A 57,671-nucleotide genomic window follows, 5' to 3' on the forward strand; every position below is an offset into this window, starting at 1 on the left:
CCTCCCTGCGCTGCGCGATCCACAACGTCTTTCACGGGTTCTCCGATTTGCCCGTAGATCGCTTCCATGTCGTACACCCCGTCTGAGGCCGTGTCGGTGAGGGTGCCCGCGGTGATGTCGGTGTCGCCGAGGTTGGTGATGGTGACCTGCCACGCCACATCACAGATGCCCGTGGTGTCGTTGCACATCACTTGCCCGGCGCTCTTGTCGATGTCGACCTTGGGGTGAGTGTCGGCAAACCCGAAGTCGACACTGCTGACGGTGCCGCCGAGGCTGACAGGGAACGGGGTGGAGGCGAGCTGTGCTTTGGTGAGCCGTTGCCCCTTGTACGAGTAGGTCGGGTCGACGGTGGCGGTTTTGCCGTAGTAGCTGGTGGTGCTCGCGGGGAGGTTCGCGCCGCGGCCGGTGATCTTCACCACGTAGTCGCCGGAACGTACCCCGGGGAAGGTGTAGCTGCCGCCCGCGGCGGTGGTGGCGGTTTGCACCGGGTTCTGCTCCGCCACCCCGTTCGGGGCTTTGAAGAGGCCGACAGTGACCCCGGCGTACCCGGGTTCGGTGCCGTTCTTAGCCCCGCTGCTGTCGAGGTCGTTCCAGATCGTGCCGGTGACGGTGCCAAGCACGGTGTCGATCTTCCCCGGCCAGGGTGCCGCACTCGCAGCCCCACCCCCGGCGGGATGCACCCCTCCCGCCCAGAGCAGGTACGCGTCACCGGCCGTGTTGCCTGAGGTTGCGGCGGTGACCGTGAGGCGCGCGTTCGCGCCCGCGTCGGCTGCGGACAGCACCACCTTGAGCGCGGTCGCCGCAGCAAGCTGCGCCGGGGTGGCAGCAGCCACCGGCACCCAGGTGCTTTCCGAGGGCACGAGGGTGGGGTTTGCTTGGGTGGTGTAGAACAGGGTCGCACCCTCCGTGGTCTGCTCCGTCACCAGTGATGCAGTTGTGAGGGTGCGGGTGCCGCCGAAGTGGGAGCCGCCGCCCGACCAGGTGGGCACGAGCGCCCCATACCGGGCCGCATCCCCCGGGCTCGGGAGCGCGACCACGGTCTCTGAAGCACCCGAGGAGGCGAGGTCGACCGTCCAGGAGAGCGCGTCACCGGGCTGCACCTTCACGGGCTCCGCGGTCACCTGCGCCAGCGACGACGACTGCGCCAGCACCGCCGCCAAGGCATCAGCCACGGCGGGCACCGGCATCGCCGACCCCGCGGGCTGCTCCCCCGTCACCGCGAAGGCCGCCGCGTTCGAGACCGCATTCCGGGCGGTCCGGGTGGCCTGCGCGGTGTACTTAATCTCAGGCAGCGTGGCGATGCGAGTGGTCGCGTTCCACGACTGCGCAAACATCGGTGCCTGCGCGGGAGTGAAGGTGAGGGTGGCGGGCTTCGACTGCGGATCGCCACACACCCGACCCGTAGGGCCAGCGATGGCGTCGGTGACGGTCATCACCCAGCCAGGGGTCTGATTCACCGGGGCCGTCACACAGCGATCCAGGGTGACGGTCACCTGCGGGGCGAAGCCCGCACCCACAATCACGGGCTTTTCGATCTTCGGGGTGACCGTGTAGGTGGTGGCCCCGCCGGGGTACACGCTCACCGGGCTCACGGTGTGCGTGAGCTGCAGGGTGGGGGTTTCGGGGAACACGAGCCGCACCACACCCGGGGCGGACACCACGCTCCCGGCGCCCACCCGGCCACGCAACGTGTCCTGAGCAAGCACCCCGACACCCGGAGCGACGCCCTCACGAATGCGCGAGGGCAGGGAGACGGTGTACTTGCCCGCCCCGGGGTCGGTTGCAACCGGGAGCGCGCCGGGCGCAAAGATGACGCGGAGCGCGCGGGCATCCTGCGGGGCTTGCTCTTGCTCCACCCAGCCCGCGGTCACTGCGGTGTCTGCCACCGGGGTACCGGTCGCGGTCGTGGACCAGAACAGCCGGTACTTCGACCCATCCACCGGCTTCCCATCAGGGCCGGTCACATTCACCAGGCCGTCCACGCGTTGCAGGGTGGGGTCCCACTCGTCAGACACCACAATCTCGGGCGACTGGGCGGGCTGACCCTGGGCTTGGAGCTCGTTCGTGTAGACGGAGAGCTGCTGCCGGAACTGCGCCCCGGGCGCGAGTTCTGCAGGCCACCCCGGGTTCGACACCCCCGTCTGCACGGCGTTCGCCCAGAAGCGGTTGCCCGGCTCAAACTTCGACACCGAATCATCCCTGGGATACTCCACCTGCTTCCCGAACTGCGCACCCGGCGTGGGCACCGGCCGATACACGGTCACCGCGGAGAAGTCATTGTTCGGGAACACCGCACCCGCCGTCGCACCCGTCGCCGCATCCAGAGTGGCGAAGGTCTTCGGTTTGCCACCACCGGGCTGCGAACCATCACCATTGTTCAGATAGTCGGGCGTTGCGAACGCGGTCTTCGCAACATCCAGTTGCACCTCGTACGTCTTGGAGTCGCCCTCGGCAAGCTCGGGCCACTTCCCACCCGGCAACGCAAACGTCAGCGTCTGCGTGCCCGAGATCGCGCCCTGAATCCACCCGTCCGTCACCGGCAGCGTATAGGTCCCCACCTTCCACACCGTGCCAGCGGGGAACGCCGACACATTCACCCGCGTCTGCCACGCGGTCGACGCGGTCGCACCCTTCGACGGGGAGAAGCCCGGCTTGCGCAGTTGGGTGGGGCCCACAATGAAGCTGCCCGTGCCATCCCCATTCCAGAGGTACGAGGAGGAGCTAGGGCGGATGATGAGATCCGCCAGCGGTGCCGACACCACCGACACCGCGCCACCCTCGACCGAGGTGTACAACTGCTGCCCCTGCAGACCCAACTGCGCAGTGATCTTCTGACCCGCCTGCACCACACCAGCACTATCCGCTGCCGTCGCGATAACGGTGCGTGTCACACTGGCCGACACTCCCGCCGACACACTGAACACGCACGCACCCGACACCACCGACGCCGACGCTCCCGGCACCGACTGACACAACTGCGCCAACGACCCCGCAGACACCGACAAATGCGAAGTGCCCGCGAACTTCACCGACACCTGCCGCGCCGCACCCGGCAAAAACCTGAGCGCCAACTCGTAGCCGACCACATCACCAGAGGACACCACCCCGTCAGAGGCCGTGTTATCACCCGGCGAGAACCCATTCGGGGTGTTCACAAACGATGCCGACGAGGTGCCATGCCCGGTGCCATCGAACACCTTCGTGAAGGTCATCTCGGTCTGGGGGTTCGGGCCCGGAGCCGCAGACGCGAGCCCCGCAGTCACCGCAACCCCGCCACCCGCAAGCAGCGCGACAACCGCCACCCACGCCGTGCTGCGCCGAAACACCCCACGCAGACGTGCCCACGACGAACGACGCGAACGAAGGGAACTCATACACGCACCCCGAAGTTGAGCTGCCGCGGCCGGTGAGACGCCGCCGATACCTTCAAGCTGTTCACCGAACGGGACAAGATACGATCTGCCACGTCAGGCTGAGGCTCGCGAGCACCATCAACGCCTGCAGTTCGCACGAAAGCAACACCCCTCAGAGCCACAACACCAGCACCATCCCCGATGCCGCGTCGTTCCCCTCAACGCACTGCAGACCCCGGATCGCAAAAGCCTACCCAAGGCACACCGAACACACAGGCAAAAGTGGGCAGAAATCACCCTCAACGCACTCAAAATTCACCCGCGACCCACGCACATAACACAAACGGGGCCCCTCGTAGCCGCGTGTCGCAACGACACCCGACCACAAAGGGCCCCAAATACAGCTTGAACGCTAGCGCGCGTCACTCCCCAAACGGATCACGCACCCGAGCCAAAAACTCCCGAGTCTCCTCCCGCTGAGGATTGTCGAAGATCTGCTCAGGCGACCCCGACTCCACAATCACGCCATCCTTCAAATAGACCACGCGATCCGCCACCCGACGCGCAAACGACATCTCATGCGTCGCCATCACAATCGTCGAACCCGCAGCCTTCAACTCGCGCACCAGATCGAGCACCTCGCCCACCAGCTGCGGATCAAGCGCACTCGTAATCTCATCAAGCAACAACAGCTCAGGATCAGTCGCAATCGCGCGCACAATCGCCACACGCTGCTGCTGACCACCCGAAAGGCGATCAGGAAACTCCTTCGCCTTATCGGCAAGACCAATACGGGTCAACAACGCAAGCCCCGCACGCTCAGCCTCACCCCGAGACACGCCAAACACCTTACGCGCAGCAAGCGTGACATTGTCGATCACATTCATGTGCGGAAACAGGTTGTAGTGCTGAAACACCACGCCGATCCGAGCCCGCACGCGATCAGGATCTACCCGCGGATCAGTGATGTCTTCAAGTTCACCCGCAGTGCCCCCATCATCAGCAGACGCGCGCGCCAGCAAAATACGGCCATCATCGATCTGCTCAAGCAAATTGATCGTCTTCAACAACGTTGACTTGCCCGAACCCGAAGCGCCAATCAGCACCACAACCTCATGCCGATCAACAGTGAGATCAATGCCGCGCAACACCGGATGCTCACCAAAACGCTTATGCACCCCCCGCACCTCAAGCACGGGCCGCGCCACGGGATCCGCCACCCGCTCCACCGATGCGGTCATACGACGCCCCCCACCTGCTCACGCTTCTGCGCGCGAGCCGTCAACCAATCGGTAAGCCGAATAAACGGCCACGACAACAGCACAAACAGCACGCCAGCAAGCACATACGGCGTGAAGTTATAGCTCGACGCCACCTCAATCTGCGCCGCCCGCACCGCATCAACAGCACCGAGCACCGAGATCAAACCCACATCCTTCTGCATCGACACAAAATCGTTCATCAGCGCCGGCGTCACCTTGCGCACCGCCTGCGGCATCACCACAAGCCGCAACGTCTTCCCGTGGCTCAAACCCAAGGAACGAGCAGCAAGCCGCTGCGAAGGATGCACCGCATCAATACCCGCGCGCAACACCTCAGCCACATACGCCGAATAACTGAGGATCAGCGCAATCGTGCCCCAAAACTGAGCCGGCATACGCCCCGTCAGCTCGAGGCCCGGAATGCCAAAACCCACAAGATACAACACCAACAGCACCGGAATACCGCGGAAAATATCGGTGTAGCCCGCAGCCAGCAAACGGATGGGCGTAAACACCGGCCCCTTCAAGGTGCGCGCCACCGCGAGCAGCGTGCCCAGAATCGCCACACCAATCGCCGCTACGAACAACACCTGCACGTTCAGCCACAGCCCCTCGATCACCCGAGGGAACGACTTCACAGCCACCTCGACGTCGAAGAACGTCTCGCTCACCCGGCTCCAGCCAGGACTATTCACGAGCACAACAGCAATCACCGCAGCAAACACGAGCGTGCTCAGCACACTGAACAGAATCGACCGCTGCTTGCGGGCACGACGGAAAGCGCGCCGTTCGAGCTCGATAGCCGAGGGCTCGAACGGCGCGCTGCCGGGAAGAGAAGAGGTCACGAGGAAATGACTACTTCAGAACCGGGGCACCCTGGTCAGCGATCCACTTCGCCGCCAGCTCATCAAGCTTGCCGTTCTCGCGGAGGGTATCCAGCGCCTTCGACACCTTCGACGTCAGCGACGAACCCTTCGGCAGCACGAACGCGAACTCGTCGCCACCCTCAGCCGAATCAAGCTGACCCACGATCACACCATTGTCGAGCTGCGCATCACGCACGTAGAACGCACCGGGCAGATCGGTGACCATCGCGTCGATCGTGCCGTTCTGCAGGGCCGCAACCGTGTCATCGACGTTGTTGAAGACCTGGATCTGCTGGTTCGGTGCGATCACCTCTTCAGCAACCTTCAGCGAAGTAGTGCCCGAAGCGACACCGATCACCGTCTCCTTCAGATCGGCGATGCTCTTCGCATCGGCGGCGGGCGTGCCACCGGCAGCCACCACAGCCTGCGTGGTCTCGTAGTACGGCGACGAGAAGTCAACAGCCTTCGCGCGCTCCTCGCTCACCGAGAACTGCTGCACATTGAGATCCCAATCCTTCGGGCCCGGAGCGATCGCCGAGTCGAAGCTCGAACGCACCCACACCACATCGCCCTCGGCGTAGCCCATCTCCTCAGCCACGGCGTACACGACTGCGGCTTCAAAGCCCTCGCCGCTCTCGGGATCATCGTTCAGCACCCACGGGGCGTAGGCGGGCTCGCCGGTAGCAACAGTGAGCTTGCCTTCGGTGACCGGGCCAACCTCAGCAGAGCCGCCATCAGACGAAGCGCCGCTGGTGCAAGCGGTGAGGGCGAGCAGGGCCGCGGCGCCGGCAGCGGCGGCCGCAACAAGGCGGGAGGTGCGTGACATGGGGGCTCCTTCGATCAGTGCAGAGGCGCGGGCGCGTCCGGGCATGGCGCAGCCGCGCCGACCACAGACCAGTCTATGAGATTCCAGGCCGCACACCGCACCGCGCGTCATCGGGAGTCACACGAGCCGCACCCCTCCCCGACAGGTCGCCATCCGTCGAGAGGCGGATTTCGCATGCGAGATCTCGGCTCGCCATGCAATATCCGCTTCTCGGCGGGGCGTGACGCTGCGAGCGCGCGCTACGCGCGGAAGCGCTCCACACCCTCGACCACGGTGCGGCGAACACGGCCGACGCCCTCTTCAACCAGCTCAGCCAGGGCTGCATCAGGGTGCCGCGACGCACACTCGAAGAACGCAAGATCAGCCATCGCGCCGACCCCGAGCTGCCCAATACGACGCTTCCCCACATGCTGCCCCAGGGCCGCAGCCCCGCCCAGGGTGGCCGCCGTGAAGAGGCGCTGATGCAGGTCATCGTCACGGTAGCCCTGCGACCGCGCCACCCGATACAACGCAGCAACATCAGCCATCAAGTCGAGCGAGGGCGAAGACGAAAGCGAGTCAGTGCCGACCGCGATCAGGTTGCCCTCACGCAGATACGAAGCCACAGGAGGCATGTCGAGGCCAATCACCTCGTTCGACCTCGGGCACAACGCCACGCTGGTGCCCCTGGCGCGCAGCAGCGCGCGATCCTCGGCACTCACATACACGCCGTGCGCAATATGACAGTCAGGCCCGAGCACCCCGAGATGATCCACAAACTGCGTCGACGAAACGCCGATGCCGTGCGAACGCAGCGCGCGGAAACTGTCAGCCCCCAGCTCAGGCCACTCACCATGCCCGCCCGGCCCAGCACCCACATAACCGTCGATGCCATCGAACTCGCGCTCCATATGCGCCTCGGCAAGGTGAATATGCAGCCGCAACCCCTCCTCGCGCACAATGTCGGGCAACTCCAGCAGCGGCTGCACCTCAAGCGAGTAGGGAGCGTGCGGCGAAACACCAGCCCCGGGCGGCGTAGGAATCGCGCGGATCTGCTCACGCACCTCGTCGCGGGCAGCAGCATCCCAGTCGGCGTTGCTCTTGCCGTACACCTCCCAGTAGGCAATGCCGTGCATACCTGCATCGTGCAGCGCACTCAACGCCTCACGGTCTGTCACCACATCGGCCGCAGCGGTCACGCCCGCAGCGAGACTCTGCCGTGCGCCATCAGCTGCGGCAGCAGCCCAGTCGTGCCCGCCACGCTCATACACCACGTCGAAGGCGTCGCCCCAGTCGTCAAACCCGTTGTAGCTGCGCTGCGCCACCTCGGCCATGCGCGTGTACTGCAGATGGGTGTGCGCGTTCACCAGGCCGGGGGCGAGCACGCCCTCCCAGTGCTCCTCGCGATGCTCGACCCCGCGGGCGGCAAGCGCATCAAGCACCCAGCGGCGATCCCCCACATGCAGGATGCGCCCGTTCTGCACCGCCACGGCGCCGTCTTCAATGCGCGGGCTGACGACGGGGAAGACGAGGGAAGCGCTGTAGACGACGATCTCGGGTGCTGTGCTCACCCGCACGAGTCTAGGGCGTGCGACGACATGCTTGGCGCAGCCCCCGCCTCAGCGGGTGGCGCGGTAGCGGTGCACAGACCACGGCTGAGCTGCGCCGCCGGGACGGCTGCGGGAGGGTGCCGGATCGGCGGATCCGCCGCGCACCGCGAGCGCCGCCCGCGCAACCCTGGCCTCGTCTTCCGCAGTCAGCGTGTGCACGCCGGGAGCGAGGTCGCCGCGCATGAGCCGAGTGAGCGCAGCGAGCTGGGTGGCGAAAGAGAGATCCATCACCTCGATGGGGTTGCCTTCGGCTGCCGTGTAGTTGACGCCGCCGCCGTCGGCGAGCACCAGCGGGCCGTGCTCTTCGCCCGGGGCGACCCACTGCGCCACGCCATCGACCTGGGGCTGCACCCGCCACCCCGCAGCCCGCAGCTCGTCGAGCGCGAGTTCGTCGTCGATGCCGCCCGCAACGGCAACGGCGGTGCCCGGCCGCAATAGCGCGAAGCCACGTGCATCGAGGGTGTGCCAGACTCCGGTGGCGCTCACCACCACATCGGCAAGGGGCAGTGCTTCTTCAGCGCAGCGAGCCTCGAAGCCGTCGTGCATGGCGGCCAACGCACGCACAGGATCTCGCTCGACCACGGTGACTGCAGCGCCAAGCGCAGCGGCGAAGCGTGCGGTGCCGACACCGACGGGCCCATACCCGATCACCACCCACCGGCTACCTGCGACGCCGGAATACCCGCTGCTGCCGGAATACCTGCGGGTGCCGGAGGGCGCAGCGCCCACGCCGGGCGGCACCCAGCCGGCACGGTCGAGCAGCTCGGCGATCGCGAACACGCACGACTGCCCGGTGCCGACGAGGTTGTCGAAGTCGGTTTTGGTGCGGGCGTCGTTGACCGTGATCACGGGGATGCGCAGCACGCCATCAGCCGCCATCTCGCGCAGCGGGCGCACGCCGCTGGTGGTCTCTTCGGCGGCACCTCGCAGGCTGTCGAGCGCGGCGGGGCGCTCGGTGTGTGCGAGGCGGATCAGGTGGGATCCGTCATCGACAAGATATTCGGGGCCCCAGTCGAGTATCGCCGCGGCATGATCGGCATCGAGGGCGGCGGATCCCTGCTCGTCGGCGGCCTCGGCGCTTGTGGGGGCGAACACCTCGACCCTGCCATCTGCGGCGAGCGCGGCGGCAACCTCGGGGTCGGTTTCTGAGACGGCGCTGAAGAGCGCCACATCGCAGCCTGCGTCGGCGAGCGCGAGGGTTAGCGCAGCGGTCTTCGGTTCGAGCACGAGGCTGACGCCGATGCGTGGCCGGGAGCCAGCACCAGCCTGGGCGACCTCGGCGAACTCGGCGGCGAGACGCGCTGTGGCGCGCATGCCGTCTGCCGCCCACGCGATCCGCGCCGCTGCATCTCCGCCGCGGGCCGAGGAAACCCCTCCGTCGAGCGCCACGATCACCGGGGCGAGCCCTGGTCCGGCCTGGTTAGCTTCGCCCGTTCTGTTTCCCGCGGCGGCACCGGAAACCGCAGCAGCGCGACCCGCATCGCTCAACTGATCAACGAACACGAACTCCGCCTGGCTGCCTGCCGCCGCCTCAAGGCGCACCCCCATACGGGCGAGCGCAGCGATCAGCATGTCGCGCTCGCCCCCGTCTGTGAGCTCGACCCGGGCCACCCCACCCGCCAGCAGGCGATTTCCTGAGCGGGCTGCAGCACAGATCGCGCGTTCCACTCGCAACGCCGCAGCGGCCCGCGATCCTGATTCGTCGAGTTCGATCATCAACCCTGCGCCTTCCGCTCGGTATCGTCTGCGCCTAACCCTGTGTCTGCACCCACGTCTGCATCACCAGCACCTTCGCGCTCCGACTGCTGAGCCTGCCACTGCGCGCACGCCGCTTCGGGGTCGGCCGGCAGCCCCAGCGCGGCCCTCGCCGCCGCAGCAGCCTCCCCTGATTCGGCGGCACCCTGCCAGACGTAGCCCACAGCGGCCACGGCGTCGAGCTTTGCGACGCTCACGGCCTGCTTCCGATCCGCCTGCAGCGTTTTGCGCACCTCCGCCACCGGAGCCTCTGCGGCCGCAGGCCAGCTCTGCTGCTCAGTGTCGAGCTGCTGGCCGGCTTCGGCGCTCACCTCGGCAACACGCCCCATCGCCGCGGCGAAGCGCGTCGTATCGATCTTCGCGTCACCACCGCGTGCCACCGCGATGCGCAGCTTGTCGAGCTCAACGTCGGCCTCATCCCATGCGGCATTCACCGGGCAGACGGCGTCAAGATACACGCCCCCGGCTTTCGTAGCCGACAGCACCTCAGGCGCGGGTGCGGGCTCAGGCGACGCGCAACCCACGAGCCCGCCCACGATCAGCAGGCAGGCCAGCACCCCGATCGGGGCGCGATGGAAACGAGGCAGCTGAGGCACTCTTTGAGAATAGTCGGCACCACCGACATTCCTGACGCAGCACCACTAGACCCCCACATCAGCACGCGCACGCCGCACCGCACTCAGCTCTGCAAACGCTGTCAAGCTCTACGCATTCGCGGCTCCCGCGCGTACATTAAAGAGCATGGCGAGATACTTGGACGAGCAGCAGGCCGCGGCCGACGGGTTCAGCATCGTGCACGAGCCCGAAGAGCAGCGCTATACGATCTACCAGAGCGAGAGCGCAAGCACCGGGCAGCACGAGCGCGCTGGCCGAGGCCGGCTCGTGGGAGAAGCGCACTACTCCCTCATCGGCGAGCGCACGATCGACTTCGACCACACCGTCGTGCTGCCCGAGCTGCGCGGCACCGGGCTCGCCGGCCTGCTCGCGCACCATGCACTCACGGGCGACGCGATCGGCACACGCCAGCTGCACGCCTCATGCTGGTTCATCGACGGCTACCTCACCCGGCACCCGGAGTTGCGCGAGCGCTGAGCACTTACTCTTCGGTTTTGCGCTTGCGGCGCAGTCGGCTGGGCTTGGCCTGCTGCTGCACGAGCGCGGTGAGGTCTTTCTCGATGAGCTGCTGAATGCGGCTCTCGCGAGCCTCGCGGTACTCCTCGTTGTCGCCGCCACTGTAATAGGGGTGTGTGGCGCGCTCTTTGAGCGAATCGCCGATCTCATTCCACGCCATGGAACGGGCACGCTCTGCGGTTTCTGCGAGGTAGGTGTCGTCTGCGGCGCGCTTCTGCAGCTCTTCTGCGACCCGCTCGTACACTTCCTGGCGGTGACGCAGGGTGCGGTTGTCGTCGTTGCCGTAGTCGGACTCGCTCCATGAGCTGCGGCCGGTATCGCGGATCTCGTCGCGCATGCGCGCGATGTGCCTCGCGTCGCGCTCTCGCTCGCTCGCAAGATCTGCAGTGGCCTGGCGCACCATTTCACGGATCTGGATCTGGTCGTAGTCGGCGTGGCGCTTGAGGGCGTTCATGATGATCTCGTTTTTGACCGTCATGCGCACGGCAACGTCGGCCACGAGCAGCCCCTGCTCGACGATCTCTTCGACGGGCGCGAGTACGCGTCGGGGCAGCCGTCGCGGCGGCCGCGCATTGCTGCGCTTGCGTTTCTTCGACCAGCCGAACACCGCGCTCCTTCCGGGGCCCACCCGGGCCTCCCCTATTATCTCGTAAAACGCGCCCGCGTCACTCCTCTGCCTGCTGTCTTTCGCAAACGGTCTTCGCGCCACCATTCCAGAAATCGGGGTCGTTGTTGGCCGTGTCGCGGCCTCCGACACGGCCAACAACGACCCCACTTTCTGAGGGCAGGCCGGACAGGCGAACTTTAGCTGTGCAGATCCCGAGCACCGTGACGGTCGGCGCGTGCGACACTGGATGCGGCCCCTTTTCCGGGGGCGCGGACGAGGGAGCTGTACCCGCAACGTAGACGACGGCCAGAAAGAAGCCGAGTCATGTCACTCGCGTGGATATTGCTCATCATGAGCGGAATGCTCGAAGCCGTATGGGCGACGGCCCTCGATGCGTCGAAGGGTTTCAAACGACTTCGGCCAACACTGCTGTTTCTGGTCTCCTATCTCGGCAGCATGGCGGGGCTGGCCTGGGCCATGCGCGAAATTCCCGTGGGCACCGCTTATGCGGTGTGGGTGGGGATCGGTGCCGTGTTGACGGCGGCCTGGGCGCTGATCACACGAAAGGATCGAGCGACGGTGCTGCGGGTTGCACTGCTGATCGGCTTGATTGCCTGTGTAGTCGGCCTGAAGGCGGTGAGCTGATCATGGCTCGTCGACCGCTGCGCGGGTCTCCCGAAGTCAAGACCGCGTCGATCCGTCACTGGCTGGTGCTACTTGCGAGCGCGGTGCTCGAAGCAGTGTGGGCGATCGCACTGAAGCAGTCACACGGGTTTACGGTGCCAGCGCCGACCGTGGTCTTCTTCATCACCAATCCCATCAGCCTGTTTGGCCTGGGCTACGCCATGCGGGGTCTGCCCGTGAGTGTGGCCTACGCGATCTGGACGGGTCTCGGCGCTGCGCTGACCGTTGGCGCCTCCTTCGTGCTCGGCACCGATACGCCCACCGCCCTGAAACTCGTTTTCCTCGTCGGCATCGTGGGCTGTGTGATCGGCCTGAAGTTCGCGAAAGATCCGGAACCCGCGGAATCGCCCGATCCCGCCTAGGGGCCGCTATCGCGAGGTCACCGTCACCCACACCGATGCGGCGGCGGCGGGGCCGAGGCTCACAGGAGCTTCTGCCTCGCCGACGCGCACCGTCACGGTTTCTGAGTAGGGCTCGCCCGGCAGCACTTCGAGTTCAGCGTCTACGACAAGGCCGCGGCTGGCGAAGTACTGCAACATCTCGTTATCTGCATCGGAGATGCGCTCGACACGGGCACGGCACGGGGCAGGAACGGCGGCCAGGATGATGGCGTCGGGCCGATGCACGCGCCCGTCGGCACTCGGGATCGGGTCGCCGTGCGGATCGCGGCTCGGGTATCCGAGCATACGGTCGACCCGGTCGATGAGTTCGTCGGAGACGGCATGTTCAAGCCGATCGGCTTCTTCGTGCACCTCATCCCATTCGTAGCCGAGCGCTTGCACGAGGAAGGTCTCGAGCAGCCTGTGGCGGCGGATCATTGACACTGCGTGCTCGCGCCCGAGCTCGGTCAGGGTGACGGTGCCGTAGCGCACATGGCCGATGAGTTCTTGGTCGGAGAGTTTGCGGAGCGCGTCTGAGACTGTCGACAGCCGCACCCCCGCGGCTTCGGCGATCGCCGAGTTCGAGACGGGTGCGTCGGACCACTCCTGCAGACCCCAGATCACCTTGAGGTAATTCTGCATACTTGGCGATAGATCGTCGACGCTCACGCCCTCAGGATAGCTTGCGGGCGCGGGCGCTCGCGGTGCGGAGGCTGTCGTCTGACGGTTCGGCCGGGGCGCACCCGCTGCCGAATCGATTTGGCAGCGGAGCTCGGGCGACCTACCCTAGAACCACACGGCGCAGCCGAACCAAAGGAGCCGCATGACAGCCTCGCACGCACCCGTTCCGACCCCGGCAGCGGAGCGCGCGCAGCAGGCCGAACCCGAGGGCCTCTCCCAGGTGATCACCCGCCTGCGCGAGCTGCTCGACACCCACCTCGCCGCGCTCCCCGCCGGCACGGTGCCGCCCGCCCAGGCGGCCGCTCTGGCGGGAGGCAAGTATGTGCGCGCACGGGCGCTGATCGCGGTGGCGCACGCCTACGGCGAGCCCGATCCGCAGGTCATCACCGAGGCAGCCGCAGCCGTCGAGCTGCTGCACACAGCCTCACTCGTGCACGATGACATCATCGATGCCTCGACGATGCGGCGCGGGGCCGCCGCACTGCACACGGTGTCGGGCGAGGCCACCGCGATTCTCGTGGGCGATCTGCTGATCGGGGTCGCCCAGGAGCTGGTCGCCCCGCTCGGATCCCAGACAAGCAAGCCGCTCGCACGGGCGCTGCGGGCGCTGAGCACCGGGCAACTGGTCGAATCGGCCCTCGACTGGGGCCCCGATGCTCCTGCGGCGTTGGAGCGCTACGCAACACTGAAAACCGGTGCACTGTTCGGGGCCGCCTTCGAACTCGGCGGAGCCGCCTGCCGACCGGGTACGGCCGCGGCCCCGGATCCCGCCAGGCTCGCCCTCGCCGGCGAACGCCTCGGACTCGCCTTCCAGCTCGCAGACGATCTGCTCGACGTGCACGGCGACGTGGCAGAACTGGGCAAGGACCACGGAGCGGATCTGCGCAACGGCATCCCCACGATCCCCCTCTGGCTGGCATTCCATCGCCTGACAGTGACAGGAAGCAGAGCGAACTCCGGTGACCCCGACCCCGCCACCGTTCCCGCTGACACGCTTGCAGTCGCCGCGGGCGCACCCGAGGTGACAGCCGCCGCGGAGGCACGCATCGCCGAGCTCTGCGCCGAAGGCCGAGCGCTGCTGCCTCCCGCGATCCGCCCCCACCTGCTCGATCTCGCCGCAAGCATCGTCGTGCCGGGTGCCGCGTTCAAGCCTGTGACCCCCGGACAGCACCACCAGTGAAACGAGGCACCGTGAAACCGCGAAGAATCACCATCAAGGATGTGGCCGCCGAGGCCGGGGTTTCGGTCGCGACCGCCTCTGAGGCGCTGAACGGCAAGGGGCGCGTCGCACCGGCCACCCGCCAGAACGTGATCGACACGGCGGCGCGCCTCGGGTACACCGTCAACCGCATCGCGAAGAACCTCAACGCCGGCCGCACCGGCTCACTCGTGCTCACGGTGTCGCCCATGGCCGCACAATCGACGAAGCCTGGGCAGCCCGAGTGGGACGTCGAATACTACTTCCGCGTGCTGAGCGGCGCGAGCGCGCAGGCCTTTCAACGCGGCTTCCTGCTCTCGATGCTGCCCTCGCACGAGTCGTCGCGCACCTTCTTCTCAGCGGCCGACGGCCTCATCGTGGTCGACCCGAGCCAGAACGATCCGCTGCTCGCAGCAGCCGCCGGTGCGGGCATCGCCTGCGTCACCGTCGGCCGCAACTCAGATGATCTGAGCTGGGTCGACAACGATTTCTCCTCGGGCACCACCACAGCGCTCGCGCACCTCGCGGCGAACCGTGACGCAAAACCCGCACTGTTTCTCAGCGAGACCAGCTCGTCGTATGTGCGAGATGAGCTTTCCGCCTACCTCGACTGGTGTTCGGAGGCCGGCATCGAGCCCATCATCATCCGCTCCCCCGGGCCTCGCGTCGATGAGGCCGAGCCGGTGATTCAGGCCGCACTCGCCTCCCCCGATCGCCGCTTCGACGCCGTGCTCACCACGCTCGACACGCTCGCCCACGCAACCGAGCGCAGCGCGCACACCCTCGGCCTCGACGTGCCCGGCGAGCTGCAGGTGCTCAGTCTCACCGACAGCCGCTACCTCGACTACGGCCTGCAGCGGCCGATCACCGCCCTCGATCTGCACCCGGTGCGCCTGGGCGAGATCGCCGTCGATCTGCTGATCGATTCGCTCGACGGCACCGCCGAGCGGCGGCGCGAACTGGTGCCGACGTCGCTGAACGTGCGCGAATCCACACTCGCCGACTGAGCGCCCGCACCGGAAGGGGCGCCGGCTCAAAGGGCCCTACGGCGGCGGGCTGATCCGCTGCTGTGCGATACGGAGGATCGCGCACAGCGATGCCGCGCAGCCCTGAGGCGCGCGGCATCGCCAGGTTCAGGCGCGTTTGCTGCCCGCGGGCGCTTCGCGCAGCTCAGCAGGAACCTCGTCGTCTTCGTCGTCATCGGACTCGTCGCGCTCGACGATCACGATGGTCGACCCGGTAGTCGCCGCGTGCACTCGCTTGCGGTGCACCCACGCTTCAACAACGATGCCGAGCACTCCGACGGCAGCGACACCGATGATCGTCGACCAGTCAGTCGCCCAGCCGGCCCCGCTCTCCCGAGGCCACGCAACATTCGCGATCTGGAACACCAGCCACACGAGTGCGAGCAGGCTGACAATTCGCCCAGCGCGGCCCAAGAAGAGCTGCGGATCGTCGCTCCAGCGACCGGTGAAGCGCGCGATCGCCATGCCGAGCACCGGGAACAGGAACGAGATGAAGAACCCCACGGAGGAGAAGGAGATGAGCGCCATCTGAATCCCCTCGCTCTGGAACGGGATGAACAGCAGCACCGCGATCACGGCCGTCACGATCACTGCGCGGCGGGGCAGCCCCGTCTCACCCGACAGCTTGGTGAGGAACCGTGCGAACGGCAGCTCGCCGTTGCGGCCCGTGGCCCACACAATGCGCGACACCGTGATCTGGATCGTCATGAGGCTCGCTGCGAACGCGATCACGAACAGGGCGAGAATGCCACGGAACACTGGCTCCGGGAAGGTAGCAGCCATAATCGCGACCGCCGGATCGGCGGCATTGTCAGGGTCTTGCAGGAAGGCGTCGCTCGGCACGGCCAGCGTGAAAGCGAGGGTGCTCAGGAGCACAATGATCATGATGGCGAAGAATGACACCACCATCGCGCGAGGCACGGCCTTCTTGGGGCGGCGCACCTCCTCGGCGATGGAACTCGCGCTCTCGAAACCGATGGCGAAGTAGCTCGAGAACGCGATCGCCATAACGAGCGGGGCGGAGAAGAAGACGCCGCTGTAGTCACCGAGCGAGGCGGGCGACAGGTAGTCGAGGCCCTGGTGGCGCTCGAACAGCAGCAGCCAGATCGCCACGCCGATGGAGCCCACGGCCTCTGCGACGATGACGCCGACCATCAGGATCTTGATGAAAACCCGACCTGCGAGATTCACGATGGTGCTGAAGGCGAGCAGGCCCACGGCGAGCCAGGTGACCAGGCCGTGATCGGCGGCCGGCATGTCGAAGATCGGCGGGATCAGCACGGCGCCCGCGTAGGCCACAGCGGGGAGGGTGATGAGCAGTGTCCAGATGTAGGTCCACGATGCGAACCAGCCGTAGCGGTGCCCCAGCAGGCGCCTGGACCACTGGTAGATGCCGCCGGAGTCGGCCCACTTCGACGCGAGCACGCCCAGGGTGAGCACGACGATGAACTGACCGAGGTAGAGGATCATGCCACCCCAGATGAAGGCCGGGCCCGAGGTGGTGAGGCCGAGCCCGAGCACGCTGTACAGCGCCACGATCGGTGAGACGAACGCGAATGCGACTGAGAGCGCTGAAAACATGGTGAATTCTCTCTTCATCACCGTCGGCGCCGTGGTCATAGAAACTCCCTTGGTTCAAGATACGGCGACGGAGTGCGACAATCATCGGCGCCTCCGCCGGGAGTGCCGGAGCGTGCCGCCTGGGCGCGATCCTGCATCATCCGCCGCCCACGCTACCGCAGCCGAAACGTTTTAACAAGATGCCTCGTGGTCTTTATTTTCGCGACATGCGATTATCGAAACGATTTAGCAACCGTGGACGCAGACCGCACCGACATGCGAGAATATGAGCATCATGAGCACCTCAACCCTTCGCATCACCGTCATCCAGGACGCACCGCTCCCCCGCGACGTCGCGCGCAACCTCGATCGCGTGCGCGAGGCGCTCGCCACGAGCGATGCCAACCTCATCGTCTTCCCGGAGCTGTTCCTCACCGGCTACCAGACCGAACACCTCCACGAACTCGCCCTCACCATCGACGACCCGCGCATCACCGCGCTCGCCTCGGCGTGCCGCGACGCCGAAACCGCACTCCTCATCGGCTTCATCGAAGCCGCAGAAGGCGGCCACTTCGACGCCTACCTCGCCATCGACGCCGACGGCCACGTGCTCCCCGCGATCCGCAAAACCCACCTCTTCGGTAACGAACGTGACGTTTTCCTCGCCGGGGACACGATCGCCCCCATCACCCTCTGCAACGCACGCATCGGCGTCATCAACTGCTTTGAGATCGAATTTCCAGAGGTGGGCCGCAGCCTCGCGCTGCGCGGGGCCGACCTCCTCATCGCCGGATCCGCGAACATGCACCCCTACGAACTCGACCACCGCACCGCGGTCACCGCCCGCGCCCTCGAAAACCGGGTGCCCGTCGCCTACGCCAACCGCATCGGCAACGAATCTGGTCATCACTTCTGCGGCTCGAGCCGCGTCGTCGCCCCCGACGGCACGACCATCGCCGAACTCGACACCGAAACCAGCGGCGAACTCACCGCTACCCTCGCACTCGGAGCCGGCGGCGACGGCGCCACCGCGATGCTCGCGCAGCGGCGACCCGAACTCTACGCAGCGTAGGGCGGCGGGGCGAGGCGCACGGCGCGATCCGCCCGGTGCTCCAACCCGCCGGGGAAATTCGACCGCGGCACCAGGCGCGCGATCCACACCGCACACACCGCAGGGGCGAGCCAGGGATTCACCCCAGCCCGCCCCTGCAGTCCCGCGACTCAGCCGACGTAAACCGGCGTGTTCGGCGAACCGGCGTGGAACGCGAGCGCTTCCAGCGCGATGCGCCCGGCGATCAACTGGGTGCGGGTGGAGTGGTCGAGCGACGGCGCGGGCTCGGCAATATCGAGCCCGATAAGGCCCGCGGGCGCGATGCCGCGCACGATCTCGAAGGCCTCGCGAATCGTCATACCGCCCGGCGTGGGCGCGCAGGTGCCCGGGGCAAAGGCCGCGTCGAGGGCATCGACGTCGAAGGTGAGGTAAAAGCCCTCCTCGCCGACCCGCTCAAGAATCTGCTCAACAGCCCACAGGGTGCCGTTCTGCCAGATATCTTCGAGCCAAATCACGCGGATGCCATTGTCGCGGCAATACTTCAGCTCGGTTTTGGGGTTCATCCAGCCACTGATGCCCACCAGCACGATCTTTGCCGGATCGTAGCCGTTGTCAACAGCGCGGGTGATGGTGCAGCAGTGGTTCAGCTCTTCGCCGCCGACGTGCGGCGCGGCGTCGAGGTGGGTATCGAACTGCACCCAGCCGGGGCTCGTGCCGGGCTTCTTCGCAGCCTTGCCCACGGGGATGCTCACGGAGTGGTCACCGCCGAAGACTACGGGAATCGCACCGGCCGCAACGATCTCTGCGATGTCGGCCTCGACTCGCTCGAAGGTCTTGGGGGTGTTGCCCAGGGCCACCTGGCAGTCGCCGCCGTCGACGAGCGGCAGGTGCGCGAACAGGTCAAAGTCGAACGTTGCCTGGAAGTTCGTGTACTGCACGGAGGTCTCGCGAATCGCGCGCGGGCCGTAGTTGGCGCCGCTGCGGCTGATGGTGGTGGCGTCGAAGGGGAAGCCGTAGATGACGGCCTTCGCACCGGAGGCGATGATCGCGTCGCGCTGCAGTTCGACGCTGGGCACGCCCATGAAGGTGCCTCCGAGGCCGCCGTGCAGGAGGCCGTTCCACATGGTCTCGTCGAACGAGCCTGTCGACTCTTCAGTCATGGTTCCTCATTTCACTGGTGGCGCGGGCTAAGCCCGCATTGATCTATGTTGAAACGTTTTGGAGCTTCTTTGCTTCACAAGCATCGATATGCCGTAACGTTTCGGCAAGCGTATCAGCAGCGTGAGCCGCGGTCCAGTGCAGCGCGCACTTCAATCGCCCGCATGCACCACGAGCGCCGCCATTCAGATCGAGCGCAGGATCCGCCCCAATTGCCCCAGCGCAGCCTCGAACTCGGCATCATCAGGGCCGCCCATGCCGAGCACCACACCGGCCGCACGATCGGGCCGATGATGCTGCCAGTAGGCGCCCAGCGCCGCAATGCCGAGCCCCGCCGCAAACTCAGCCGAGCCGCGAGACGCCAGCTCAACCGCGCGCGCTTCTCGCAGCGCAGCCCCCTCCCCCGAGAACTCCAGCACCGCATGCAGGCCGCCGCTCATCGGCCGCACCCGCACACGCGGCACCCCCGCAAAGCACTCCGAAATCAGATCGCGCCGCGCCGCATGCCGCCGCCGCACCCGCGCAATGTTGCGGCGCAACTCGCCCGTCGAGAGGTAATCGGCGAGCGCCAACTGCACCACAGCAGACACCGGCGAACCGAGATCCTGACGCACCGGTTCGAGCAGCGCACGCAGATTGCGCGGGGCCAGCAGGAAGCCGGCGCCCACCGCGGGCGTCACCGTGCTCGAGAACGTGCCGAGCGTCACCACTGAGCCGGTCTGCGGGTCGTCGAGCGCGGCGAGCGCCGGCAGAGGCCCGCCGGCGTGCCGCAACTCGGAGTCGTAGTCATCCTCAACGACCACGATGCCGGTGCGCCTCGCCCAGTCGAGCAGTTCACGCCTGCGCGGCAGCGGTAGCGAACCGCCTACGGGGTACTGATGACTGGGGGTGACGATCACCAGATCGAGCAGCCCCTCGGGCAGTCGATCGGTGCGCAACCCTTCGGCGTCGACGGGCAGCGAAACGATGCGGGCCCCGTGACGTGCCGCAACGCTGCGCAGCGACGGAAACCCTGGATCTTCAACACCCACCACCAGGCCGTGCCCACGCGTCGTGCCGAGCGCGGTGAGCAGCAGGCCGAGCCCCTCGCGCGCGCCGGCGGTGACAATCACATCATGCGCTGGGCGAGCCGTGCCGCGCACCAGGCGCAGGTGCTCTGCGACTTCGAGCCGCAGCGCGGGCTCACCCAGGGCCGGTGACCGGCGATCCGCTCGCGCCACCGCAGCGCGCCACGCCGCACGCCAGGCGGGTCGCTCGGTCGCATCGGTGAGTGGTGTGCCCGGCGCGAGCGGCGGCCGCGGGGCAGGCACGGCACCTTCAAGGTCCTGGTTGGGGTGCGGATCGGCGCTGCGCGCGGATGGGGCCCCCGTGTCGACGCGCTCGCGAGATCCGCCACTGCTGTCGATTGCGGATCCGGCATCAAACGCCCCCGCACGGGATGGGCCACTGTCGGCGAGCCCCACCGCCTCGCCATCTCCGGCGCGTGCTGCGGCCCGGATGGTCGCCGCGGTGCCGAGGTCGGGGTTCACGAGGGTGCCGCGGCCGTGCTCGGCGTGCAGATACCCCTCCGCGATGAGCTGCTCGTAGGCTGCAACGACGACCCCTCTCGCGACGCCCAGCCGCCCGGCGAGCGCCCGCGTGGCAGGCACCCGCTCACCGGGCCGCAGCCGGCCGGCGTCGATCGATTCGCGCAGGGCCGCGGCAAGCTGGGCCGGCAACGGCACAGCGGCGGCACGGTCGAGCTGCATCACGAGTTCGGCGGGGCCGCGAAGTGCAGGATCGGTCACCGCTCCAGTTTGGCACCCCAGCATGAGGTGGTCCACTCAGCCGACACAGGCCACCATAGTTTCATGGGCCACCTGCGCTCCGCCGATCCGCTGCCCTCATCGAGGTCACCCGTGTGGCCCTGAACCGATCGCCGAAACGACCACACGCGTAACCTCAATGCACCGGCATCGCCGCCCGCGCACCTCAGACGAAGACCGGCGCGGCACCGGCGAGCCGGCCGCGCATCACCTCAATCGCCTCAGGATTATCGTCGATCAGCATGAAGCGCCGACCCAGCTCCGCCGCCGCCGCACCCGTCGTGCCACTGCCCGCAAACGGATCAAGCACCCAATCCCCCGGCCGCGACGACGCCTGCACCATACGGCGCACCACGCCCAGCGGCTTCTGCGTCGGATAACCCGTGCGCTCACGGCCCGTGGGCGACACAATCGTGTGCCACCACACATCCGTCGGCAGCTTGCCCCGCTCGACCTTCTCGGGCGTCACCAGCCCGGGCGCCATGTACGGCTCGCGATCCACAGCCTCGGCATTGAAGTAAAAGTGATCGGGATGCTTCGCGTAGACAAGAATGTTGTCGTGCTTCGCAGGCCAACGACGCTTCGTACGCGCCCCGAAATCGTAGGCCCAGATGATCTCATTAATGAAGCACTCCGGGCCGAACAGCGCGTCGAGCAGCACCTTCGCATAGTGCACCTCGCGATAGTCAAGGTGTAGGTAGAGGGTTCCGTCGGGGGCAAGCACTCGCCACGCCTCCTCCAGACGAGGCTCGAGAAAATCCCAGTAGTCACCGAAACGATCGTCATAGGCGAGCGTGCGCTCCCGCGTCACCCGATAGCCCTGCCCACGAAACCCCAGCCGCTCCCCGCGCGCAAGCTCAGCCCCGGCCTCGCGATCGGCCTCCAAGCGCGTGCCCCGCACCCGCTCAGCCTGACGCGTGCGGCCGGTATTGAACGGCGGATCGAGGTACACCACCGAGAACGCGCTGCCGGGAAGCCCCCGCAGTATCGGCAGATTATCGCCCGCGGCCACCAGGTCGGGGCCGTCAGCGGTCCAGTGCATCCCCCCAGGGTATCGTGGAGCGCACACCTCACCGAGCGAGCGGAGCCATCATGATCAGACTGGGCATGATCACTGTCGACACGGAAGATCCACGGCCCCTCGCCGCCTGGTGGGCCGAGCGCCTGGGCGGCGAAATCGTGCATGATGCCGAGGGCTGGTTCTGCATCGTGCGCGCACCCGAGGTGCCCGTCGCGCTGGGATTCCAGCGGGTTGAGAAGGTCGCCGCGGGCAAGAACCGCATGCACCTCGACCTCGACCGCAGCGCCGACGTCGACCGCGAGCAGATGGTCGCCGAGTGGGTCGGTGCCGGCGCAGTGCACCTCGGCCGGCGCGGAGAGCAGGGCTTTTCGTGGGACACCTTCGCAGACCCCGCAGGTAACGAGTTCTGCATCGGCGACCCGCACTGAGCCGGGTCCGGCGCTGAGCCTGCGCCCCAACCACTGCGCCGCCAGCCGCCGCGCGGGCAGCCGCGAGGCTAGGGGGTGAGAATCGCCGCGAGCTCCACGGGGTCGAGATCTTCAATGCGCGCGGGCGACCAGCGCGGGTTGCGATCTTTGTCGATCACCTGGGCGCGCACGCCCTCCCTGAAATCGGGGCGCGGCGCCACACGCCCCAGCACCCGCAGGTCATCGGCGAGCACCTCGGCGAGGCCCAGCCCGAGCGTGCGCGTGCGGTCGATCTGCGCGAGCGTCACCGCGACCGAGACCGGGCACATCGCGCGCACCGTCGCGGCGGCGTCAGCAGCTTCGGCTGCACCCGCTCCCCCACCGCCCGCCGCAGTTTCGAGTGCACGCACCAGCCGGAGCGCCGCCCCTGCGGGATCCTCGGACGCGGCCGGGTACGAGCCGCCGAGCGCGGCCTCCACGATCGCCCCCCACCACGCCTGAGCTGCGAGCAGGGGCGCACTCGGGGCCGGGTCGGCGAATCGCGCGCACGCGGCTCCCGGATCCGCACCCCCAGCAAGGGCCTCCCGCAGCGCGTCGAGCCGCTGCGAGGGCACGAAATAGTCTGCGAAGCCCAACGCAATCGCATCACCCGGGCCCATCTCGGCGGCGGTCGCTGCAAGCATCTCCCCCAGACGACCGGGCGCACGCGCCAACAGCAGATGCCCGCCAACATCGGGCACGATCCCAATGCGCGCCTCGGGCATCGCGAGGCGGCTGCGCTCGGTCACCACGCGGTGCTGCACATGCCCCGCCACGCCGATGCCACCGCCCATCGTGATGCCATCCATGATGCTCACCACCGGCACGGGCGACTCAGCGAGGGCGAGATCGAGCCGGTACTCGGTTGCGAGGATGCGCATCGTGTCACCGCCCGAGATCTCCTTGATATCGCCGCCGCCGCAGAAACCCCGCTCACCAGCTCCGTCGAGGAGAATCACGGCGGAACCGTCGCGCTGCGCCGTCGCGAGCGCCGCGCCGATCAGCTCGAACATCTCGAGCGTGAGGGCGTTGATTGCGCGCGGGCGGTTGAGCGTGATGCGCGTCATAGCGCCGTGGCGGCGGGCGATCACGAGGGGTTCGGGGGCAACCTGGGGTGCGTCGGTGCTCATGTCTGCACGGTATCAGGTGGCCTGCGAGCGGGCGGGGAACCCTCCCGCCCAGGATCGGCATCGAGAGGCGGATTTCTCAGCTGTGCGAGCACAGTTACCCGCGAAATCCGCCTCTCGGTGGGGCGGATCCGCCCCCGGCTCTACGGGGTGGGGTGGAGCGCGTCGTACCGCTGGAAGCCACGGGCGGTGCGCAGCAGCACCAGCATGATCACGCAGATGAGCAGCCCGCCCACGAGCGGCGGCGCCCACAGTGCGAACAGCGTCGCAAGACCGCCTGCCACAAGGTCGCCCACGCGCGGCCCGCCGGCAACCACCACATAGAAGAGCCCCTGCATGCGCCCACGCACATCGTCAGGCGCCGCGGCCTGCAGCATCGTGGTGCGGAACACCGCGCTCACATTGTCGGCGGCACCCGCCCCAGCCAGCGCGAGACCCGCCAGCACGATCGCTCCCACATTTGCGGGGATGAACGCATCATCGTCGGTCGCCACCATCGCGATCAGACCCTTGTCGACTCCCAGCGCAGTGAGCAGCAGCACCGTCCCGAAGAGGGCCGTGCACACTCCAAACGCAGCCACGGCGAGCGTCACCGCACGCCCCTGCCGACGCACCGCCCCCAACGGCCCGGAGACGAGGCCACTCAGCAGCGCACCCGCCGCGAACGATGCCGTGAGAATCCCCACGGTCACCGGCCCGCCGCCCAACACAATGGCACCGGCAGCGGGAAACACCACCCGAGGCTGCCCCAGAATCATCGCGATCAGATCCCAGACGAAGGTGGCGCGCACATTCGGCGCACGCCGCAGAAACCGCATGCTGTCGACCACGGAGCCGATCCCGATACCGCGCCGCTCACCGTCAGGAGCGATCCGCGGCAAGCTCATGATCCCAAGAAATGCGCCAGTGAACAGCACCACATCGAGCAGGTAGGTCCATGCGAAGCCCACGCTCGCCACCAGCACCCCGGCCACCGCCGGCCCGACTGTCACCGCGAGCCCCATTGTGATTCCACTCAACGCCGCTGCCGCCGGCAGCAACTGGGTGGGCAGCAGGCGAGGCAGAATCGCACCCTGCGCCGCACCCTTGATCGTCGCCGACGCGGCGTTCACTGCGGCGAGCGCATAGTACGGCCAGGTCGTCTCAACCCCGAGAAAAGCGATCACCGCGAGGGTGCCCGTGCTGCACCACGCCACGATCGCAGTGACGAGCGCAACCGCGCGTCGGTCGAACGCATCGGCGAGCGCACCGCCCACAAAACCCGCGAGGATCATCGGGCCGAGCGCCCACAACGCCACGAACGACACCGCCAGCGTGGAATGGGTGATGTCGTAGATGTGCAGGCTCACCGCCACAATGGTCACCTGCGCGCCGATCTGCGCGATCGAGGTGCCCGTCCAAAGCTTCGCGAAGGCAGGGCTCGCCCGCAGCGGGGTGACGTCGACGAGGAGGCCGCGCAGACCGCGACGCCGGGGAGTTGATTCGTCGGGGTCGTCGCGCACCGGCCCAGCCTATCCGGAGCACAGGCCGGAGCCTGGGCGCCCACAATATGGAATCTGGCGTCAATATGGCATTCGGGGGCGGATCCGCCATATGCACGGCAGATTCCATATCTCCCGCAGATCCAAGATCTCGTTGAGGCGACCGTGCCCAACACCGCCACGCGCTAGGCTCAGGTTCCGTGTTCGACCCCCGCTACGATGACGACCCGCTCGCCAAGATGAAGCCCCGCCGCGGCCCCGTGCAGCGCCGCGAAGTGCCCCTCGCCCGCGGCCTCGTCGTCGAGCACAGCGAGACCGAGTGGTGCGGTGCCGTTGTCGGTGCCCGCGAAGGGCTCGTGCAGCTCGAGGATTTCCGCGGCAAGGTGCGCGCCTTCCCGCTGAGCGACGGCTTTCTCATCGATGGCGAACCCGTGCGGCTCGTGCCGCCGAAGCGCCAGCCATCCGCACGCCAGCGCACCGCCTCCGGCTCGTTCGCAGCCCCGCAGCAGCGCGCGCGAGTCGCCATGCCGAGCCGCATCTTCGTAGAAGGCAAGCACGACGCCGAGCTCGTCGAGCAGGTGTGGGGTGACGATCTGCGGGTCGAGGGCGTGGTTGTGGAGCTACTGCAGGGTGCCGACAACCTTGAGCAGGTGCTGGCCGAGTTCGGCCCGGCTGCGGATCGGCGGGCCGGGGTGCTGCTCGACCATCTCGTGCGCGGCAGCAAGGAAACGCGGATCGCGGAGGCGATCGCGCGGGGGCCGCATGGGGCGCATGTGCTCATCGTCGGCCACCCCTTCGTCGACATCTGGCAGGCGGTGAAACCTGCGCGGGTGGGGCTTGAGGCGTGGCCCGAGATCCCCCGCTCGATCGAGTGGAAGACGGGGATCTGCCGTGCCCTCGGCTGGCCCTCGGACGAGCCCGCCGACATCGCCGACGCCTGGGCGCGCATCAGAGGCCGAGTGCGCAACTTTCGCGACCTCGAACCCGAGCTCGTGGGCCGGGTCGAGCACCTGATCGACTTCGTCACGGTGGGCTGAAACGGCGCAGGCACACAGAATTCGCTGCCGACACACCGCCCAGGCGGAGTATTCTGGAAGGGCGCACGAGGCGAGGAGGCGCTGTGTCGAAACCCGTGTTTCTGATGATGCCCGAGTGGCAAGGATCAGCGTCGTCGCGAGCGATGCAGCTCGCGGAAGGAGCTGAGACGCTGCGCGAAGATCTCCCGTCTGCTGCAACCCGCGAGGTGCCCGTGCCGCTCGAAGCCGGCGACGCGCTCGGCACGCCTGTGGCGCGACTCAGCAGTCTGCTGCGCGCCCGCGATGCGGCGCGCCAGACGATCGGTGAGATCGACGGTGCTCCCCCGGTGATCGTCGGCGGTGATTGCGCTTCGTCATTGGCGGGCCTCGAAGCTGCGGTGCGCGCGCACGGTGCGGATCGCCTCGCGGTGCTCTGGTTCGACGCTCACCCCGATCTGCAGCACCCCAGCACCTCTCCGTCCGGGGCGGCCTCCGGTATGACGCTGCGCCACGCCCTCGGCGACGGCTCGCCCGATCTCGCGAGCGCGACCCCCATCAATCCGGCGCATCTCACCCTGGTCGGCACGCGCGCGATCGACCCGGAGGAAGAGACGGAGATCGAGCGGCACGGCGTGCACCTGCTCGACCCGGTTTCGATCTCGGGTGTCACTGATCCCGGGCAGCCTGCCGATCCAGGCGCGCTCGCCGCCGCGGTGCGGGAGCGTCTTACCGAGTCGAGTGCCGAGCATGTGTACGTGCATGTCGACTTCGATGTGCTCGACCCCGCTGAGTTCTCGGCCGTGCACGAAGCGGTGCCGTTCGGCTTGACCGTCACGCAGCTGACGGCGGCGATCAGGGCGGCTGTGACCGCACTGCCGCTCGCGGGGGCGGCGATCTGCGAGTTCGCGCCGGCGAATGCTTCGGCTGCGGCAGAAGACCTGCCGACGGTGCTGCGGGTGCTTGCGGCGCTCACCTCGGGGTCGGCTCGATGACGGGGGCGGAGCCGACTGAGAGCACGCGGTGGCCGCTCGCACGGCTCGGCTACCTCTACGCCACAGCGGTGGGATTTGTGTGGGCACCGGCGTCGACGGAAACGCACCGCGTTTCCGCAGCCGGTGAAACGCCGCACACGGCGGCGAATACACAACGCACCCCACACCCGCGGTGGCCGCTCGCACGGCTCGGCTACCTCTACGCCACAGCGGTGGGATTTGTGTGGGGTTCCATCTGGAGCACTGGCCGCGTGGAGCGCCACGAGGGGCTGTGGGTGTTCCGTGGCATGCCGCGGTGGACGTTTGGTCGCGGCGGCAGCTGCGTCGGATCGTGCTATCTCACCCACAGCAACGTCTCACCGGCGGTGCTGCGGCACGAACTCGTGCATCGGGAGCAGTGGCGCCGGTACGGTTTCGCGATGCCGCTGCTCTATCTGCTCGCGGGACGCGATCCGCTGCGCAATCGCTTCGAGATCGAGGCCGGTCTTGAAGATGGCGGCTATGTGCGGCGGTCGGCCACGGCGAGACACCGCGCGGGCTGAGACCGCGGGAGAGCGCACTCCGCTCACAGGATGGCGGATCCGCCCCTGTGACCGAAGTTCTCCACATATCGAGGGTTCAGCCAGCACGCTCGTCTGCACAGTGGCAGCATTGGGGATGCATAGAGCAGAATGGAGGTGTGATCGAATTGACTGAACCCCAGGTGTGGGCCCTCATCGGCGTGTTCGCCGCCGCGCTCGTCGGCATGATCACCTTCACCACCCAGGTGATGTGGCGCGCGATCACGGCGCAGTTCGTCTCGTTCAGGGCCGAGATGCAGGCCGAATTCAGCACGTCGCGAGCTGAGCTTGCTGCATCACGAGCCGAGGTGAGCGCTGAGCTTGCCGAGATACGGGCCGAAATCGGATCGCTGCGCACAGAGGTTCGCCACCTCGACCGCGATGTGCAGGCGATCAGCCGCCGGGTGTTTCCCGAGTAGCCGCAACGCGACCCCTACACTGGCGATATGAGCAGCGAAGCCGAGTTTCCGGGTGACGACGAGTTCCGATTCCTCGAGGGCGACGCCGCCCGAGTGCACCGCAGCGCACCGCTGCCCAACGTGGCACGTGTTTCGGTGCCCGTCGCCGAGGGCAGGGCGCTGAGCGGGCTCCACTTCGACGCCCCCGCACCCCCAGAACTCGTCGTACTCCACGGTGCAGGTCTAAACGCTCACAGCTTCGATCCAATGCTGCTCGCTTTCGGCCGCCCGGCACTCTCGCTCGACCTTCCCGGGCACGGTCGCAGCGACTGGCGCAGCGATGCCGACTACCGGCCGCAGCTGCTCGCCGCCGATATCGTCGCGGCGCTCGACGCACTCGCGCCCGAGCCGATCACTCTTCTCGGGCACTCGCTCGGCGGGCTCGCCGCTGCGCTCGTGGCACAGGCAAGACCCCAGTTGGTGCGGCGCCTCGTGATGGTCGACATCACCCCGGGCATCACGCCCGGCGGCAATGCGGGGGCGGTTGTCGAGTTCATCACCGGGCAACGCGACTACGGTTCTGTCGAGGAGATCGTTGATCGCGCGATTCGTTTTGGTATCGGCTCCGACAGGGCCGCTTTGACCCGCGGCGTCACCCTCAACACCCGTCGCCGCCCAGACGGAAGGTTCGAGTGGACGCACCACCTCGCACACCTCGAAGCGATGCCCGGCGCCACTGATGGTGATCCGCACCCCTATGCCGCGATCTGGTCGATCGTGCAGCAGCTCACGGTGCCGGTCACGCTCGTGCGAGCGCAGCGCGGGATACTCAGCGACGCCCTCGCTGCGGAGTGGCAGGAGCACCTGCCCGGCGCCGCGATCATCACCGTGCCCGGCTCGCACAATCTGCACGAGGCAGCCCCCGAGTTGCTCGCCTCGACCGTGCGCGATCTCTCACTCCCAGCCGCAATCGCAACCACCTAGGATGAACCCGTGATCTCCTCACTGCTCCCCATCGAAGGCACCTTCAATTTTCGAGATCTCGGCGGCTTCCGCGCTGACGACGGCCACACCAAGTCGGGAACGCTCTTCCGTTCCGACGCGCTCGCCGCACTGAGCGAGAGAGGCCGCGAGCAGATTGCCGAGCTCTCTGTCACGCGGGTCATCGACCTGCGCGATGACGCCGAGCGCGGCCCGCAGCCCGATCTTGTTCCGGAGAACGCCGCTGTGGTGCCTCACCCCATCTTCCCCGACGTGACGCAGCACATTTCGGCGCAACTCGATATCTACCAGCTCACCGAAATGCTCTACCTTGAGCACGGCGACAGGCTCGCCTCAGCGGTGACGATGCTCGCCGAGCCCGGTGCGACAGTGTTTCACTGCACCGCCGGGAAAGACCGCACCGGCGCAGTCGCGGCGCTCACCCTCCTGGCGGTGGGGGTGGATCGCGACGATGTGATGCACGACTACGCGGCTTCGGAGCACAACCTCAGCGGCGAATGGCGGGCGAAGAATCTCGAGCTCATCAAGCACCTCGGCATCGAGGTCACCCCTGAGCTTGAGCAGTTGCTCGTCGCAACGCCGCTTGCAGCGATCGAGCGCGCGCTCCACGCCGTCGACGAGCGCTTCGGTTCGGTGCGCGACTATCTGCGCGTCAACGACGTCACCGACGCAACCATCGAACGGCTGCACGCGCAGCTCGTCGAGTAGCGGCAGCGCTCAACTGTCGACGCGGAGCCCCCGGAGAATCGCATCGCGCAGGTCTTCGGGGGCGCAGTTCTCGCGCTCTTCTTCGCAGGCGCGGCGCACCACCTCGGTGAGGCGAATGCAGACCGTCTCCTCGTCGCGGCAACCGGGGCAATTCTCGAGGTGCTCGCGGATCGGCGCCGACTCTTCAGCGCAGAGCTCTCCGCGCAGCAGCTCGTAGAGGTTGGCCTTGGCCTTCTCGCAACCGCAATCGCTCATCGCGTCGCTCCCTCTTCTGTGTTCTTGGTCTTCGTGCGGCCGGCCGGCTTCTTCGTCGCACTTCCTGCCGCATTGAGTCCAACGCCCTGCTCGCGCGCGTATTCCCCAAGGGTCTTGCGCAGGCGCGTGCGGCCCCGATGCAGGCGGCTCATCACGGTGCCGATGGGCACTTCGGCAATGTCGGCGATCTCCTGGTAGCTGAATCCTTCGACGTCGGCGAGGTAGACCGCGATACGGAAATCCTCTGGCAGCGCATTGAGTGCTTCGCTCACCACCGCATCAGGCGTGCGGTCGATGGCCTCCGCTTCGGCGGAACGTGCCGACATTGCGGTGGCTGATTCTGCGCCGCCCAGCTGCCAGTCCTCGAGTTCGTCGACAGCCCCGAGATACGGTTCCCGCTGCCGTTTACGGTACGTGTTGATGTAGCTGTTCGTCATGATCCGATACAGCCAGGCCTTGAGATTGGTGCCCTCCTGAAACGACGCGAACGCCGAGAACGCCTTCAGGTAGGTCTCCTGCACCAGGTCTTGCGCATCTTGCGGGTTGCGGGTCATCTTCATCGCTGCCCCGTACAACTGGTCGAGCAGCGGCAGCGCCTCCTGGGTGAAGCGCTGCTCCAGGACCGCCTTGTCGTCGTGCGCCGTGGTGTCAGTCACACCCACGATCCTACGCCTCCCCGCCTGAACCCCGCCCGCACCCCGCCACCCCGCCCTCGCGCGCCCCCGTTCTCTCCCCCGCCCTCCTCCTCCCAGGCCCCGGTCCCACCCCCGACCACCGCAGCTCAGGGCGTGGAGGGAAGCAAGGCTGGAGGGAGAGAGGGGCACGCATGGCGGCGGGGCTGCGCGGTAGACTCGGGGCGATGCTTGAAGCAAAGATGAACCAGGGCAAGGACGGCGACGAGGCCCGCTCGGGCGAAGGCCCGGGCGAGGCTGCTGCACTCTGGGCTGCGCCTGTTGCCGCGGGTGCGCTTGAGGCCCGGGTCGCACTTCCGGGATCGAAGTCGTTGACGGGTCGCGAGCTGATCCTTGCTGCGCTTGCGGATGGGCCTGGCGTGCTGCGCGCTCCTCTGCACTCGCGTGATTCCGCGCTCATGATCGAGGCCCTGCGCGCACTCGGCACGGGCATTGAGGAGGTGCCGTCGCGCAGCGGCACCGATCTGCGCGTGGTACCGGCCACCGAGCTTATGGGGTCGACTAGCATCGGCTGCGGGCTTGCCGGCACTGTGATGCGTTTCGTGCCACCGGTAGCGGCGCTCGCGCTCGGCCCTGTGGCGTTCGACGGTGATCCGTACGCTCGGAAGCGGCCGATGCGCCCGGTGCTCGACGCGCTGCGCGCGCTCGGTGCCGACATTGCTGATGAGGGGCGCGGCGCGCTTCCGTTCACGGTGCACGGCAGCGGATCGCTGCGCGGTGGCCGGGTCGAGCTCGATGCCTCGCTGTCGAGCCAGTTCGTCTCTGCACTGCTGCTCTCGGGCTCGCGCTTCGAGGAGGGCGTGCACGTAGTGCACACAGGCGAGCGGTTGCCGAGCCTGCCGCACATCGAGATGACGATCGAAACCTTGCGGGCGCGCGGCGTCGAGGTCGCATCCCCCGCCTCCGGCGAGTGGGTGGTGGCGCCCGGCCCGATCCGCGCCCGTGATGTGACCATCGAACCTGATCTGTCGAACGCTGCCCCGTTCCTGGCTGCCGCAGTCGCTGTGGGCGGCCGGGTTACCGTGCCAGGCTGGCCGTCAGCGACGACGCAGGTGGGCGATCAGCTGCGTGCGCTGCTGCCCGAGTTCGGTGCGGAGGCGAGCCTCGCCGCTGACGGCTCGCTCACGGTGTCCGGTGACGGCAGGCTCCGCGGGGTGCGTTTGCATGTACCTGAGGCCGGGGAGCTTGCTCCCACGCTGGTGGGGCTTGCGGCGCTCGCTGCGCACGGCTCCGACGGCAGCGACGGCGAGGCCAGCGAGATTACGGGCATCGGCCATATCCGCCACCACGAAACCGACCGCATCGCCGCGCTCGTCGCCGAGATCAACGGGCTCGGCGGTCGTGCGCGCGAGCTTTCCGACGGGATCGCGATCGACCCGGCCCCCCTGCACGGCGGGCTGTGGCGCAGTTACGCCGATCACCGCATGGCGACGACGGGCGCTCTGGTCGGGTTGCGTGTGCCGGGCGTCGAGGTGGAGGACATCGCTTCGACGTCGAAAACGCTGCCGCAGTTTTCCGAGCTGTGGCGGCGCATGCTCGGTCTCGCGCCCGAGGCCGGCGGAGAGCTCGGCCTGGCTGCCCGCACCGTCGAGACCTCCGAGGCCGGCGATCCTCCTCACAGCAGCTTCGTCTTCCCCGATATGAGAGATCTGCTGCGGTAATGAGCTGGCTGATCCCCGACGACGACGAAGACGGCCCGTACGCCGAGTACGCCGATCACGCGGTGCGCCAGCGCCCCAATCCGAAGGCGAACCGGCCGCGCACGAAGCGGCGGCCCGAACACGGCGATGCCGTGGTCGGTATGGTGACGGCGGTGGATCGCGGTCGCTACACGGCGCTCGTCGCCCGCGGAGCCGACCCTGCCGATCCTGCCGAACGAGTTGTGGTGGCGGCTCGCGCCCGCGAGTTGCGCCGCACGCCCATTGTGATCGGCGATCGGGTGCAGCTTGTGGGCGACACCAGCGGCAACGAGGGCTCGCTCGCCAGGATTGTGAGCATTGAGGATCGTCGCACGCTGTTGCGCCGCAGCGCCGACGACAGTGACACCGTTGAGCGGGTGATGGTGGCGAACGCCGACCAAATGCTGATCGTGGTGGCGGCGGCGAACCCTGAGCCGCGGGTGCGTCTCGTGGATCGCTACCTGGTGGCGGCGTACGATGCCGGGATCCGCCCCCTGCTGTGTATCACAAAGACCGACCTTGCCGACCCTGAGCCGTTTCTCGCGTACTTCTCGGCACTTGAGGTGCCCGTGTTCCGGTCGCGTCCGGGCGCGTGGCCGCTCGCCGAGATTCGCGCCTCGCTTGCGGGTCGCACCACGGTGTTCGTTGGCCATTCTGGTGTGGGTAAGTCGACGCTCATCAACGAGCTCGTGCCGGAGGCGGGCCGCGCGACGGGGCACGTCAACGAGGTAACGGGGCGCGGGCGCCACACGTCCTCCTCGTCGGTGGCGTATCGTGCCGACACGCCGGGCTGCCCTGGCGGCGACAGCGGTTGGGTGATCGACACGCCGGGCGTGCGTTCCTTCGGCCTGGGCCATGTCACAAGCGAGGGCATTCTGCGCGGTTTCACCGATCTCGCCGACATCATTGACGCCTGCCCGCGCGGCTGCACGCACCTGGAGGATGCCCCCGATTGCGAGCTCGATGCTGCTGTGGCTGACGGCCGGCTCGACGCCGGTGGTGCGGCGCGTGTGGAGTCGCTGCGACGCCTCCTGAAGTAGCGCGACTAGGCTGGAAGCATGACCGAACGCGTGATTCTCGAGCCCACTCAGCCCGCCCCCGACTTCTCGCTCCTCGATCAGGATGGCGTGCGCCGCTCGCTCAGCGATTTTCGCGGTGAGCAGGTGGTGTTGTTCTTCATTCCTGAGGCGATGACGCCCGCCTGCACGAAGGAGTCGTGCGAGTTTCAGGAGTCGTCGGCATCGCTCGCGGCGGCTGGCTACCGGGTGCTGGGCGTGTCGCGTGATGCTGTGGAGCGGCTGCGCCGCTTCGCCGACCGCGACGGCCTGGAGTACCCGTTCCTCAGCGACCCCGACGCTGCGGTGCATCGCGCCTACGGCGCCTACGGCACCAAGAACAGCTACGGTCGCATCGTCGAGGGTGTGATCCGTTCCACCTTCGTGATCGACGCGGAAGGGCGGATCGCCCACGCGCTGTACAACGTGAAGGCCACCGGGCATGTCGCGCGGGTGCGCAAGCTGCTCGGGCTTGACGCGGCCTGAATGATGCGGTGGGGGGCGGATCGTGATCCGCTCCCCCACCTGCAGGATCGAGTTGCTACTGCCCCTCGCCCGGGTCTGCGCCTGGCTGCAGCGTGGGCCGGGCCAAGATCGAGGCCGCGAACCCTGCGAGGGCGAGTGCGATGAGTGCGAAGCCCAGCCACCAGGGTCCGATGCTGAGTTGCAGGCAGCCGGTGCCTGCGGCGAACAGCAGCACCTGCATGGTGAGCGATGATGCGCGCACCCAGCTGGCGCGTGATTTGGCGGCACCGATGAGGGTGACGGCTACCCAGGCGAAAGCCAAGGCCGCAGTGACAATGAGGCTGAGATTTTGCAGCGGATCGCCTCCGGGGGCGAATGCGCCGACAAGGGTGACGCCGAGCACCCAGACCATGAGTGCGGTTTCGGCTGCCAGCAGCGCCCCCAGCGCCCGCCAGGCAATTTGGGACCGCGGGTGATCAGCAGGTGACGAGGGCATTTCGGGCCTCTTTCCAATCAATTGCAAATACACTATTGATTTGCTTCTACATCCGTGAAACTATATATTCCGTCGAGTTTCGCGCACACTGACGTGAGCATTCTCAGCCACGTTTCAGATAGTTACGGCGCGAGATTCCAGGCAACAGCCTCCAGTGTATTTCGTGTGCGTGCGTTTACAAATGGAGGACACACATGGATTGGCGCGAGAAGGCTGCTTGCCTCACCGTAGACCCGGAGCTTTTCTTCCCGGTCGGCAACACTGGGCCTGCTGTTGAGCAGATCGAGCGCGCAAAGTCGGTTTGCGCTCGCTGCACGGTGACCGAGATGTGCCTGCAGTACGCGATGGACACCGGTCAGGATTCCGGCGTCTGGGGTGGCCTCAGCGAGGATGAGCGCCGCGCCCTGAAGCGCCGCGCCGCTCGCGCGCGCCGCGCCTCCTAATCCCCCCGGCGGCTTTCGAGCTCGCCGTGACAGCCCCCGCTTCGCCGATAGTGTCGGCGGATCGGGGGCTGTCGTCGTTTCGGAGCTCGTGCGGCGGGCTGGCTCTGCATCGAGAACGCACTGTCGTATTGCGATCCCAGACGCATGACGGCCCGGGTTCAACTGAACCCGGGCCGTCAAGGAGGCGTCACTGCAGGCACCGTACAGGTGCCTGCAGTGGCACGATTGGGAGCGGCTAGTCGGTTCCGGAGTCGAAGGCGGCCGACAGGCCGAGCGCGTCGCTCTCCTCATCGATGCCGCCGACCGCGTCGGCGATCTCCGCGGCCCCGCCGACTTCGAGTTCGCCCACGAGTTCGGCGGTTGCGCCGCCGACAAGCCCGAGCTGCGCGTACTGCTCGAGGCGCGCACGCGAGTCGGCGATGTCGAGGTTGCGCATGGTGAGCTGGCCGATGCGATCTTCAGGGCCGAAGGCGGCGCCCACGGTGCGCTCCATCGACAGCTTCTCGGGGTGGTAGCTGAGGTTGGGGCCGGTGGTGTTGAGGATCGTGTAGTCGTCGCCGCGGCGCAGTCGCACGGTGACCTCGCCGGTGATCGCGGACCCGACCCAGCGCTGGAGCGCTTCGCGCAGCATCAGCGACTCGGGGTCGAGCCAGCGGCCCTCGTACATGAGGCGACCGAGCTTGCGGCCGTCGGTGTGGTACGAGGCGAGCGTGTTCTCGTTGTGGATCGCGTTGACGAGGCGTTCGTAGGTGATGTGCAGCAGCGCCATACCGGGAGCCTCGTAGATGCCGCGCGACTTCGCCTCGATGATGCGGTTCTCGATCTGGTCGCTGGCACCGAGGCCGTGACGGCCGCCGATCGCATTCGCCTCGTAGACGAGTGCCACCGGGTCGTCGAACTCGACGCCGTTGATCGCGACGGGGCGGCCGGCCTCGAAGCGCACCGATACCTCCTCGGTGGCCACCTCGACGTCTTCACGCCAGGCAGCGACGCCCATGATGGGCTCGACGATGTCGAGGCCGGCGTCGAGGAACTCGAGCTTCTTGGCTTCGTGGGTGGCGCCCCAGATGTTGGCGTCGGTCGAATACGCCTTTTCGGTGGAGTCGCGGTAGGGGTAGCCGTGGGCGACAAGCCACTCGCTCATCTCCTGGCGGCCGCCGAGCTCTTCGACGAACTGCTTGTCAAGCCAGGGCTTGTAGATGCGCAGCGCCGGGTTGGCCATGAGGCCGTAGCGGTAGAAGCGCTCGATGTCGTTGCCCTTGTAGGTGGAGCCGTCGCCCCAGATGTCGACGCCATCTTCTTTCATGGCGCGCACCAGCAGCGTGCCGGTGACGGCACGGCCGAGCGGCGTGGTGTTGAAGTAGGTCTTGCCGCCCGAACGCACATTGAAGGCGCCGGTCTGCAGGGCAACGAAACCCTCTTCGACGAGTGCGCGCTTTGCGTCCACGTGACGCGCGATCTCGGCGCCGTACTCCTTGGCGCGACCGGCGACACCGTCGATGTCGGGCTCATCGTACTGGCCGATATCGGCGGTGTACGTGCAGGGGATGGCACCGTTCTCGCGCATCCAAGCGACCGCGCACGAGGTATCGAGACCACCGGAGAATGCAATGCCGACGCGTTCGCCGACAGGCAGGGAAGAAAGCACCTTAGACATGCTTCCCATCCTACTGGGCCGAAGGGGTGAGCCTCGTTCGCTGCAGTGCCCGGCCCGAGGCGCACGCGCCCCGGGCCCACCCCGAACCCGGCATCGGGCCAGACCGCGATCCGCCCTCGGCTCTGAGCGGCCCGCGATCTCCCGCTCAGATCAGCCCGAGCCGCCGCACCTCGTCGCGCTCCGCGACCAGCTCCGCCACCGACGCATCGATGCGCTGCTGGGAGAACTCGTCGACGCTGAGCCCCTCGACGATCTGCCAATCGCCACCGCGCGACACGACGGGGAACGACGAAACCAGCCCTTCAGGCACGCCATACTCACCGTGCGACACGACCGCAGCGCTTGTGCGCCGTTCGGCACCGTTCGCAGCGGTGCCAGTGCCCAGCACCCAGTCGCGCACATGCTCGATCGCGGCGTTTGCTGCCGACGCGACCGAAGAACCGCCCCGCACCTCGATGATCTCGGCACCGCGCTTCGCGACTCTGTCGATATAGGCGCCGCGCGCCCACGCCCGGTCGACGACGTCGAGCGCCGCCCGGCCGCGAATGGTGGCGTGGCTGAGATCGGGGTACTGGGTGGCCGAATGGTTGCCCCAAATGGTCACCCCGTCGATCTCGCGCACCGTCGCGCCCGCTTCTGCGGCGAGCAGACCCACCGCTCGGTTGTGATCGAGGCGAGTGAGGGCGGTGAAGCGTTCAGCCGGCACATCGGGGGCATGCTGTTGGGCGATGAGCGCGTTGGTGTTGGCGGGGTTGCCAACCACGATCACCCTGATGTCGTCGGCCGCGTGCGCCCCCATCGCGCGCCCCTGCGGCCCGAAAATAGCGCCGTTCGCTTCGAGCAGGTCACCGCGCTCCATACCGGCGGTGCGAGGGCGCGAGCCGATGAGCATCGCCACATTCGCGCCATCGAAGGCTGCGACTGGGTCATCGAAGACGTCGACTCCTGCAAGCGTCGGGAAGGCACAGTCGGTCAGTTCGAGCGCGGCGCCCTCAGCCGCACGCATGCCCTGCGGGATTTCGAGCAGACGCAGGGTGACCGGTTGCTCGGCGCCGAGCATGTCACCGGCGGCGATTCTGAACAGCGCGGCGTAGCCGATCTGCCCGCCGGCGCCCGTGAGGGTGATGGTGATGGGCTGTGCGTGAGTGGTCACTGCGTCTCCTTCATCTCTGGCTGCGGATCGCGGCTGCTGAGCCGTCGGCACGGCACTTGCGCCCGGGCGGCAACCACCGCCCAGGTTGCCGGGCTCAGCGCACGTCGAAGCTGCGGGGGTCGGGCCCGTAGTTGGTGCCCGCCTCCAACGAGTCGATGGCTTCAAGTTCGGTGCCGTTGAGCTCGAAGTCGAAAATGTCGGCGTTCTCGATCATGCGTTCCCGACGCCCGGTCTTCGGGAAGATAATGCGCCCCTGCTGCAGGTGCCAGCGCAGCACCACCTGGGCGGGGGTCTTGCCGTGGCGCTCAGCCGCAGCGACCACCTCGGGGCGTTCGAAGAGGTCGGTCTTGCCCTGGGCGAGCGGACCCCACGCTTCGACTGCGATGCCGTGCTGGGCGCAGAACGCGGTGAGTTCGCGGCGCTGATGCAGCGGGTGCAACTCGATCTGGTTGGCCGCGGGCACCACACCGGTCGCGTCGATCACCTGCTGCAGGTGCTCGATCTCGAAGTTGGAGACGCCGATCGCCGAGGCGCGGCCGGTCTCTGCGATGTCGATAAGGCCGCGCCACGCAGTGAGGGCGCTGCCCTCGAACATCGGAACGGGCCAGTGCACGAGATATAGGTCGACACGGTCGAGACCGAGCTTGTCGAGGCTCTTCTCGAAGGCATCGGCGGCGTGCTCGTGGTCGTTGTTCCAGAGCTTGGTGGTGATGAAAAGCTCATCACGGGGAATGCCACTCGCCGCAATCGCGCGCCCCACCTCTGCCTCGTTGTCGTAGATGCGCGCGGTATCGATGTGGCGGTAGCCCACCTCCAGCGCGTCAGACACGACCCGCTCGGCCTCACCGGGTTCGACGAGGAAGACGCCGAGGCCCAGCTGCGGGATCTCGGTTCCATTGCTGAGGGTGAGGTTCGGGGTGTCGAGCGCAGCCATGATTCTCCTTCGGTACCTGGCGGATGTGCGCTCAGTCTACGGCCCGCCTCTGACACTGAGGCGAGCACGCACGCTCCCACACGGGATAATGGTGGGATCATGACGCAGCCCCGCATCGAATTTCCAGCGGATCTCCCCGTCTCGCAGATGCGCGAGGAGATCCAGACGGCGATCCGCGACAATCAAGTGGTCATCGTGGCGGGCGAGACGGGCTCGGGCAAAACCACCCAGCTGCCCAAGATCGCCCTCGCTCTCGGCCGCGAGCGCATCGCCCACACGCAGCCGCGCCGTATCGCCGCCCGCACGATCGCCGAGCGCATCGCCGAAGAGCTGGGCTCCGAACTCGGCGGCCTCGTCGGCTATCAGGTGCGGTTCACCGACAAGGTTTCTGAGGATACGCGGATCCGCCTCATGACCGACGGCATTCTGCTGAACGCGATCCACCGCGATCGCGAGCTGCGCGCCTACGACACGATCATCATCGACGAAGCACACGAGCGGTCGCTGAACATCGACTTCCTGCTCGGCTACCTGCAAACCCTCCTCCCCCGCCGCCCCGACCTGAAGGTGATCATCACCTCGGCCACGATCGACCCAGAATCGTTCGCGAAGCACTTCGCCGACCCGCGAACCAAGCGCCCTGCGCCCATCATCGAAGTGTCAGGCCGCACCTACCCCGTCGAAATCAGGTACCGGCCACTCATCGAGAACATCGAGCGGCCCGATCCCAAGAACGGCCCACCGAAAGTCGTGACCGTCGAACGCGACCTCTTCGACGCCATCGGCGACGCCGTCGAAGAGCTCGGCCGCGAAGATCGCGGCGATGTGCTCGTGTTCCTGAGCGGCGAAGCCGAGATCCGCGACGCCGCCGACGCGCTGCGCGGACGCCTCGGCGCGAACCGTGCGAACCCCGTCGAGATCCTGCCCTTGTACGGCAGGCTCAGCGCGGCCGAACAGCACCGCGTCTTCGAGCGCCCGAGCGGGGCGCACGCAGCAGCGCGCCGCATCGTGCTCGCCACGAACGTCGCCGAAACCTCGCTCACCGTGCCCGGCATCCGCTACGTCATCGACGCCGGCACCGCACGCATCTCCCGCTACTCGGCGCGCAGCAAAGTGCAGCGCCTCCCCATCGAAGCCGTCTCACAGGCGAGCGCCAACCAGCGTTCGGGCCGCTCCGGCCGCACCAGCCCAGGCATCGCGATCCGCCTCTACTCGGAAGAAGACTTCGAGAGCCGTCCCGCCTTCACCGAGCCCGAGATCCGTCGCACCGGCCTCGCCTCAGTGATTCTGCAGATGCTGTCGCTCGACCTCGGCGACATCGCCAAGTTCCCATTCCTCACCCCGCCCGACCAGCGCGGCATCGCCGACGGGCTCGGCCTGCTCACCGAGCTGGGCGCCGTCGAAGCAGCCGGGCGCGGCGGAGCCCGCGAGGCTCGCGGCAGGGGCCGGGCCGGAAAGACTGGCGGATCCGCCACCCACCGCATCACGAAGATCGGCCGCGAGCTGGCCCGTCTGCCCATCGAGCCACGCTTCGCCCGGATGGTCGTCGAAGCGCGGCGGCACGAGGTGGTGCCGCAGGTGCTCGCGATCGTGGCGGGCCTCACGATCCAGGACGTGCGCGAACGGCCGCAAGAGCAGCGTGCGCAGGCCGATCAGATGCACGCCCGCTTCGCCGACCCGCAGGGCGACCTCATGACCCTGCTCAACCTCTGGAACTACCTGCAGGAGCAGCAGCGCGAGCTGTCATCGAGCGCGTTCCGGCGGCTGTGCAAGGCCGAATACCTCAACTTTCTGCGCGTGCGCGAGTGGATGGATCTCAACAGGCAGCTCGCGCGCATCGCCGGCGTGAAAGGCGGGGCACCGCGCACCCGATCACAGGCCGCCGGCGCGGCTGAGGGCGCAGCTGACAGCAGCGGCGGATCCGCCTCAGTCTCCGGCGAAGCGATTCACCGCGCGATCCTCGCCGGTCTGCTCTCTCAGCTCGGCGTGCGCGACGACCGGCAGGATCGCAGCGCGCCCGCGCGAGGTCGTGGTGTCGCTGGCGCCGTCAAGCGCAAGCCCGCTCAGGAGTATCTCGGATCGCGCGGCACCCGCTTCGTGCTGTACCCGGGATCAGTGCTCGCCAAGAAGCCGCCAGAGGTGGTGATGAGCGTCGAACTCGTCGAAACCTCCCGGCTCTTCGCTCGCTCGAACGCGGTGGTCGACCCGGCCTGGGCTGAAGAGCTCGCAGGCCCGCTCGCCAAGCGGCAGGTCTCCGAACCGCACTGGGAGAAGAAGCAGGGCGCCGCAGTCGCCTACGAGCGGGTCACCCTCTTCGGCGTGCCCATCGTAGACCGCCGCCGTGTGCAGCTCGCCCGCTTCGACAGGGAGCACGCGCGTGAGCTGTTCATTCGTCACGCCCTCGTCGACGGCGAATGGGATTCGCCGCAGGCCTTCGACCGCGCCAACCGGCAGCTGCGGCGCGAACTGGAACAGCTCGAAGAGCGCACCAGGCGCCGCGACCTCGTGAGCGACGAAGAGGCTGTCTACGATTTCTACGACGCCCGCATTCCCGCCGATATCGTCTCGACCCGCAGCTTCGAAGGGTGGTGGAAGGAGGCGCAGCGCACGCAGCCGAAGCTGCTCACCATGCGCCGTGAAGACCTCATTGAGGGCGAGTCCGCCGACGTCGACGAGAGCGAGTTTCCGCGCCAGTGGCGCCACGGCGACCAGACGCTGCGCTTGAAATACCGCTTCGACCCCACCGCCGACGACGACGGTGTCACCGTGAACGTGCCACTGCCGCTGCTGCCCCGCCTCGAACGCGGCGACTTCGAAAAGCTCGTGCCCGGGCTGCGGCAGGAACTCGTCACCGCACTCATCAAAACCCTGCCGAAGGCGATCCGCAAACACGTGGTGCCCGCCGCCGACTGGGCGCGCAGCCTCCTCGAAACCGTCGAACCGAAACTTGCCGAGGCCGGCGGGGCTACCGGGGCCGGACATGCGCCGTCGCTGCTGCAGTTGCTCGCCGATGAGATCCGCCGCCGCACCAGCGTGCCAGTATCACCCAGCGACTTCGACCCGTCGCGGCTACCCGCCCACCTCACACCCACTTTCCGCGTGGTCGACGGCCGCGGGCGCACCATCGGCGCAGGCAAAGACCTCGCCGCGCTGCAGGCCGCGCACAAGGATCGCGCAACGCAGGGCGTCGCGAAAGTGGCTGCCGCGGCACTGCCCAAAAGCGACCTCGAACGCCGCGGCTCAACGAGCTGGGACTTCGGCGAACTGCCCCGCCACGTCGACACCGCCTACGCGAAAGGCCGCGGATCGGGCGGCGGCGTGGTGCGCGCCTACCCCGCCATCGTCGACAGGCGCACCGGCGTCGACCTCGTGCTCGTCGCCGACGAAACCGAGCAGGCCCACCTGTCGCGGCGAGGGATCCGCCGACTCATCGCGCTGAGCTCACCCTCCCCCGCCAGCTACATCCGCGACCACCTCTCTAACCAGGAGAAGCTGCTGCTCGGCGCCGGCCCGTACCGCTCACTCGACGCCGCCATCGCCGACGTCTCGCTTGCAGTCGCCGACGGCGCGATCCGCCGCCACGCCCCCGACGGGCTGGTGTGGTCTGAGGCCGTATTCGAGCGAATCGCGAACGACTATGCGCGCTCCCTCATCGACGACATCTACGGCGCGATCGCGCTCACCGCGCGAGTGATCGACGGGGCGCGGCTCGCCCGCAAAGCCATCGACGGCGCCAAGACGATCCAGGTGCTCGGCCAGGTCGCCGATGCGGCAGCGCAGGTGGACCGACTGGTGTGGGCCGCTGGGGGCGCTGGAGGTGCTGCTGCCGGCGACGGTTTCGTGTCGCGCACGGGCCTCACCCAGCTGGCGCGCCTGCCCGTCTACCTCGAAGCCGTGCAGCTGCGCATGCGCGGCCTCACCGAGAACGCGGGGCGCGACCGAGCCTGGCAGAACGAAGTGGATCGCGCGCTCGCACTGTTCGAGCAGGCCGGCGGGTCGATCCCACTGCCGATAACAGCCCCCGAACACCTCGTGCGCGCGCGCTGGCTCATCGAAGAACTGCGAGTGAGCCTCTTCGCGCAGCAACTGCGCACCGCCGAACCGGTCTCCCTGCAGCGCATCCAGAAACTCCTGCGGGAAGCGTAGCGGCGGGCGCGCCCGCGCGCCCGCGCGGCCCGCGGCGGGCGGTCCGCGGCCCGCTACTGCTGCGCCGACTCCACGAGCAGGCGGCGGGCCTCATGCACGAGCTCGGGCTCGGTGATGAGGTCGTAGCGGGTGGCGACCATCTGCATCACCGAGGAGAAGTCGCGGCGGTTACGGTTCATGGCGTACGACAGCACACCGAAGAGCATGCCGAAACCGGCACCGATGACCACGGCCGAGATGAACACGCCGAAGATGGCAGCGTTGTCCGGCTGGAAGATGAAGAGCAGCAACCCCAGGAAAAGACCCAGGTAGGCACCCGAAAGCGCCCCCATGAGGGCGACGCGCCCGTAGCTGAGCCGACCGGTGACGCGCTCGACACTGCGCACATCATTGCCGACGATGCTGATGCGCTGCACGGGGAAGCTGGCGCGGGCGAGCACGTCGACGGCGTGCTTCGCGTCTTCGTAACGGTCGTAGGTGGAGACGATCTCACCCTGCGGGATCTCGGGCATCAGCGGTGCGCGCGAGGAAGAGAGGGGGCCGGGAGTAGTCATACCGTCTATTCTCTCACTGCAGGCCCCGCCACCACTACGCTAGAGGGTGTGAGTACTATGCGGGTCTTCGTCGGGCGCCTCGCCGGGCGCGGAGTGTTCGATCCTGTGGGCGACAGGATCGGCAAAGTGCGCGACGTGCTCGTGGTGTTCCGCGCCGCGGGCACCCCGCGCGTGGTGGGCTTAATCGTCGAGATTCCCGGTAAGCGGCGCGTGTTCGTGCCGATCGGCAGGGTCACCTCGATTGGTTCCGGCCAGGTCATCACGACGGGTCTCATCAATGTGCGCCGCTTCGAGCAGCGCGGCGGCGAAACGCGCATGATCGCGGAGATCATTGGCCGCGACGTGCAGCTCGCAGCGGATCGCCCTGGCGGCGCCCCACTGTCGGCGCGCATCGAGGATGCAGCGATTGAGCGCACACGCACGGGCGAGTGGGTAGTGTCAGAGGTCTTCCTGCGGCTGCCGAAACCCGCGGCACCCTTCAGTCGCGGCGATTCGCGGATCGTGCGCTGGTCGGATCTGGTGCTGCCGAGTTCGAGTGAGTCGGCGCAGTCAGCAGAGCTGCTCATTCAGACCATGGTCGATCTGAAGCCCGCCGACCTCGCCGAGGCGCTACTCGAGCTGCCGCAGCCTCGCATGCTCGAGGTGATCGGTGAGCTCGCAGACGAGCGGGTTGCCGACGCGCTCGAAGAGATGAGTGAGCAGGATCAGCTGGCGCTGCTCGCACAGTTGCCCCCCGATCGCACCGCAGACGTGCTCGATCGCATGGAGCCCGACGACGCCGCCGACCTCATCTCGGCGCTGCCCACGGCGAAGGGCGAAGAGCTGCTCGACCTGATGGAGCCCGAAGAGGCTGAGGACGTGCGCCGCCTTCTCGAATACGATGCCGACACTGCCGGCGGTCTCATGAGCCCGGCCCCGATCGTGCTCTCCGGTGAGTCGAGCGTCGCCGAGGGCTTGGCGATGATCCGCCGCGCCGAGATCCCGCCCGCGATGGCGTCGGCGGTGTACGTCACTCATCCCCCGTATGAGACGCCCACGGGCGAGTACATCGGCATGGCACATTTCCAGCGCATGCTGCGCTTTCCCCCGCACGAGCGACTGGTGGCACTGATCGACACCGAAATCGAACCGGTGACGGTCGATGCGAGCGCCGCTGAGGTGTCGCGTCGTATCGCGAGCTACGACCTGGTGGCGATCCCCGTGGTTGACGGGCAGCACCGGCTGGTGGGTGTGGTGACCGTTGACGATGTGCTCGATCATCTGCTGCCAGACGACTGGCGTCACGCCGACGATGAGCCGCAGGGTGGACGGCGATGAGCCTGTTCAAGCGAGATCCGGGCCTCGACGCTCCGCTCTCTGCCAGCACGCGCAGCGGCAGGAGCGGGTCGGGCAATGAGCGTTTCGGGCGGTGGACCGAGAGCATCGCCCGCGGTATGGGTACGCCGTGGTTCCTGCTGATTCTCTCGCTGATCTGTGTGGCGTGGTTGGCGTGGAATACCTGGGGCCCTGAGAGCTGGCGTTTCGATTCGGCGGCTCTGGGTTTCACGGCGCTCACGCTGATCCTGTCGTTGCAGGCGTCGTATGCTGCGCCGATGATCCTGCTCGCGCAGAACCGTCAAGACGACCGCGATCGCGTGCAGATGGAGCAGGATCGGCAGCGCGCTGAGCGTAATCTCGCCGACACCGAGTTTCTGGCGCGTGAGGTGGTGGCGCTGCGGATCGCGTTGAAGGATCTGCCCGATCGTGATTTCATCCGTGCGGAGCTGCGCTCGTTGCTTGCCGAGTTGGAGGCTGAACGCGAGGAGGCTTCGGTGCAGAACGATCCTGGTCCCGAGGCACCGCTCCCCCAGCCTGCTGCAGGCGAGACCGCTGAGGATCGCGATGCCGACACCCGCTGAGGCTGCGGTGCTCGCCGCGCTCGATGGGGTGCGGGATCCCGAGATCATGCGGCCCATCACCGAGCTCGGCATGGTGCGCGAGGTGCGGGTTGATGAGGCCGGCCAGGCGACGGTGTCGATTCTGCTCACCATCGCCGGCTGCCCGGCTGCCCGCCGCATCGAGGCCGATACGCTTGCGGCAGCTGAGTCGGCGCCCGGGGTTTCCTCCGCCACTGTCGAGGTGGGCGTGATGTCGCCTGCTGAACGTCGCGCCTTCGTGGAGCGGGTGCGCGGCGACCGCGGCGCACGACCGCAGCAGTTCGGCCCGGACTCGCTGACGCGCGTGATCGCGGTCACGAGCGGCAAGGGCGGGGTGGGCAAGTCGTCGCTCACCGCCGGTCTCGCGGTCGCGCTCGCGCAGGAGGGGCTGTCGGTGGGCCTCGTTGACGCTGACGTGTTCGGCTTCTCGATCCCCGGTATTCTGGGGCTCAGCCGCGACGGGCGCACCGAGCAGCCGACGCGCCTCGACGACATGATTCTGCCGCCGGTGGCGCACGGTGTGAAGACGGTGTCGATCGGTATGTTTTTGGGCGATGCGGATCCGCGCACCACGGCGGTGTCGTGGCGCGGGCCGATGTTGCACCGCACCATCGAACAGTTCTTGCGCGATGTGTGGTTCGGTGATCTCGATGTGCTGCTGCTCGATCTGCCGCCCGGCACCGGAGATATTGCGATCAGCGTGGGCCAGCTGCTGCCGAACGCCGAAGTGCTCGTGGTGACGACGCCGCAGGAGGCCGCCGCCGATGTGGCGGTGCGCAGCGCGCTGGTGGCGCGCCAAACGGGGCAGCGCGTCATCGGCGTCGTCGAGAACATGGCTGGGCTGGTGCAGCCTGACGGCAGCGTTGTTGAGATTTTCGGCAGCGGCGGCGGGCGTTTGGTGGCGGATCGGCTCAGCGACGACGAGCACGGCCAGGTGCCGCTGCTCGGCAGTGTGCCCCTGAGCCCAGCATTTCGTGAGGGCGGCGACCGTGGCGAACCTGCGGTGCTGTCAATGCCCGGCGACCCCGCGGCGGCGGCAGTGATCCGTGTGGCGCGCACCATCGCGGCACAGGGCCGCGGGCTCGCAGGCAGGTCGCTCGGGATCGCTCCGCGCTGAGCGGATCAGCGCCGTGCGCGGCGCGATCCGCCCCCCATGATCGGCAGCGAGCTACACGCATCCGTTCGCAACAGCGATCCGCCTCACCGCGCACAGGAAATCGGCAACTCTGCGTATCACCGCACCGTGAGGGTCTCGTCAACGGGGCGCGGCCGCGCGAACAGGAAGCCCTGGAAGGCGTCTACGCCGAGATCGCGCAGCTTCTGAAACTGTGCCTCCGTTTCGACGCCTTCGGCGACGACCTGCAACTCGAAGGTGCGCCCCAACTGCACAATGGTGCGGGCGATAGCCGCCGACTGCTCATCGTCGCCAACCGATGACACGAACGACCTATCGATCTTGATCTGTTGCACGGGCAGGTGGCGCAGGTAACTCAGCGAGGAGTAGCCGGTGCCGAAATCGTCGAGCGAGGAAAGCACGCCCTCCGCCCGCAGCAAGGACAGCAGCCTGATGGTGCGGTCGAGATCGGTGTGCAGCACGCTCTCGGTCAGCTCAAGCTTCAGGCTGCCGGGGGTGATGCAGTGACGGGTGATGATGTCTCGCACGCGCTCGGCGAAGTCTTTGACGCGCAGCTGCCGCTCGCTCAGGTTCACTGAGAAGGTGAGGTGCTTGCGTTCGGGGTCGCTCTTCCAGGCGGCGAGCACGCGACAGGCCTCTTCGAGCACCCACTCGCCGATCTCGACGATGATGCCGGTCTGCTCGGCGAGCGGGATGAAATCTCCGGGCGGCACGAGCCCCCGCTCAGGGCTGAGCCAACGGATCAAGCCCTCCTCGCCGATCACACGACGGTCACGATCGACAATCGGCTGCGCGAAAAGACGCAGCTCGCGCTGCTCGATGCCACGTCGCAACTGAGAAACAAGATGCACCCGCTGCTGCGCCTCATCGAGCATGCTCTGACGGAAGTGCCGCAGGCGCCGCTGCCCGCCGGCGCGGCGAGCCCGCTTCCTGGCGATGTCAGCGCATTTGATCACCTCGTGGGGGTCAGCAGTCTCGATGTAGCCGTCGGCACTTGCCGCGTCGCCGTTCTCTTCGGCCTGGCGGTGCTGCCGCACCCCCGGCGCGGCCCAGAGCACATAGCCGACACTCGCAGAAGCATCGACAACCACTCCCGAGCCGAGATCGACAGGGCCGCTGAGCAGCGCAAGCACCCGGTGCACCACCTCCGCAGCCTGCTGCTCGGCAAGGTAGTGATCATTGCCGATACGGGGCAGCAGAATGCCGAAGGTGTTCGAGCCGATCCTGGCGACGCTCAGCCCCTCACCGGCCAGACCGGTGAGCTTCTGCGCTGCATCGAGCAGCAGGCGGTCCCCCACCTCGTAGCCGAAGGCGTCGTTGACGACAGAGAGGTCGTCAACGCTTGCCGCGATAAAACCACTGAACTCGCACCCCGGTTTCCGCAGCATCACACCATCGATCACTCTCAGCATCGATGCCCGGTTCGACAGCCCCGTCGCCCGGTCCCAATAAGCGAGCCTATTCGCCTGCTCCTCGGCAAGATGGCGCTGCGTCTCCTCGGTGCGGATCGCAACATAGCGCTGCGGCCGACCGTCGTCATCGAGCAGCGGAATGATGGTGGTGTCGACCCAGTACTCACTGCCATCTTTCGCGCGATTGCAGATCTCGTTCTTCCAGACTTCGCCGCGTCCGATGACGCGCCACATCTCTTTGAAGAACTCACGCGGATGGCGACCGGAGTTGATGATGCTGTGGGTGCGACCGATCAGCTCATCCCTCGAATACTTCGATATCTCGCAGAAGCGGTCATTGACATGCAAGATGATGCCTCGCCGATCGGTGACCGCGACGATTGAGAAGTTATTGAGGGCTGCGATGATCTCGCTGAACTCGCTATCCGAAGCGCTGAACTGCTCTCGCAGCTCGGTGCCGGCAGCTTTCGGGGCGGCGCCCGATGCGCTCACGTGGCCTCCTCGTCATAGTGGAGCCCCCCTGGTGGTGCATCTGCTGCGGCATCAGCGGTTCCCGAGACCGCCCGCCGGTTCTGGGCCGCCTCAGCAACCCGCGTACGGCGCGCAGCAGCACGCGCCTCACGTTCATCTTCAACGAGCGCGTCACGGATGATGCGACGCGGATCGTACTGCCTCGGGTCGAGCTGTTTCCAGTCGACCTCATCGAACTCCGGCCCCATTTCGTCGCGCAGACGCTCCTTGGCGCCGTCGGCCATGCGCTTTGCCCCGCGCACGAACTCTCCGAGCTTCTTGGCATAGACCGGCAACCGGTCGGGACCCAGCACAAACAAGGCGATCACCATGATCACCAGAATTTTGTCTATCGTGAGCCCCATCGAGAACTATCGTACCTCTCGGAAGCTCCGGGCGACGTCGCGATACGCTAGAACACATCGGCGCGAGGATGCCGCAGCACACCGGAGGAGAACGTGAGCAAACTCGAACGCAACTGGCAGTATGCCGAGCAATACCCCGGCGAGACCGATGCGATCGTGCGCGCACGCCGCCTCTCGCTCGAACTCGGCATCGAGCCCGTCAGCCGATCCACCGCCGCACATCTCTCTGCGCTGACCGCACTCACCCGCGCTCACGCCATCTGCGAGGTCGGCACCGGCGTGGGGGTGAGCGGGCTCGCACTACTGCGCTACACCGCAGACGCTACCCTCACCTCGATCGAAATCGAGCCGGAGCACCTGCGCGAAGCGCGCACCGTGTTCGCAGAGGCAGGAGTGCCCTCCTCGCGACTGCGCCTGATCGAGGGCGATGCCCGACACGTCATGCCCCGTCTGAACCTCGGCGCTTATGACCTGGTGCTGCTCGATGCCGAGCCACAGGCGCTGCTCGAACACTTCGAACACGCCCTCGGCATCGTACGGCCCGGCGGCTGCATCGTAGTGCCGGGAGTTTTCGCCCACGGCCGCGTGCCCGACCCGGCGGCCCGCGACGAGGCAACTGTCGCCTGCCGCGACCTGCTCGCCCTCGTTGCCGAGTCGCCCGCCATCGCACCGATGCTCTCCCCCGCTGGCGACGGCGTGCTCACGCTCGTACGTCTCGACGGCTGACGGCGCGGTATTCGGCGTTTCACACCTGTGACGTCATCGCGAGGCCGCGTCGGCGCAGCTGCGGTAGACAGCGAAGAGCCCCGGGAATCCTAAGATTCCCGGGGCTCTTGCTCTAGCTTCTGCGCCTCAGTGTCTAGCCGTCGAGCACTGCCGACAGCACGTCGCGCAGCTCAGTGGCTTCCTGATCGTTGACCGACACCACGAGACGGCCGCCGCCTTCAAGCGGCACGCGCACGACGATCAGCCGACTCTCACGAACCGCCTCCATGGGTCCGTCCCCAGTCCTCGGTTTCATTGCAGCCATGACGCCTCCTCGAAAGTTATGGTTGATGTCCAGTTTATCGGGCCACCCCAGACAAGGGCCAACCCGCGGACGTTGGATTACGCTTCTGCGGTCTGCAACCAGGCGCGCAGCGCCCGCTCGGTGAACTCGATCTGACTCACCGGCACCCGCTCGTCGTCGGCGTGCGCGAGCAGCGCGTCGCCGGGGCCGAAGTTGACGGCGGGGATGCCGAGGGCCGAGAAGCGGGCCACATCGGTCCACCCGAACTTCGCTGTGGGCTCGACGCCGACGGCAGCGACGAAGCGCTGCGCGAGCGGCGCGTCGAGGCCGGGCCTGGCGCCGGGCGCAAGGTCGACGATCTCAACCTCGTCTGCATCGGCGAAGAAGTCGCGCACCAGCTGCGCGGCCTCTTCGGTGGAGCGGCTGGGGGCGAAGCGGTAGTTCACCTCGAAGCTGCAGCGATCGGGGATCACGTTGCCGGCAACGCCGCCCTCGATGCGCACCGCGTTGAGACCTTCGCGGTATTCGAGGCCGTCGACGACGATGCGCTCGGCCTCGAACCGCGCGAGCTTGTCGAGCAGAGCACCGGCCCGCTGAATCGCGTTCACGCCCATCCAGCTGCGCGCGGAGTGGGCGCGCTTGCCGTGCGTCGTGACCCGTGCGCGGAGTGTGCCGTTGCAGCCGCCCTCGATGGTGCCGTTGGAGGGCTCGCCGAGGATCGCGAAGTCGGCGTCGAAGAGCTGGGGGTGGTTGCGCATGGCTCGCCCAAGGCCGCTCAGCTCCGACGCGACCTCCTCGTGGTCGTACCAGATCCAGGTGAGGTCGACGGCGGGCTCGGTGAGCTCGACGGCGAGGGCGAGCTGCACGGCGACGCCGGCTTTCATGTCGACGGTGCCGCGGCCCCAGATCATCGTCTCCCCCGTCGCGGGGTCGGTCTCGTCGCGCACGGGCAGGTTGTTGTTGATGGGCACCGTGTCGAGGTGGCCGGCGATTGCGACACGACGCTCGCGGCCCAGCTCGGTGCGCGCAACGATGGTGTCCCCGTCTCGGGTGATCTGCAGATGGGGGGCGCGCTCGCGCAGCATGTTCTCGATGGCATCGGCGATGAGCCGTTCGTCGCCCGATACCGAGGGGATATCGCACAGCTGGCGGGTGAGTTCGACGGCGCCGAGGGCCGGGTCGAGGCGGGCAGCGGAGGCGGGGAGCGGATCGGCATTCACCCGACCCAGCCTAACGGTAGCCTAGATCTCATGACTGACTCCCGCTTTGCATGGTCCGCCGGTATCGCCACCACCGCTGCCGACGGCACGGTTCTTGACGCTTGGTTCCCTTCGCCCACGCTGGGCAAGCGGCCGGCGGATCGCGATCGTTGGATCGCCCCCGCCGAGCTGGAGGAGCTCGCGGGCTCCGATGAGCTGCGCGGTGTGGACCTGCGCCCCGTGAACGTGGAGATCGATCTTGATGCGGCCCCGGCCTTCACGGAGGATGCCTACCTGCGTCTGCACCTGCTCTCCCACTGCCTCGTGCGCCCCAACAGCATCAACCTCGACGGCATCTTCGGCAAGCTGCCGAACGTGGCGTGGACCACTGCCGGCCCGATGCTGCCCGAGGTCTACGCCGCCCGCCTGCCGCAGCTGAAGCGCGCGGGCATCACCGCTGTGGGGCTCGACAAGTTCCCCCGCCTCACCGACTACGTGGTGCCTGAGGGTGTGCGCATTGCCGATGCGTCGCGGGTGCGCCTCGGCGCGCACCTCGCCCCTGGCACCACCGTGATGCACGAGGGCTTCGTGAATTTCAACGCGGGCACGCTGGGTGCGTCGATGGTTGAGGGGCGCATCTCGCAGGGCGTGGTCGTGGGCGACGGTTCCGATATCGGGGGCGGTGCTTCGATCATGGGCACGCTCTCGGGCGGCGGCACTCAGCGGATCACGATCGGCGAGCGGGCGCTGCTTGGCGCGAACTCGGGCATCGGCATCTCACTGGGCGATGACAGCGTTGTCGAGGCGGGTCTGTATGTGACGGCCGGCACCAAGGTGATGCTGCCCAAGGGTACGGCGCAGTCGGGCGGCGAGCCTGTCGAGGTGAAGGCCGTTGAGCTGTCGGGGCTGCCGCAGCTGCTGTTCCGCCGCAACTCGCGCAGCGGCGGTGTCGAGGCGCTGCCGCGCGAGGGCGCCGGCATCGAACTCAATTCCGAGCTGCACGCGTAGCTCGCCGCGCCCGGCGGCCCACTGACCCGTCGTGCGCCCGTCGAGTCGGCCTCCCCGTATCGAGTCGGCCCAGAATTCGCGTGAATCCTGGGCCGACTCGATACACAGGGGCCGACTCGATTCGCAGAGGGCGGGATGCTACTCGGCGGGGGTTTCTTCGGCGGGGGCCTCGGTGGGAATCTCTTCGGCGGGGGTTCCGGCCTGGGTCTGGGCGAGCTCTGCGGCGTTGAGCACGAGCGGGCCCGCGTTGACGATCACGTCGGCAGCGGGGCGGTAGATCACGGCGAGTTCGGCCTCGGGGAAGATCAGCACCTTGTCTCCCTTCTTCGTCTTCGCGAAGAAGGCCTGCGAGGCGAGCGACTTCGCGTCTTCGACGGTGGCGATGGTGGCCTCTTCGTCGGGCAGCAGCATGAGCTTTCCCGCGCGCTGCACGACCTGCTTCGCGCTCTCCGACTGCGCGGCCTCTGCGGCTGCGGGGTCGCGCAGCTGCTGCAGCTGCGCGAACTGCACGGCGACGAGCGTGCCGAGACCGAGCACCAGCACCACGCCCAGCGAGATGAGCACGAGCATCGGGCGCTGCATGCCGCTCCGAGTCGCCCCGTTCCGCGCCGATGATCCCTTCGAGCCAGGCTTCTTCCAGCCGCGGCGCTCACTGGCGCGGAATCCCTCGCTGTCACTCATATTCGCAATTCTCCTCAACTTCCAATCAGTCTGCTGAGATCGTATCGTGTCGCGAAGTGGGGTGCGGATCCACACCTCAGACAGCTCGTCGCCTCAGCGCACACTCGAACACCGCCCCTCACCGAGGTCACCCGTGTGGTCGTTATGCGCACCGACTAACGGCCATACGAGTGACCTCGATGTACCGGCGCGGCGCACGACCCGGGCAAGCCAGGCAAGCCGGCATCAAGTCAGGCATACGTAGGAGGCTCCCCGCCGAGCTCTGCGAGCTCGGCGGGGAGCCTCCTACGTGATCAGCCGATCAGCGACCCAGGTGGCGCTCCGGCGCACCCGTGTACAGCTGCTGAGGGCGGCCGATCTTGGTCTGTACGTCGTCGCGGGCCTCGCGCCACTGGGCGATCCAGCCGGGCAGACGACCGATAGCGAACAGCACCGTGAACATGCGCGTGGGGAAGCCCATCGCCTTGTAGATCACGCCGGTGTAGAAGTCGACGTTCGGGTAGAGCTTGCGCTCCTTGAAGTAGTCGTCTTCGAGCGCGATCTGCTCAAGCTCCTGCGCAAGGCCGAGCAGCGGATCGTTGACGCCCAGCTCTTCGAGCACGCGGCTGGCGCTCTCCTTCACAATGCGGGCCCGCGGATCGTAGTTCTTGTAGACGCGGTGCCCGAAGCCCATCAGCTTGACGCCGTCTTCCTTGCGCTTAACCTTCTCCACGAAGGTTTCGACGCTTTGCCCGGAGTCGCGGATCTGGGCGAGCATATCGAGCACGGCCTCGTTCGCGCCGCCATGCAGCGGGCCCGAGAGCGCGTTGATGCCCGCCGAAACCGACGAGAACATGTTGGCGCCGGTCGAACCGACAAGGCGCACCGTCGAAGTCGAAGCGTTCTGCTCGTGATCGGCGTGCAGAATGAGCAGCTTGTCGAGCGCGTCGACCAGCACCGGGTTCATCTCGTAGTCTTCGGCCTTGTTGCCAAAGTTGAGACGCAGGAAGTTCTCGACGAAGCCGAGCGAGTTCTTGGGGTACAGGAACGCCTGACCGATCGACTTCTTGTGCGCGTACGCCGCGAGCACGGGCAGCTTCGCGAGCAGACGGATGGTGTTAACCTCGACGAACTCGGGCACCGTGGTGTCAAGCGAGCTCTCGTAGTAGGTCGACATGGTCTGCAGACCACCGGAGAGCACCGCCATCGGGTGCGCCGTGTGCGGCACGCCCTCGAAGTAGTAACGCATGTCTTCGTGCAGCAGCGTGTGACGGCGGATCTCGTCATCGAAGGCCGCGAGCTCGTCGGAGCTGGGGAGCTCACCGTAAATGAGCAGGTAGGCAACCTCGAGGAAGGTCGAGTTGCGGGCGAGCTCCTCGATCGGATAGCCGCGGTAGCGCAGCACGCCTTCTTCGCCGTCGATATAAGTGATGCCCGACTTCGTGGAGGCGGTGTTCACGAAGCCGTAGTCGAGGGCCGTGTAGCCCGTCTGCTTGGTGAGCGTGCTGAGATCGATGGCCGAGTGCCCGGCGACCGAATCGAGGATCGGGAATTCTGCCTGCCCGCCAGGGAAGGTGAGCTTGGCGGTGGCCGGGTCCTGCTGCTGAGTCGAATCGGTCACGTCGTCTCCTCGTGAGGTCTCATACGGAAAGGCATCGGGTAGACGCCTTCGTTCTTATCACCCTATCGGCTCCGTGGGAGCGAACGTGCACACCGTCGCTTCGCTGTGCCGCCACCTAGAATATCTTGACGTCGAACAAAATGCGATTCGACGGCGCGCCCGGTCAGACCCCCGAAGCCGCCTCGCGGATGCGCTGCGCCGCCGCCGCGATGGCCTCGTCGCTCGCGGTGAGGGCGAGTCGCACATGGCGGGCCGAATGAGCACCGTAAAAGTGCCCCGGCCCCACCACGATGCCGAGTGCGGCGAACTCCGCCACCGCTTCCCAGGCGTCGGCATCGCGGGTAACCCACAGGTACAGCCCCGCTTCGCTCCCCTCGACCCGGTACCCCGCTGCCTCGAGCGCGGGCCGCAGCACCTCGCGTCGCGCGCGGTAGCGCTCGCGCTGCTCTGCGACATGCGTTTCGTCTGCGAGCGCGGCCACCATCGCGGCCTGCACCGGTGCCGGCGTCATCAGCCCGGCATGTTTGCGTACGGTCAGCAGGCGGTCGATGAGTTCAGGATCGCCGGCCACGAATGCGGCACGGTAACCCGCAAGATTCGACTGCTTGCTGAGCGAGTACGCTGCGAGCACACCGTGGTGGTCATCGCCCACGACGCGCGGATCGAGGATCGAGGGGATCCGCTCCGCATCCCACGGCGACTCCCAACCGAACTCGGCGTAGCACTCGTCGCCGACGATCACAGCGCCAAGTTCGCGCGCCCGCGCCACGGCAGCCCGCAGCGCGTCAACGTCGAGCACGCGCCCATCGGGATTCGAGGGCGAGTTGACCCAGACCAGGCGGGTGTGTTCCGGCCACTCGGCAGGGTTGTCGGCGGCGATCGCCTCAGCGCCCACGAGCGCCGCCCCCATCGCGTAACTCGGATAGGCGATCCGGGGGAACACCACGGCTTCCTCAGGGCCCAATCCCAAGAGGAATGGCATCAGGGCGACGAGTTCTTTTGACCCCACCGTGGGCAGCACCGCGGCAGGCTCGACTGCCACACCGCGACGCTGCGCGAACCACTCAGCGATCGCCTCGCGCAGCCCGGCAGTGCCGGCGGTAGCCGGGTAGCCATGCGCGTCAGTGGCTGCGGCGAGCGCGTCGCGCACGCTCTGCGGTGCCGGATCGACGGGCGATCCCACCGAGAGGTTCAGCGCTCCGCCCGGGTGGCCGGCCGCCTGCTCGGCGTAGGGCGCCATCGCGTCCCAGGGGTATTCGGGAAGCGGGCCGCGCATGCGACTACTCGCCCTGCGGCGGCAGCGCCGCGATGATCGGGTGATCGAAGTCGTAGACACCGACCTTCGCCGCCCCGCCGGGCGAGCCGATCTCGTCGAAGAACTCGACGTTGGCCTTGTAGTAGTCGGCCCACTCCTCGGGGAGGTCATCTTCGTAGTAGATGGCCTCGACGGGGCAGACCGGCTCGCACGCACCGCAGTCGACGCACTCGTCGGGGTGAATGTAGAGCGAACGTTCGCCCTCGTAGATGCAGTCGACCGGGCACTCATCGACGCAGGCACGATCCTTCACGTCGACGCACGGAAGAGCGATCACATAGGTCACGATGCCCCTACCTTTCGTTGCACTCCATCAGGCCGCGGCGCTCGCCACGGCGGTCGAACGGCGATGGATCACCATTCGCCTCAGCCGACCGTCTTCACTCGGCTCGTAACGCACCTATCCTATCCCCCGCCGGGTCGCCGCCCTGGCCTGCCGCGCTCAGAGATCGAAGGAGTCGCGTGTGGGAATCTCAGTGGTGACGGTGGGCAGATCGGGGTACAGCGGCGGCAGCACACCGGTGTCGCCCTCGCGCGGCAGCATGCCGGCCGAAAGCCCACGGAACGGGCCGAGATCGGGGCCCTGGTTAGCAAGGGCCACCTCCTGGCGCACGCCGGGTGCGATCTCGACGCGCTCACCGCGCACGGTCACCGCAACGGGCTCCTCACCCTCGATCATGTCGAAAGCGATGCGATCCTGTCGCAGCTCGACCGCGATCCGGCACCCGCGCCACACCAGTTTGAACCGCAACGCATCCCAGTGCACCGGTAGCCGCGGATCGAAGGCGAGCTGCCGCCCTGCGGAGTCGCGCATCCCTGCGAAGCCCTGCACGAGCGTCATCCAGACGCCGCCGGTGGAGGCGATATGCACCCCGTCTGCAGAGTTGCGGTGCAGATCATCGAGGTCGACGCGCAGCGCGTGCTCGAAGTAGCGGTAGGCCAGCTCGGGGTAGCCCACCTCTGCTGCGATGATCGACTGCACCACCGCCGAAAGCGTCGAATCCCCCGTGGTGAGCGCGTCGTAGTACTCGAAATCGCGCAGCTTCTCAGCTCGGGTGAACTCGTCGCCCGCGAGCAGCAGGGCCAGCACCACATCGGCCTGCTTGAGCACCTGGAAGCGGTAGATCACGAGCGGGTGGAAGTGCAGCAGCAGCGGCTTCTGCTCGGGCGGCGTCGCCGCGAGATCCCACACCTCGCGGTCAAGGAAGTGGGCGTCCTGCGGGTGGATGCCCATCTCATCCGAGTAGGGCACGCACATCGCGTCGGCCGCATCCTCCCACGCCTCCACCTCTTCGGGGGTGAGGTGCAGTCGGTCGACCAGGCCGGCGTAGACCTCCGGCGCCTCCTGTTCGAGACGGCGCACCATCTGCGCAGCGACACGCAGATTGAAGCGCGCCATAACGTTGGTGAAGAGGTTGTCGTTCACCACTGTCGTGTACTCGTCGGGCCCGGTCACCCCGTGAATGTGAAAGCGTCGCACCCCGTCGCGATCCGTGCGCCAGAACCCGAGGCTGCGCCACAGCCGCGCCGTCTCGACTGGAATGTCACATGCGCCCGACAGCAGATACTCAAAGTCACCCGTTGCGAAGACGTACCGCGCCAGCGCATAGGTGATGTCGGCGTTGATGTGATAGGCCGCGGTGCCCGCGGCGTAGTAGGCGCTCGCCTCCTCGCCGTTGATCGTGCGCCACGGGAACAGCGCACCGTCCTCATTCAGCGTGACCGCGCGGCGTCGCGCCTGATCGAGCATCCGCTCCCGCGAACGCAGCGCGTTGCGCGCCCACAGCGGCGTGGTGTAGCTCAAGAACGGCAGCACGTAGATCTCAGAATCCCAGAAGTAGTGGCCGCTGTACCCCGAGCCTGTCAGCCCCTTCGCGGGGATCCCGCGCCCGTCGGCGCGCGCCGCAGCCTGAGCAAGCTGGAACAGATTCCAGCGGATCGCCTGCTGCACACCCGGCTCCCCCTCGACCTGCACGTCGCTGCGATCCCAAAACGCGTCAAGGAACTCACGCTGACGCTGCCACCGCAGCTCAGCGGGTTCCGTGGCGACCTTCGCGAGCGTGTGCACGCAGCGGTCGAGCAGTTCCTCCGGGCCCGCCGTCGCCGAGGAGTGGTAGGCCGCCGTCTTCACGAGCCGCACCGTGCGCCCCTGCCTGGCGGTGCCCTGGAACAGGTGCCGCACCCGATCCGATGAGGTCTCGACGCGGGTCTGCCACTCGCTCGCGTCGCCCCCGTCGAAGTCGTGGTCGACCCCCACTCCCATCGTCATGCCCGAATCGTGCACCCGGTAGCTCAGCACGCTGCGGCCGC

The 57,671-nt window shown here is 67.4% G+C and carries 54 protein-coding genes (2 of these 54 running past the window's edge); 23 read left to right on the top strand and 31 right to left on the bottom strand.

Annotation, left to right across the window (positions count from 1 at the left end; genetic code table 11):
• From WFI54_RS02850 to WFI54_RS02880, 7 genes are all read right to left on the bottom strand, one after another.
• A protein-coding gene (locus WFI54_RS02850; protein ID WP_336651278.1) for a DUF7927 domain-containing protein crosses the window boundary here: on the bottom strand, positions 1-3,374 show its 5' portion. Its footprint begins 3,184 nt before the window's first position; the window shows 3,374 of its 6,558 coding nt (coding positions 1-3,374); its start codon is at positions 3,372-3,374; its stop codon lies off the left edge, out of view.
• 401 nt (positions 3,375-3,775) lie between these two features.
• Positions 3,776-4,594, bottom strand: a complete 819-nt coding sequence (locus tag WFI54_RS02855; RefSeq protein ID WP_336651279.1) for an amino acid ABC transporter ATP-binding protein — start codon at positions 4,592-4,594, stop codon at positions 3,776-3,778.
• A complete protein-coding gene (locus tag WFI54_RS02860) occupies positions 4,591-5,460 on the bottom strand; it encodes an amino acid ABC transporter permease (RefSeq protein WP_336651280.1) in 870 nt (289 codons plus the stop codon). The genes WFI54_RS02855 and WFI54_RS02860 overlap by 4 nt, the downstream gene beginning before the upstream one ends.
• A 10-nt stretch (positions 5,461-5,470) precedes the next feature.
• Positions 5,471-6,307 (bottom strand): ABC transporter substrate-binding protein, encoded by an 837-nt coding sequence (locus tag WFI54_RS02865; protein WP_336651281.1) that lies wholly within the window; start codon positions 6,305-6,307, stop codon positions 5,471-5,473.
• 239 nt (positions 6,308-6,546) lie between these two features.
• Positions 6,547-7,863, bottom strand: a complete 1,317-nt coding sequence (locus WFI54_RS02870; RefSeq protein ID WP_442918365.1) for an amidohydrolase family protein — start codon at positions 7,861-7,863, stop codon at positions 6,547-6,549.
• Between the two features lie 42 nt (positions 7,864-7,905).
• Positions 7,906-9,612, bottom strand: a complete 1,707-nt coding sequence (locus WFI54_RS02875) for an adenosylhomocysteinase (RefSeq protein WP_336651283.1) — start codon at positions 9,610-9,612, stop codon at positions 7,906-7,908.
• Positions 9,612-10,247 (bottom strand): hypothetical protein, encoded by a 636-nt coding sequence (locus tag WFI54_RS02880; protein WP_336651284.1) that lies wholly within the window; start codon positions 10,245-10,247, stop codon positions 9,612-9,614. The genes WFI54_RS02875 and WFI54_RS02880 overlap by 1 nt, the downstream gene beginning before the upstream one ends.
• A 145-nt stretch (positions 10,248-10,392) precedes the next feature.
• On the opposite strand from WFI54_RS02880, the gene WFI54_RS02885 reads away from it, so the two are divergent.
• On the top strand, positions 10,393-10,743 hold the full coding sequence (locus WFI54_RS02885) for a GNAT family N-acetyltransferase (protein ID WP_336651285.1): 351 nt from the start codon (positions 10,393-10,395) through the stop codon (positions 10,741-10,743).
• 4 nt (positions 10,744-10,747) lie between these two features.
• Here the strand turns inward: WFI54_RS02885 and WFI54_RS02890 are convergent, their stop codons facing one another.
• Positions 10,748-11,389, bottom strand: a complete 642-nt coding sequence (locus WFI54_RS02890; RefSeq protein ID WP_336651286.1) for an asparagine synthase — start codon at positions 11,387-11,389, stop codon at positions 10,748-10,750.
• A gap of 324 nt (positions 11,390-11,713) precedes the next feature.
• Here WFI54_RS02890 and WFI54_RS02895 point away from each other — a divergent pair, with 324 nt between their 5' ends.
• Both WFI54_RS02895 and WFI54_RS02900 read left to right on the top strand, forming a co-directional pair.
• Entirely contained in the window at positions 11,714-12,034 is a 321-nt protein-coding gene (locus WFI54_RS02895; RefSeq protein WP_336651287.1) for a DMT family transporter, read from the top strand.
• 2 nt (positions 12,035-12,036) lie between these two features.
• The gene (locus tag WFI54_RS02900) at positions 12,037-12,435 is read left to right on the top strand and encodes a DMT family transporter (RefSeq protein WP_336651288.1); all 399 of its coding nucleotides are present in this window, start codon (positions 12,037-12,039) and stop codon (positions 12,433-12,435) included.
• Between the two features lie 6 nt (positions 12,436-12,441).
• On the opposite strand, the gene WFI54_RS02905 is transcribed toward WFI54_RS02900, so the two are convergent.
• A complete protein-coding gene (locus WFI54_RS02905; RefSeq protein WP_336651289.1) occupies positions 12,442-13,122 on the bottom strand; it encodes a metal-dependent transcriptional regulator in 681 nt (226 codons plus the stop codon).
• A 154-nt stretch (positions 13,123-13,276) separates the two neighbouring features.
• Here WFI54_RS02905 and WFI54_RS02910 point away from each other — a divergent pair, with 154 nt between their 5' ends.
• Together WFI54_RS02910 and WFI54_RS02915 are read left to right on the top strand one after the other, a co-directional pair.
• A complete protein-coding gene (locus WFI54_RS02910; RefSeq protein ID WP_336651290.1) occupies positions 13,277-14,314 on the top strand; it encodes a polyprenyl synthetase family protein in 1,038 nt (345 codons plus the stop codon).
• Between the two features lie 11 nt (positions 14,315-14,325).
• Positions 14,326-15,339, top strand: coding sequence for a LacI family DNA-binding transcriptional regulator (locus WFI54_RS02915; protein ID WP_336651291.1), 1,014 nt, complete (start codon positions 14,326-14,328; stop codon positions 15,337-15,339).
• Positions 15,340-15,465: 126 nt separating this feature from the next.
• Here WFI54_RS02915 and WFI54_RS02920 read toward each other — a convergent pair whose 3' ends face one another.
• Positions 15,466-16,977 carry an APC family permease gene (locus WFI54_RS02920; protein WP_336651292.1) on the bottom strand — a complete coding sequence of 504 codons (1,512 nt, stop codon included), beginning with the start codon at positions 16,975-16,977 and terminating at the stop codon, positions 15,466-15,468.
• 235 nt (positions 16,978-17,212) lie between these two features.
• Between WFI54_RS02920 and WFI54_RS02925 the strand changes: the two genes are divergently transcribed.
• Positions 17,213-17,989: a nitrilase-related carbon-nitrogen hydrolase gene (locus tag WFI54_RS02925; RefSeq protein WP_336651293.1), complete on the top strand. Its 777-nt coding sequence runs from the start codon at positions 17,213-17,215 to the stop codon at positions 17,987-17,989.
• Positions 17,990-18,138: 149 nt separating this feature from the next.
• Here WFI54_RS02925 and speB read toward each other — a convergent pair whose 3' ends face one another.
• The 3 genes from speB to WFI54_RS02940 all read right to left on the bottom strand — a co-directional run bounded on the left by speB (position 18,139) and on the right by WFI54_RS02940 (position 21,973).
• A complete protein-coding gene (gene speB, locus WFI54_RS02930; RefSeq protein ID WP_336651294.1) occupies positions 18,139-19,128 on the bottom strand; it encodes an agmatinase in 990 nt (329 codons plus the stop codon).
• A 183-nt stretch (positions 19,129-19,311) separates the two neighbouring features.
• Positions 19,312-20,913, bottom strand: coding sequence for an aminotransferase-like domain-containing protein (locus WFI54_RS02935; protein ID WP_336651295.1), 1,602 nt, complete (start codon positions 20,911-20,913; stop codon positions 19,312-19,314).
• Between the two features lie 184 nt (positions 20,914-21,097).
• Positions 21,098-21,973, bottom strand: coding sequence for a DNA-methyltransferase (locus WFI54_RS02940; protein ID WP_336651296.1), 876 nt, complete (start codon positions 21,971-21,973; stop codon positions 21,098-21,100).
• A 50-nt stretch (positions 21,974-22,023) separates the two neighbouring features.
• On the opposite strand from WFI54_RS02940, the gene WFI54_RS02945 reads away from it, so the two are divergent.
• Positions 22,024-22,380: a VOC family protein gene (locus tag WFI54_RS02945; RefSeq protein ID WP_336651297.1), complete on the top strand. Its 357-nt coding sequence runs from the start codon at positions 22,024-22,026 to the stop codon at positions 22,378-22,380.
• Positions 22,381-22,448: 68 nt separating this feature from the next.
• Here the strand turns inward: WFI54_RS02945 and WFI54_RS02950 are convergent, their stop codons facing one another.
• On the bottom strand, positions 22,449-23,528 hold the full coding sequence (locus WFI54_RS02950) for an enoyl-CoA hydratase/isomerase family protein (RefSeq protein ID WP_336651298.1): 1,080 nt from the start codon (positions 23,526-23,528) through the stop codon (positions 22,449-22,451).
• A 140-nt stretch (positions 23,529-23,668) separates the two neighbouring features.
• Entirely contained in the window at positions 23,669-25,027 is a 1,359-nt protein-coding gene (locus tag WFI54_RS02955) for an MFS transporter (RefSeq protein ID WP_336651299.1), read from the bottom strand.
• 179 nt (positions 25,028-25,206) lie between these two features.
• Between WFI54_RS02955 and WFI54_RS02960 the strand changes: the two genes are divergently transcribed.
• From WFI54_RS02960 to WFI54_RS02985, 6 genes are all read left to right on the top strand, one after another.
• Complete coding sequence (locus WFI54_RS02960) at positions 25,207-26,043, top strand: DUF3097 domain-containing protein (protein WP_336651300.1); 837 nt, start codon at positions 25,207-25,209, stop codon at positions 26,041-26,043.
• Between the two features lie 83 nt (positions 26,044-26,126).
• Positions 26,127-27,014, top strand: a complete 888-nt coding sequence (locus WFI54_RS02965) for an arginase family protein (RefSeq protein WP_336651301.1) — start codon at positions 26,127-26,129, stop codon at positions 27,012-27,014.
• Between the two features lie 77 nt (positions 27,015-27,091).
• Positions 27,092-27,556: a Fe-S oxidoreductase gene (locus WFI54_RS02970; protein ID WP_442918451.1), complete on the top strand. Its 465-nt coding sequence runs from the start codon at positions 27,092-27,094 to the stop codon at positions 27,554-27,556.
• 137 nt (positions 27,557-27,693) lie between these two features.
• Positions 27,694-27,993: a hypothetical protein gene (locus WFI54_RS02975; protein ID WP_336651303.1), complete on the top strand. Its 300-nt coding sequence runs from the start codon at positions 27,694-27,696 to the stop codon at positions 27,991-27,993.
• Between the two features lie 27 nt (positions 27,994-28,020).
• Entirely contained in the window at positions 28,021-28,956 is a 936-nt protein-coding gene (locus tag WFI54_RS02980) for an alpha/beta fold hydrolase (RefSeq protein ID WP_336651304.1), read from the top strand.
• Between the two features lie 9 nt (positions 28,957-28,965).
• Positions 28,966-29,682: a tyrosine-protein phosphatase gene (locus WFI54_RS02985; RefSeq protein WP_336651305.1), complete on the top strand. Its 717-nt coding sequence runs from the start codon at positions 28,966-28,968 to the stop codon at positions 29,680-29,682.
• A 9-nt stretch (positions 29,683-29,691) separates the two neighbouring features.
• Here WFI54_RS02985 and WFI54_RS02990 read toward each other — a convergent pair whose 3' ends face one another.
• On the bottom strand, positions 29,692-29,937 hold the full coding sequence (locus WFI54_RS02990; protein WP_336651306.1) for a zf-HC2 domain-containing protein: 246 nt from the start codon (positions 29,935-29,937) through the stop codon (positions 29,692-29,694).
• Positions 29,934-30,593, bottom strand: a complete 660-nt coding sequence (locus tag WFI54_RS02995; RefSeq protein WP_336651307.1) for a sigma-70 family RNA polymerase sigma factor — start codon at positions 30,591-30,593, stop codon at positions 29,934-29,936. The genes WFI54_RS02990 and WFI54_RS02995 overlap by 4 nt, the downstream gene beginning before the upstream one ends.
• 203 nt (positions 30,594-30,796) lie before the next feature.
• Between WFI54_RS02995 and aroA the strand changes: the two genes are divergently transcribed.
• The 3 genes from aroA to WFI54_RS03010 are packed head-to-tail and all read left to right on the top strand — an operon-like array spanning position 30,797 to position 33,849.
• Positions 30,797-32,290, top strand: coding sequence for a 3-phosphoshikimate 1-carboxyvinyltransferase (gene aroA, locus WFI54_RS03000; RefSeq protein ID WP_336651308.1), 1,494 nt, complete (start codon positions 30,797-30,799; stop codon positions 32,288-32,290).
• Complete coding sequence (rsgA, locus tag WFI54_RS03005; RefSeq protein WP_336651309.1) at positions 32,290-33,348, top strand: ribosome small subunit-dependent GTPase A; 1,059 nt, start codon at positions 32,290-32,292, stop codon at positions 33,346-33,348. Before aroA ends, rsgA begins: the two co-directional genes overlap by 1 nt.
• A gap of 18 nt (positions 33,349-33,366) precedes the next feature.
• On the top strand, positions 33,367-33,849 hold the full coding sequence (locus WFI54_RS03010) for a peroxiredoxin (RefSeq protein ID WP_336651310.1): 483 nt from the start codon (positions 33,367-33,369) through the stop codon (positions 33,847-33,849).
• Positions 33,850-33,904: 55 nt separating this feature from the next.
• On the opposite strand, the gene WFI54_RS03015 is transcribed toward WFI54_RS03010, so the two are convergent.
• A complete protein-coding gene (locus WFI54_RS03015; RefSeq protein WP_336651311.1) occupies positions 33,905-34,324 on the bottom strand; it encodes a hypothetical protein in 420 nt (139 codons plus the stop codon).
• Between the two features lie 194 nt (positions 34,325-34,518).
• Between WFI54_RS03015 and WFI54_RS03020 the strand changes: the two genes are divergently transcribed.
• Positions 34,519-34,767 carry a WhiB family transcriptional regulator gene (locus WFI54_RS03020; protein WP_017884807.1) on the top strand — a complete coding sequence of 83 codons (249 nt, stop codon included), beginning with the start codon at positions 34,519-34,521 and terminating at the stop codon, positions 34,765-34,767.
• A gap of 235 nt (positions 34,768-35,002) precedes the next feature.
• On the opposite strand, the gene argG is transcribed toward WFI54_RS03020, so the two are convergent.
• The 3 genes from argG to WFI54_RS03035 all read right to left on the bottom strand — a co-directional run bounded on the left by argG (position 35,003) and on the right by WFI54_RS03035 (position 38,511).
• Entirely contained in the window at positions 35,003-36,424 is a 1,422-nt protein-coding gene (argG, locus tag WFI54_RS03025; protein WP_336651312.1) for an argininosuccinate synthase, read from the bottom strand.
• Positions 36,425-36,569: 145 nt separating this feature from the next.
• On the bottom strand, positions 36,570-37,577 hold the full coding sequence (locus WFI54_RS03030) for a malate dehydrogenase (RefSeq protein ID WP_336651313.1): 1,008 nt from the start codon (positions 37,575-37,577) through the stop codon (positions 36,570-36,572).
• Between the two features lie 94 nt (positions 37,578-37,671).
• A complete protein-coding gene (locus WFI54_RS03035) occupies positions 37,672-38,511 on the bottom strand; it encodes an aldo/keto reductase (protein ID WP_336651314.1) in 840 nt (279 codons plus the stop codon).
• A 99-nt stretch (positions 38,512-38,610) separates the two neighbouring features.
• Here WFI54_RS03035 and hrpA point away from each other — a divergent pair, with 99 nt between their 5' ends.
• Positions 38,611-42,657: an ATP-dependent RNA helicase HrpA gene (gene hrpA / locus WFI54_RS03040; RefSeq protein WP_336651315.1), complete on the top strand. Its 4,047-nt coding sequence runs from the start codon at positions 38,611-38,613 to the stop codon at positions 42,655-42,657.
• Positions 42,658-42,710: 53 nt separating this feature from the next.
• On the opposite strand, the gene WFI54_RS03045 is transcribed toward hrpA, so the two are convergent.
• Positions 42,711-43,211, bottom strand: coding sequence for a general stress protein (locus WFI54_RS03045; RefSeq protein WP_336651316.1), 501 nt, complete (start codon positions 43,209-43,211; stop codon positions 42,711-42,713).
• Between the two features lie 48 nt (positions 43,212-43,259).
• On the opposite strand from WFI54_RS03045, the gene WFI54_RS03050 reads away from it, so the two are divergent.
• The 3 genes from WFI54_RS03050 to WFI54_RS03060 are packed head-to-tail and all read left to right on the top strand — an operon-like array spanning position 43,260 to position 46,244.
• Complete coding sequence (locus WFI54_RS03050; protein WP_336651317.1) at positions 43,260-44,528, top strand: magnesium transporter MgtE N-terminal domain-containing protein; 1,269 nt, start codon at positions 43,260-43,262, stop codon at positions 44,526-44,528.
• Positions 44,525-45,109, top strand: coding sequence for a DUF1003 domain-containing protein (locus tag WFI54_RS03055; RefSeq protein ID WP_336651318.1), 585 nt, complete (start codon positions 44,525-44,527; stop codon positions 45,107-45,109). Before WFI54_RS03050 ends, WFI54_RS03055 begins: the two co-directional genes overlap by 4 nt.
• On the top strand, positions 45,093-46,244 hold the full coding sequence (locus WFI54_RS03060) for an Mrp/NBP35 family ATP-binding protein (protein WP_336651319.1): 1,152 nt from the start codon (positions 45,093-45,095) through the stop codon (positions 46,242-46,244). Before WFI54_RS03055 ends, WFI54_RS03060 begins: the two co-directional genes overlap by 17 nt.
• Positions 46,245-46,360: 116 nt before the next feature.
• On the opposite strand, the gene WFI54_RS03065 is transcribed toward WFI54_RS03060, so the two are convergent.
• Complete coding sequence (locus WFI54_RS03065; RefSeq protein WP_336651320.1) at positions 46,361-48,166, bottom strand: putative bifunctional diguanylate cyclase/phosphodiesterase; 1,806 nt, start codon at positions 48,164-48,166, stop codon at positions 46,361-46,363.
• The gene (locus tag WFI54_RS03070; protein ID WP_336651321.1) at positions 48,163-48,549 is read right to left on the bottom strand and encodes a twin-arginine translocase TatA/TatE family subunit; all 387 of its coding nucleotides are present in this window, start codon (positions 48,547-48,549) and stop codon (positions 48,163-48,165) included. The genes WFI54_RS03065 and WFI54_RS03070 overlap by 4 nt, the downstream gene beginning before the upstream one ends.
• Before the next feature lie 93 nt (positions 48,550-48,642).
• Between WFI54_RS03070 and WFI54_RS03075 the strand changes: the two genes are divergently transcribed.
• A complete protein-coding gene (locus WFI54_RS03075; RefSeq protein WP_336651322.1) occupies positions 48,643-49,275 on the top strand; it encodes an O-methyltransferase in 633 nt (210 codons plus the stop codon).
• A 133-nt stretch (positions 49,276-49,408) separates the two neighbouring features.
• On the opposite strand, the gene WFI54_RS03080 is transcribed toward WFI54_RS03075, so the two are convergent.
• Positions 49,409-49,579, bottom strand: coding sequence for a DUF3117 domain-containing protein (locus tag WFI54_RS03080; RefSeq protein WP_223044349.1), 171 nt, complete (start codon positions 49,577-49,579; stop codon positions 49,409-49,411).
• Between the two features lie 77 nt (positions 49,580-49,656).
• Complete coding sequence (gene dapE, locus WFI54_RS03085; protein ID WP_336651323.1) at positions 49,657-50,778, bottom strand: succinyl-diaminopimelate desuccinylase; 1,122 nt, start codon at positions 50,776-50,778, stop codon at positions 49,657-49,659.
• Positions 50,779-50,808: 30 nt separating this feature from the next.
• Here dapE and dapD point away from each other — a divergent pair, with 30 nt between their 5' ends.
• Positions 50,809-51,765 (top strand): 2,3,4,5-tetrahydropyridine-2,6-dicarboxylate N-succinyltransferase, encoded by a 957-nt coding sequence (dapD, locus tag WFI54_RS03090; protein WP_336651324.1) that lies wholly within the window; start codon positions 50,809-50,811, stop codon positions 51,763-51,765.
• Positions 51,766-51,903: 138 nt separating this feature from the next.
• On the opposite strand, the gene WFI54_RS03095 is transcribed toward dapD, so the two are convergent.
• The 5 genes from WFI54_RS03095 to WFI54_RS03115 all read right to left on the bottom strand — a co-directional run.
• On the bottom strand, positions 51,904-52,446 hold the full coding sequence (locus tag WFI54_RS03095; protein WP_336651325.1) for a hypothetical protein: 543 nt from the start codon (positions 52,444-52,446) through the stop codon (positions 51,904-51,906).
• A gap of 301 nt (positions 52,447-52,747) precedes the next feature.
• On the bottom strand, positions 52,748-54,046 hold the full coding sequence (locus tag WFI54_RS03100; RefSeq protein WP_336651326.1) for a citrate synthase: 1,299 nt from the start codon (positions 54,044-54,046) through the stop codon (positions 52,748-52,750).
• Positions 54,047-54,209: 163 nt separating this feature from the next.
• The gene (dapC, locus tag WFI54_RS03105; protein WP_336651327.1) at positions 54,210-55,322 is read right to left on the bottom strand and encodes a succinyldiaminopimelate transaminase; all 1,113 of its coding nucleotides are present in this window, start codon (positions 55,320-55,322) and stop codon (positions 54,210-54,212) included.
• A 4-nt stretch (positions 55,323-55,326) separates the two neighbouring features.
• Complete coding sequence (gene fdxA / locus WFI54_RS03110; protein WP_024356322.1) at positions 55,327-55,647, bottom strand: ferredoxin; 321 nt, start codon at positions 55,645-55,647, stop codon at positions 55,327-55,329.
• Between the two features lie 156 nt (positions 55,648-55,803).
• Positions 55,804-57,671 carry the 3' portion of a glycoside hydrolase family 65 protein gene (locus WFI54_RS03115; RefSeq protein WP_336651328.1) on the bottom strand. 670 nt of this gene lie beyond the right edge of the window, so only the last 1,868 of its 2,538 coding nucleotides appear in the window; its start codon lies off the right edge, out of view; the stop codon is at positions 55,804-55,806.

This window comes from Leucobacter sp. MMO-125 (assembly GCF_037148395.1).
Classification (GTDB): domain Bacteria; phylum Actinomycetota; class Actinomycetes; order Actinomycetales; family Microbacteriaceae; genus Leucobacter.

Excerpts from the sequence above, each read along its gene's own strand:
- WFI54_RS02855 (WP_336651279.1), bottom strand. The coding sequence starts at position 4,594 with ATGACCGCATCGGTGGAGCGGGTGGCGGATCCCGTGGCGCGGCCCGTG.
- WFI54_RS02865 (WP_336651281.1), bottom strand. The coding sequence starts at position 6,307 with ATGTCACGCACCTCCCGCCTTGTTGCGGCCGCCGCTGCCGGCGCCGCG.
- WFI54_RS02875 (WP_336651283.1), bottom strand. The coding sequence starts at position 9,612 with ATGATCGAACTCGACGAATCAGGATCGCGGGCCGCTGCGGCGTTGCGA.
- WFI54_RS02885 (WP_336651285.1), top strand. The coding sequence starts at position 10,393 with ATGGCGAGATACTTGGACGAGCAGCAGGCCGCGGCCGACGGGTTCAGC.
- WFI54_RS02895 (WP_336651287.1), top strand. The coding sequence starts at position 11,714 with ATGTCACTCGCGTGGATATTGCTCATCATGAGCGGAATGCTCGAAGCC.
- WFI54_RS02900 (WP_336651288.1), top strand. The coding sequence starts at position 12,037 with ATGGCTCGTCGACCGCTGCGCGGGTCTCCCGAAGTCAAGACCGCGTCG.
- WFI54_RS02910 (WP_336651290.1), top strand. The coding sequence starts at position 13,277 with ATGACAGCCTCGCACGCACCCGTTCCGACCCCGGCAGCGGAGCGCGCG.
- WFI54_RS02920 (WP_336651292.1), bottom strand. The coding sequence starts at position 16,977 with ATGACCACGGCGCCGACGGTGATGAAGAGAGAATTCACCATGTTTTCA.
- WFI54_RS02925 (WP_336651293.1), top strand. The coding sequence starts at position 17,213 with ATGAGCACCTCAACCCTTCGCATCACCGTCATCCAGGACGCACCGCTC.
- speB (WP_336651294.1), bottom strand. The coding sequence starts at position 19,128 with ATGACTGAAGAGTCGACAGGCTCGTTCGACGAGACCATGTGGAACGGC.
- WFI54_RS02940 (WP_336651296.1), bottom strand. The coding sequence starts at position 21,973 with ATGCACTGGACCGCTGACGGCCCCGACCTGGTGGCCGCGGGCGATAAT.
- WFI54_RS02945 (WP_336651297.1), top strand. The coding sequence starts at position 22,024 with ATGATCAGACTGGGCATGATCACTGTCGACACGGAAGATCCACGGCCC.
- WFI54_RS02950 (WP_336651298.1), bottom strand. The coding sequence starts at position 23,528 with ATGAGCACCGACGCACCCCAGGTTGCCCCCGAACCCCTCGTGATCGCC.
- WFI54_RS02980 (WP_336651304.1), top strand. The coding sequence starts at position 28,021 with ATGAGCAGCGAAGCCGAGTTTCCGGGTGACGACGAGTTCCGATTCCTC.
- WFI54_RS02990 (WP_336651306.1), bottom strand. The coding sequence starts at position 29,937 with ATGAGCGATTGCGGTTGCGAGAAGGCCAAGGCCAACCTCTACGAGCTG.
- aroA (WP_336651308.1), top strand. The coding sequence starts at position 30,797 with ATGCTTGAAGCAAAGATGAACCAGGGCAAGGACGGCGACGAGGCCCGC.
- rsgA (WP_336651309.1), top strand. The coding sequence starts at position 32,290 with ATGAGCTGGCTGATCCCCGACGACGACGAAGACGGCCCGTACGCCGAG.
- WFI54_RS03010 (WP_336651310.1), top strand. The coding sequence starts at position 33,367 with ATGACCGAACGCGTGATTCTCGAGCCCACTCAGCCCGCCCCCGACTTC.
- WFI54_RS03015 (WP_336651311.1), bottom strand. The coding sequence starts at position 34,324 with ATGCCCTCGTCACCTGCTGATCACCCGCGGTCCCAAATTGCCTGGCGG.
- WFI54_RS03020 (WP_017884807.1), top strand. The coding sequence starts at position 34,519 with ATGGATTGGCGCGAGAAGGCTGCTTGCCTCACCGTAGACCCGGAGCTT.
- argG (WP_336651312.1), bottom strand. The coding sequence starts at position 36,424 with ATGTCTAAGGTGCTTTCTTCCCTGCCTGTCGGCGAACGCGTCGGCATT.
- WFI54_RS03035 (WP_336651314.1), bottom strand. The coding sequence starts at position 38,511 with ATGGCTGCGCTCGACACCCCGAACCTCACCCTCAGCAATGGAACCGAG.
- hrpA (WP_336651315.1), top strand. The coding sequence starts at position 38,611 with ATGACGCAGCCCCGCATCGAATTTCCAGCGGATCTCCCCGTCTCGCAG.
- WFI54_RS03045 (WP_336651316.1), bottom strand. The coding sequence starts at position 43,211 with ATGACTACTCCCGGCCCCCTCTCTTCCTCGCGCGCACCGCTGATGCCC.
- WFI54_RS03055 (WP_336651318.1), top strand. The coding sequence starts at position 44,525 with ATGAGCCTGTTCAAGCGAGATCCGGGCCTCGACGCTCCGCTCTCTGCC.
- WFI54_RS03060 (WP_336651319.1), top strand. The coding sequence starts at position 45,093 with ATGCCGACACCCGCTGAGGCTGCGGTGCTCGCCGCGCTCGATGGGGTG.
- WFI54_RS03070 (WP_336651321.1), bottom strand. The coding sequence starts at position 48,549 with ATGGGGCTCACGATAGACAAAATTCTGGTGATCATGGTGATCGCCTTG.
- WFI54_RS03080 (WP_223044349.1), bottom strand. The coding sequence starts at position 49,579 with ATGGCTGCAATGAAACCGAGGACTGGGGACGGACCCATGGAGGCGGTT.
- dapD (WP_336651324.1), top strand. The coding sequence starts at position 50,809 with ATGACTGACTCCCGCTTTGCATGGTCCGCCGGTATCGCCACCACCGCT.
- WFI54_RS03095 (WP_336651325.1), bottom strand. The coding sequence starts at position 52,446 with ATGAGTGACAGCGAGGGATTCCGCGCCAGTGAGCGCCGCGGCTGGAAG.
- dapC (WP_336651327.1), bottom strand. The coding sequence starts at position 55,322 with ATGCGCGGCCCGCTTCCCGAATACCCCTGGGACGCGATGGCGCCCTAC.